This is a genomic window from Micromonospora gifhornensis (assembly GCF_016863515.1).
In the GTDB taxonomy this organism is placed as follows: domain Bacteria; phylum Actinomycetota; class Actinomycetes; order Mycobacteriales; family Micromonosporaceae; genus Micromonospora; species Micromonospora gifhornensis.
On record NZ_BOPA01000038.1, the window covers coordinates 1 to 56,262 of the forward strand.

Below are 56,262 nucleotides of genomic sequence, written 5' to 3' on the forward strand. Positions count from 1 at the left end.
CTAGGCTCCCTTGCACGAGGCAAGAACGAGGAAGAGGTGGAAGACGTGAAGAAGTTGTCCGGTAGGAGAACCCTCGGCAACCTGCTCGCGGCGATCACGTTGGCATTCCCTGTCGTCCTGGCTGTTCCCGCGACGGCGTCGGCCGAAACGGCGATCAGCACCACTGAGGCTGCTGTCGCGTCCGTCGACGAGACCTGCCGCAACAATGGTGGGGGAGGATACGTTTCCTGCAACGGCAAGGACCCGGTTGCGATGAACTGCACCGGCAACTCGACGAAGGCCTCGGTCAAGGCGAAGAACGGCGTGTTCATCGAGCTGAGGTACTCGACGTCCTGCCAGGCCTACTGGACCCGCTACACCAACACGCCGGGCTCCACCGGTGAGGCGCGGATCAAGGGCACCAACATGGTGCAGAAAAAGACGTTGGCTGCGTACCCGGGCGAGGAGGGCTGGACGCGGATGCTTTCCGCCGCCCAGAAACCCAAAGCCTGCCTGTTCTTCTGGTACGCCCCGTTCAGCGAGTACCTGGAGTCCTGCGCCTAGTGATCCACAGCAAGGGCAGACGGTCAGCCGGACTCACGGTCAGGCTGGCCGTCTGCCCTTTGTCGCGGGCTCTGGTCCGGCCTCAATCAGCCGAGCATGACGGGCGTCCTGTAGGTACCGTGCAGGAGTCGGTGGTACAGATCCTCCACCGCAGGGCCTGTGCTGATCCCCAGGTCGTGGGCCAGCCGAGTCCTTAGACCATGGATCACGACCAGGGCCTCGGCCGTACGGGAACTGGCCTGCATGGCTTCCGCAAGCCGACAGTGCAGACCTTCATGGTAGGGGTAAAAGCTGGTCCACCGGTGCAGGTCGGGCGTCAGCATCCTGTGCCGGTGGAGACTGAATTCGAGGTCGACAAGCATCTCTATGGCTTTGAGATGGTATTCCTTCCAATGCGCCGATCCGGCCTGAAGTTTGACCGAGTTGATGTCCTCCATAGGTGCGCCCCGCCACAGTTCGAGCCCTGACCTCAAGAGTTCCACTGCTCTTTCTGGGTCGCGATTCTGTGCGGCGACCATTGCTTCCGCCTGGAGGTTCCGGAATTTCAGGCCGTCCACCTGCTCGTCGGCGATTCGCATCGTGTAGTTGTTGCCGCTGCGTACGATCCGCTGGTGGCTTTCTGCGCCTAACCGAGCGCGTAGACTTCCTAGACGGTTCTGTACCTGTTGGCGGGCAGTCGCCGGTGGATCGTCGTCCCAGACGGCATCGATGAGCAGTTCAAGGTGAACGGGCTGATTTGAGTTCAGGAGCAGTGCTCCCAAAATCTTACGATCTCGTGTGGCTGGTACTCCGACGTCGATGTTTCCGTTTTTGACCATCAATGGACCGAGAAAGTAGAAGTCCAAAGTTGCTCCCCCGTGTGCTCCCAACCATCAACACCGTGCCGGGCAGGGGATATGTTATCGCAAAATTAACCGATGTCAAGCGCGACATCGACGAAAGCAATTTAGAAAATGGCGCTTATCCGCCTGCGAGTGATAGTGATCAGTGGTCGATAAAGCCGTCACAGCGATGCTGTTTCGGCAGCTTCGAGTTGCCTGCGTCGGCGTTGACTGGTGGCAGTGCGGCACGTACGCATCAGACCTGCGCCACCCCTGGGAACGTCCCGCCCCACCCGAGCAACTCATCCTGCCGATCCCGCCGCACAGCTTGAAGATCAAGTTAGGCGGCGGTGGGGCTGCCTCAAGGTGGCAGTACCTCGGGATGTCGCCGGGTTTCGGTTCCAATGCGGTCGTCTGATACGGCAGGATGCACGGTCATGAGCACGAAGTCGACGTCGGGCATCGATGAATCCGGTGCCATCGACCACCCGTCCCGCTCCGACGGCTTCGTCCGTGGGCTGTCCGGGCTGATCGGTGGCCCGCTCGGCGACCACGCCGTCACCCACGACCGCCCGAGCGGCGGGCGGGGACGGTTCTGGACGGCCGTGCGGATCGTCCTGGCGTTGACCTGCCTCACCCTCACCCTGCACTGGGTGCAGAAGTCGCCCTGTCAGGACGGCGCCTGGGTCGACAACCAGCAGTACACCCGGTTCTGCTACACCGACGTGCTGGCGCTCTACTACGCCGAGCGGCTCAACGAGGGCGCCGTGCCGTACCGGGACCATCCGGTGGAGTACCCGGTGCTGACCGGGTACTTCATGGGTGCCCTGGGGCTGCCGGTGCACTCCGCCGGTGAGGGCAACCCGGACATCAACCAGGGGCAGTGGTTCTACAACCTCAACGCGCTCGTGCTCGGTGCGTTGGCGTTGGCCACGGTGATGGTGCTGCTGTCGCTGCGCCGTCGACGACCCTGGGACGCGGCGATGTTCGCGCTCTCCCCCGCGTTGCTGCTCACCGCCACCGTCAACTGGGACTTCCTCGCCATCGGCCTGGCCGCGCTCGGCCTGCTGGTCTGGGCGCGTACCCGGGACGACGGGAGGGGACTGATACTCGCGGCCCTGTCCGGAGTGCTGATCGGGCTCGGCGGTGCGGCCAAGATGTGGCCGCTGTTCATCCTCGGGCCGATCCTGGTGCTCGCGATCCGCGCCAACCGGGTGCGCGCCGCCGTGCTGTCCATCATCGCCGCCGCGGTGACGGTGGTGCTGGTGAACCTTCCGGTGGCGATTCCGTACCGGGAGAACTGGAACCGGTTCTTCGAACTCAACACCGAGCGCCCGATCGACTGGGGAACCATCTGGTACATCGGTCGCTACCTGGACGGCAAGTTCGGCGACCCGGCCTCCATCGGCCCGTTCCAGTGGCTCGACGCGAACATCCCCACCCTGAACTACCTGTCGTACGCCCTGTTCGGGCTGGCCTGCCTCGCCATCGGCGCGCTCGCGTTGCTCGCGCCGCGCCGTCCCCGCCTCGCGCAACTCGCGTTCCTCGTGGTCGCGGCCTTCCTCATCTTCAGCAAGGTCTGGTCGCAGCAGTTCGTGCTCTGGATGCTGCCGCTGGTGGTGCTCGCCCGACCCAGGTGGGGAGCGTTCCTGGCCTGGCAGATCGCCGAGGTGGGCTACTTCGTCGCCTTCTACGCCGAACTGCTCGGTGCCGCGACCAGCACCCCGGTCATCCCGGAGGGCGTGTTCGTGCTGGCCGCGAGCCTGCGCCTGGCCACCGTGGTGACGCTCTGCGTGCTGGTCGTTCGGGAGATCCTGCACCCCGAGCAGGACGCGGTACGCCGCAACTACGCCGACGACCCCGACGGCGGGCTACTCGACGGCACCCCGGACGCGCCCTGGCTCGACCGTCTCCGCAACCGCCAACCCGCCCCGACGCCGACTCCCGTACCGACCACCTGATTGCCGGGGCACCCCGTGCCCCGGACTCTCAGAGGCGGAAGAGGAACACCGAGCCCATCTCCTCGCGGGTGATGTCCAGGCCGTCAAGCGGTGCGTCGACGCTTACCTCCCACGGGGTGCCGGCGATCTCGTCGCGCAGCACCAGCACGTTGCGTACGCCGAGGGTACGCAGGTAGTCGACGCTTGTCTGGTCGGGGAACGTCATGGTCACCTGACGTACGTCGGCGAGTTGGCGAGGAGTGAATCCACTGCCGCCGTTGACGATGTCCTGGAATCGGGTGGTGGACCAGAGCATCACCGGCTGGTCGTGGTTCTGACCGCTGGGCAGCACCAGCAGCGGACCGCCGACCGTCCGCATGGCGGCCGGCTGTGACGGCACCACCGGATGCGGTGTGGTGTTGGTGCCCTCGACGATGACCAGCAGCAGCGGCAGCAGGGTGGCCAGCCGCAGCCACGGGCTGGGCCAGGACGGGATCCGCTGGGCGGAAACGTCCCGTACCCGCTCCGAGTACGCGCTGATCGCGCCCGCCGCGAGCAGCCCGAGCAGCAGGGTGGCCCAGATCATGAGCCGCCCGGGCGTACGGATGCCGTTCCAACCGGGCAGGTGGTCGAAGAGCGGCACGTAGGTGAAGTCGCCGCCGAAGAACCTGGTGCCCATCGACAGCGTCATCGCCACCAGCACCCCGGCGAGCAGGAACAGCCGTTGACGGATGGTCCAGATCGAGAAGAACAGGCCGCCGAGAGCCAGCGCATAGAGCGCGAAGCCGGGCAGCAGTGTCATCTCCGGATGCCAGGGCAGCACGGAACGGGCACCCTCGTGCAGCCCACCCCAGATCCGGGACTCCGCCGGAGCGGTGACGAAGCTGTTGGCGGGCGGCGAGAACGCGGCGATGTCCCTGATGCTCCGCTCCGCCTGCGGGTGCAGTTGCGCCACGGTGAAGTAGGGGATGGCCATCAGCACACCGACCCCGGCGAAGATCAGCCCGCCGATCAGGTCGGCGACGAACAGCCGCTGACCGAAGGGCCGCTTCACCCGCCAGAAGATCCGCTTCGCGAACCAGATCAGCATGGCCACGACGACCGTGCCGGCCAGGACGTACGCGAACGGCAGGCCGATGCCGAAGCCCAGGCTCAGCTGCCAGGCGGCGACCAGCCAGCCGGTGTAGACCCAGCCCTCGTGTCGACGTTCGGGTCGATAGCCGTGCCGTAGTGACCAACCGTGGCCCCGGGCGAGCATGGCCAGGGCCAGCGGGATGCCCCCGTTGGAGATCACGTGCAGGTGCCCCGCCTGGGACAACAGCCAGGGTGCGTAGGCGTAGCTGACCCCTGCCACCGCGGAGCCGATCCGGCTCGCACCGAGCTGACGCGCCAGCACGTACGCCCCGAAGGTGGCCAGCGCGTGGGCCAGTACGAACATGATGTTGTAACGGAGGAGGGCGTCCTGCGGGCCGCTACCGATCAGGCCGGCCGGCGCGTAGCCGAGCAGCGTGTCGGAGAAGGCGAAGCTCCACCGCTCCGGAAAGAAGGCGTTGGAGTGCCACAGCTGGGCCGGGTCGGTCCGTAGTGCGTGCCCGGACCAGGCCATCTGCCAGGCTTGCAGGCTCGGATCCCAGTAGTCGTGGGGCAGCGTGTGCCGGGCGTAGCGCAGGGCCGGCCAGGTCATCAGCACGGCCAGCACCAGGGACCCGAGAGCGGCCAGGGTCCACTCGTGGATCAGCAGCCGACCGGCTCTGCGGGCGAGTCGGCCGTACCATCGCGGCACCGGCTCGGGTGCGGGCCCGAACGCGGCCCACGGATCCTTCTCCTCGTCGTCGCCCTTGCTCTTGCCGTCGCCGGCTGCGGTCTTCTTGTCCTCACCGGCCGCCGGGGCCTCGGCCTCGTCCCCTGGAGCCTTGGTCCTGGCCTCGTCTGTCGGGGCTTTGGCCTCATCCCCCGTAGTCTTGATCTCGTCCACCGGCGCCTCGGTCCTGCCGGCAGCGTCGGTCGGGACCTCGGTCCTGCCGCCCGTCGGGTCCGTGTCCTTGCCGTCCTTGCTCGCCGGCTCCTTGGCCTGGCCGTCGGTGCCTTCGGTGCCGTCGGTGCCGTCGGTGTCAGGTCGGTCGTTGGAGTCGGCGGGCGGCTGCGCCTTGCTGTCGGTTGCCGCATGGTTGGCACCCGGTTCGATCTTCTCGGCGACCTCGGCCGGACCCTTGCCGGCCGGACCCTTGCCGGCCGCACCCTTGCCGGTCGGGGCCGACGTGCCACCCTCCGGCTCGGCGTCGGCCCGCCCGCCGGCGGCAGCCTGGACTCGGGTGTCCCGGCGGTCGCGTGTGGTCGGTCGGGGGCCGCCCGAGGGGGACTGATCGGTCGTCATCGCACCGCCGTCTCCGCCTCGAGTTGCGCGCGCAGGAAGGCGATGTCGTCACCCTGCCCGGTGGTGCCGCCCGGAGTCTCGACGATGACCGGTGCCCCGGCTGCTCTGATCACCGCCACCAGGAGTTCCGGGTCGATGGTCCCGCCGCGCAGGTTGTCGTGGCGGTCGCGGCCGGACCCGAACGCGTCCTTGGAGTTGTTCGCGTGCACCAGGTCGATCCGCCCGGTGATGGCCTTCACCCGGTCGACCAGGCCGAGCAGTTCCTCGCCGCCGGCGTGCGCGTGGCAGGTGTCGAGGCAGAAGCCGACTTCGTGATCACCGACGGCGTCCCACAGTCGGGCGAGCGCGTCGAGTCGGCGAGCACAGGCGTTCTCGCCGCCGGCGGTGTTCTCGATCAGCACCGGCAGACCGAAGCCGCCCGCCTCCTGTGCGTAGGCCAGGGCCTTACGCCAGTTGTCGAAACCGGTCTGCGGATCGTCACCGGCGTTGACGTGCCCACCGTGGACGATCAGGCCCTTCGCGCCGATGGCTGCCGCGGCCTTCGCGTGGGCGAGCAGCAGCTTGCGGCTGGGAATCCGGATGCGGTTGTTGCCGGTGGCGACGTTTACGACGTACGGCGCGTGCACGTAGATGTCGACATCCGCGGTGCGTAGCCGTTCCGCGTCCGCGCGGGGCTGTGGCGCCTTCCAACCCTGCGGATCGGCGAGGAAGAACTGCACGGCGTCGGCTTCACGAGCAGCCGCCTCCGCCATCGGGTCGGTCGGATCGACGTGGGCTCCGATACGCATGCAGGCGAGCCTACGTCGCGTGCCCGACAGTGGTGGTGACCACCGCCGAGTCGCGTCACCGCAGCTGGCCGGAGTCGTTGATACCGGTGGATGCGACAGCTGATCCTGACGACGGTTCAAAAAAATGTCGGTAATTTTAGGATTTGCCCCGCGAAGCGCCGACTTCAGCGATAACGTCAGGTAACAACATGATAAAGCTCCGCAGGGCGTCTCCGGTCCAACCTCATCGGTGTGGTCGTTCCTCCCCAGGTCCCACCCAAGGAATGCGGACGAGACGCCCTGCGGTCACGTGACCGGGGGTCCGGGCCGACAGCGACGTCGGCGTGGACCCCCGGTTCGCTGTGTCGGTCACCTCGATGCTGGTGATCGTCAAGGCCGGGTATCCTGGTCAGGTTGTCCGCTCCCGACCGGGTCCCCCCGGATCAGGGCGGGCCACGACGCAGACCTCCTGCCACGGAAGGACCGTGGCCGCTTAGCCCACAGGAGGTGAGTAAGTCTTGCGTCATTACGAAATCATGGTGATCCTCGACCCCAGCCTCGAGGAGCGCACCGTCGCCCCGTCGCTCGACACGTACCTGAACGTGATCAGGACCGCGGGTGGCTCGGTGGAGAAGACCGACGTGTGGGGCCGCAGGCGCCTCGCGTACGAGATCAACAAAAAGGCCGAGGGCATCTACGCCGTCGTCGACCTCCAGGCAACGCCGGAGGCTGTGGCCGAGCTGGACCGCCAGCTTCGGCTCAACGAGTCCGTGCTGCGCACCAAGGTCATCCGGCCGGAGATGCGCTAAGCATTCCACCCAGCCCCCCACCCGGACAGCCTCATCCGTGCTGTCGGAGGGTTCTGAGAACCTGTACGGCACACGCATGAGTGCGCGAGGAGATGGTCATGGCAGGAGACACCACCATCACGGTCATCGGCAATCTGACCGATGACCCCGAGTTGCGGTTCACCCCCTCCGGGGCCGCGGTAGCCAAGTTCCGGGTCGCTTCGACGCCCCGGTTCATGGACAAGGCCTCCGGCGAGTGGAAGGACGGCGAGCCGCTCTTCCTCGCGTGCACCGTCTGGCGGCAGGCCGCGGAGCACGTGGCGGAGTCGCTTCAGCGCGGCGCTCGCGTGATCGTGTCGGGCCGGCTGCGCCAGCGGTCCTACGAGACCCGCGAGGGCGAGAAGCGCACTGTCATCGAGCTGGAGGTCGACGAGATCGGCCCGTCGCTGCGCTACGCCACGGCGAAGGTGCAGAAGATGTCCCGCTCGGGCGGCAGTGGCGGCGGCTTCGGCGGCGGCGGTGGTGGTGGCCAGGGCGGCGGCGGAGGCAACTTCGACGACCCCTGGGCTTCGGCCGCACCGGCACCCTCCCGTTCGGGTGGCGGCAACTTCGATGAGGAGCCACCGTTCTAATGGCCCCGAGCGCCCGTGATCGTAAACCAGGAGCAAGAGCAATGGCGAAGGCTGCGGCACTGCGCAAGCCGAAGAAGAAGGTGAACCCGCTCGACAAGGACGGGATCACCTACATCGATTACAAGGACACCGCGCTGCTGCGCAAGTTCATCTCCGACCGCGGCAAGATCCGCGCTCGGCGGGTGACCGGCGTCACCTCGCAGCAGCAGCGGCAGATCGCCCGCGCGGTCAAGAACGCCCGTGAGATGGCGTTGCTGCCGTACACGGCGACGGCCCGCTGAGAGGAGGTGCCGATATGAAGATCATCCTGACTCAGGAAGTGTCCGGGCTCGGCGCCCCGGGCGACATCGTGGAGGTCAAGAACGGCTACGGCCGTAACTACCTCCTCCCGCAGGGCTTCGCGATCGCCTGGACCAAGGGCGCGGAGAAGCAGGTCACCCTGATCAAGCGGGCCCGCTCGGCCCGGGAGATCCGCGACCTCGGCCACGCCAACGAGGTCAAGGGCCAGCTCGAGGCGCTCAAGGTCAACCTCAAGGCCCGCGCCGGCGAGGGCGGTCGGCTCTTCGGCTCGGTCACCCCGGCCGAGATCGTCGACGCCGTCAAGGCGGCCGGCGGCCCGTCGCTCGACCGACGTCGGCTGGAGGTGTCCGGTCACATCAAGTCGATCGGATCGCACCCGGTGCGGATCAAGCTGCACCCCGAGGTGACCGCCACGTTCAACCTCAACGTCGTGCAGGGCTGACCCCGCAAGACGGCAACTGGCAGGGCCTGCACCATCACCAGATGGCGCAGGCCCTGTCACGTTCCTCCGCCAACTCGCCGGCTGGACGCCAGCCGCCGCTCCGCGCCAGATGGCAAACCGCCGTCACGGGCTGCTGCTCGCCGCCGCCTTGCCGCCGCCCAAGCCTTGCCGCAGACCCCGCAATGTGGAGGCCGGAGGTGCTGCGGTCACGGCGCTCAGCCGATGGGCTCACCGGTCACGGCGCTGATCATGACGGTCGACAGACCGCCACCGACCACCGCCGCCGCGAGCGCCACCGTGGTCGGCTTCCAGGAGGTGCCAACCCGCCGCAACAGCGTGGCGACCACCAGACTGCTCACCAGCGCCAACCCGAAGCGCGGTATCCCCCCTACCGTGGCCCCGAAGGCGCGGGCCCGTGGCGACTCGCAACCACCGCCGCTGATGTCGGTCACACAGCCAGTCGGTGGTGCACCGTCCAAGGTGAGAAGCCACAGGAAGATCACCACCGCGGGCAGCAGATAGCAGGCCGTCGTGTAGAGCAGCGGCAGCCAGGGCGCCCCGGGATCCGGATCCAGCAGGTCGTCTTCCAGCCGCCGGCTCCACCCGCCGGTGCCGACCGCCTCGATGCGTCGCCGTACCGACTCCATGCCGGTCTGCCGCGGCGCCGGCACTACCGCGGGCCGCCGCCGGGCCGCCGAACGCGGACGGGGCGCCGTGTATCCGACCACCGGCGATCTCGGCGCCGACGCGCTCGCCTCCACCCATCGTGGATCGTCACCGGCCAACCGGGTTCCCGGCCAGAAACGCTCCGGTGCCGGCTCCGGCGCGGCCGGCTCACCCCAGGCCCACTGGCCGGCACCCGACGTGGCACCCGAGCTGGGCGGCTGCGTCCGGTCCCACCGGTCAGGCTCGGAATTGCCGTCCCACCGGTCCTCACCGCGCCGCCGATCCCACCGGTCGACCTCCGCGGGACGCTCCCACTGACCCGTGGTGTCAGGCTGAAGCCACTGACCGGTCTGATCCGGTTCGAGCCACTGATCTGAGGCGGACGTCCGGAGCCACTGACTGGTGCTGTCGGCGTCCCAAGGATCGGCAGGGCCCGCCACGCCCCGGTCGCCGATCTCAGCCGGCTCCTGCCAGGCGTGCAGACCCGAGGCATCCCACGGATCCACCGCAGGTGGAGTGGACTCCGGTGCCGCCGCCCGCTCCCACGGATCCGCCGCCCGCTCCCACTGATCCGCCGCCGAGCCCGGAGCGGACTCGACCGCGCGCCGCCGTCGGCGCGTCGAGGGCTCCGCGACCGGCGCCGAAGCGGCTGACTGCTCGGCCTCCTCGGCCAGGCCCGACCAGGTCACCTGACGGTGACGGGACTGCGCACGCCGCGGTCGGCTCTGCGGCGTCACGCCCGAGACCGGGTCGTCGTCAGCAGCCCGCCGACTGCCGACATAACCGCTGCCCTGAGGACGCTCGAACCTCCACTCACGAATGTGATCGGACGAGGACTCAGCGGCAGAGAACGACGAGTCGCGCTCCGTCGAAGCGGCGGCCCGCCGACCCTGGCTGACCTCCGGCGCACGACGACTTCCCGCATAACGCGTCCGGTCGTCATCGTCATCGTCGTCCGGAGCAGCATGCCGGCCGCCGCCGTCGACACTGCGTACGCCCGACTCCAGGGCCCACCGCGGCAGGTACGGCTCAGCCGGCTCGTCCTGCCCACGTTCGATCGCGCGGCGACGGCTCGGGGTGCGGTAACGCTCGACGGCGGAGTCGTAACGGTCGCCCGGATCGCCCTCGACGGGATCGGCCCACGAAGCGGCCGGCCGTCGCTCACGCGAGCCATCCTCCCCGCGTGCCCAGTCCCGGTAACTCACGGCCGGAGCGTGACCCTTCTCAACCGAAAGTGCAATCCGCTGTCCAGGTGTAGCCGTAGGCCACCGATCCTACGGGAGTATCGGGACAAAGCCCTACCCGGAAATTCCGACCCACAGGCTGTGGATAGCGTTTCCGCAGGTCAGAGCGGTAATGCCGGGAGATCCCCAAGAGTTATCCACACCATGTGCACACGCTGCGCACACCTCTACCCACCGGTGTCCACAGGTTGTCCCGAGGCTCGTCCACCGCTGTGGTTGAGGGCCTGAGCTCGCGTTCCGTATGGTTGCCCCAGCCGCCCGCCCGATGGCCCCCGATCGCGTGGATGGTCAACCTGGTGGTACCCGGGCGGATCCGTGCCCGGATCCGCGCCGACGCAGTGGAGGGGGGCCCGTGTCGGTCACCGACGACATGCGGACAGAGCCGTATCCGAGTGGGCCGTCCTCCGGCCCGCCGCCCCGCGACGGCCAGTTCGACAAGACCCCGCCGCAGGACATCGCCGCCGAGCAGTGCGTCCTGGGCGGCATGTTGCTGTCCAAGGACGCCATCGCCGACGTGGTCGAGATCCTGAAGACCAACGACTTCTACCGGCCGATGCACGCCACCATCTTCGACACCATCCTGGAGATCTACGGCCGAGGCGAGCCGGCCGACGCGATCACCGTGGCGGCGGCCCTGGCCGACTCCGGTGACCTGGCCCGCGTCGGCGGTGCCCCGTACCTGCACACGCTGATCGCGAGCGTGCCCACGGCCGCGAACGCCGCCTACTACGCGCGAATCGTCAGCGAGCGTGCCGTGCTGCGGCGCCTGGTCGAGGCCGGCACCCGGATCGTCCAGCTCGGCTACGGCACCGCGAGCGGCGGCAGCCGCGACGTCGACGACATCGTCGATTTGGCCCAGCAGGCCGTCTACGACGTCACCGAGCGTCGGGTCAGCGAAGACTTCGCCGTCCTCGCCGACATGCTCCAACCGACCCTCGACGAGATCGAGGCCGTCGGCGCCCAGGGCGGGGTGATGACCGGGGTACCCACCGGCTTCACCGACCTGGACCGGCTGCTCAACGGCCTGCACGCCGGCCAATTGATCATCGTGGCGGGCCGACCTGGTCTCGGAAAATCGACGGCCAGTATGGACTTTGCCCGGAATGCGGCAATCAGGGCCAATCAGGCGGCGGCCATCTTCTCGCTGGAAATGAGCAAGGTCGAGATCGTCATGCGACTGCTCTCGGCCGAGGCGCGCGTACCCCTGCACGTGCTGCGCAGCGGGCAGCTCTCCGACGACGACTGGACCAAGCTGGCCCGCTGCATGGGCGAGATCAGTGAGGCACCGCTGTTCGTGGACGACACCCCGAGCATGAACCTGATGGAGATCCGGGCCAAGGCTCGCCGCCTCAAGCAGCGACACGACCTCAAGCTGATCGTGGTCGACTACCTCCAGCTGATGACCTCACCGAAACGCACCGAGAGCCGGCAGCAGGAGGTCGCGGACCTGTCCCGAGGGCTCAAGCTGCTGGCCAAGGAGGTCGAGTGCCCGGTCATTGCGGTGAGTCAGCTGAACCGTGGCCCGGAGCAACGCACCGACAAGCGACCACAGCTGTCCGATTTGCGCGAGTCTGGGTCAATTGAGCAAGATGCGGACGTTGTCATCCTGCTGCACCGTGACGACTACTACGACAAGGAGTCGCCACGGGCGGGGGAGGCGGATTTTATTGTGGCCAAGCACAGAAACGGGCCGACCGACACGGTGACGGTGGCGGCTCAGTTGCACCTGTCGCGCTTCGTGGACATGGCCATCGTCTGACCCGAGGTCCGTCGGCTCTGGCACGGTGTCCCCGCCCCGGCGCGGTCTGATCCGACGCCGGAGCGGAGACCGTACAGGCTCAGCCGAACATGTCGTCGAGGAAGCTCTTACGCTTCTTGCGCCGGTAGTGCCCGTGGTAGCCGTAGTGCTGCTGCCCGTGGCCGTACGCCGGTGCCGGCGCGGGGTAGCCGGGCGGTGGGGGCGGCGGCACCGCGCCGTAGCCCGGCTGGTGCGGGGCGGGCGCGGGCGGCGGGTAGCCACCCGGCTGGGCGACGTGCTGGGGCGGCTGCGGAGCCGGCGGGGTCTGCCTGGCGTTCCAGTTGGCTTCCGCCTCGAACAGTTTCTCCAGCTCACCGCGGTCGAGGAAGATGCCCCGGCATTCGCCGCACTGGTCGATGACGACGCCACTGCGCTCGTACTGGCGCATCTCTCCGTGACACTTGGGACAGGTCAGGCTCATCATCCGAAGGTACCTGGTCGGTTCACGCGGTGGCGGTCAGCGCCTCGGTGACCTCGTCGTCGGAGACCTCGTGGAAGTCGTCGTAGTAGGCACCCACCGCGCCGAAGTTGGCAGGTCGTTGGGCGCAGATCGCCTCGTCGGCCTCGTCGGCCAGCATCTCGCAGGCCTCCTGCGCGCCGACCGGCACGGCGAGCACGACACGGCGGGCACCAAGGTGCCGGGCGACCTGGACGGCGGCTCGGGCGGTCGCGCCGGTGGCCAGGCCGTCGTCGACGATCAGGGCGGTACGACCGGTCAGGTCCAGCGGTGGGCGGCCGGCCCGGTAGAGCTGTTCCCGTCGGTCGAGTTCTGCCTGCTCCCGGCGCTGGACCTCGGCGATGTCGTCGGCATCCAGTTGGCCGGCGACCAGGTCGTTGAGCACGCGTACGCCGCCGGGACCGAGGGCGCCGAAGGCCACCTCGGGTGCCCAGGGCATGCCGAGTTTCCGGACCACGAGCACGTCCAGCGGTGCGCCGAGCCGGTCGGCGACGACCCGGGCGACGGGCACTCCGCCGCGTACCAGGCCGAGCACGGTGACGTCCGGTCGGCCGGTCAGGGCGGCGAGTCGGTCGGCGAGTGCCCGACCGGCCTCGCTGCGATCGCGGTAGGTGGTCATGCCCTCAGGTGTACGCCTTGCCGGGCCTCTTCGCCCGCCGGTTGCCCGATCCGGGGAAGGTCGAGGGCGGGAGCCCAGACGAGAAACGCGATCGGGTACAGCAGGTAACCGAAGCGGGTGGTGGGCATCAGCAGAATGGCCGCGAGTAGCCCGTACGCGCAGATCAGGCTGATGGTCTCGGCGGTGCGGGGCGGTCGGCGGGCGAGTCGGACGGCGATGGCCAGCCCGGCCACGACGAGCAGTGCGGCGGCGACGGCGCGGCCGGCCGGTACGTTGGCCGCGATCAGGTAGCCGGGGAACGGCGACTGTGCGGGGCTGGCGACCAGGCCGTGTCCGAGCGGGAAGCGCAGCACGTTCTCCACGAGGGCTTCGTGGTCGACAAGCAGGACGGGCAGCAGAGCGAGGGCGGGAAGTCCGAACGCTCCGGCGGCGACCCGCAGGCCGGCGCGTCGGGTGAGGCCCCAGATGACCAGCACCAACGCGACCGGCCAGGCGAACAGCTTGAGCGCGCCGGCCACACCGACCGCGATGCCGGCCCAGCCGGGTCGTGCGGTGCCGGCGCAGGCGAGCGCCAACAGGCAGAGCGCGAGTACGGGCAGATCGTCCCCGCCGGTGGCGAGGGTCAGCGCGCAGACGGGGAACACGGTGGCGGCCTGCATGCCGCGGAGCAGGGTGGCCGGGTTCCGGGCCGGCAGTCCGGGAGTCGGGCGCAGCAGGCGCGCGGCCAGGACGAGGGCCAGGGCGGTGCCGACGGCGAACCAGACCCGAGCGTCGGTCCACCAGGTGTCGTGCAGGGCGCGGGGCAGCCCGAACAGGGCCATCCCCGGCTGGTACGGGGTGTAGCCGAGCAACTGTTCGCCCGCTGGCAGAGCGGCGATGGCGTCGGGGCCGAGGTACGGGGTGCCGGTCTCCAGCAGGCGACGGCCCGAGTCCTCGACGACAAGCACCTCCTCCTGCGCCCGGTCGGTTCGTCCGGCTGCCCGCTGGATGCTCTGCCAGGTCAGTGGCAGCAGGGCGACTGTGGACCAGGCGAGGCTGGCGACCAGCCAGCGTGCAGGTACGCCGGCCAGGGCGGAGTCGGGACGCCGGCGACGGACCAGCAGTTGACAGGTGACCAGCAGCGCGGCGGCGAGGTAGCCGACGGCGGCGAGGCTGCCCCAGTGGCGGTGCGTGACCAGCGTGGAGGTTGCCGCGGTGATCGCCGCGAACGCGGCTGAGCCGGCGTAGATGCCGAGGTCCAGGCCGAGTCCGCCGCCGGTGGCGTCGAGCCGGTGCCACCATGCGGGGCGGGAGGCGGTCGCATCGGCGTTGCTCATCCGGGTCAGTGTGTCAGGCCGGTTGGTGTCGGCCCCGGCCCCCCTGACGGCGTCCGGGTGGTAGCCGGACCACCGCGCCGGCGTCGTGCAGTGCGGTCGCGAGGTGGCCGGGACGACCGGCGGTGCCGCGTTGCAGTGCCGCGAGCAGGGCACCGGCGGCCAGTGGGCGGGCGAAGAGGTGGCCCTGACCGGCGACGCAGCCGAGTTCCCAGAGGGCGAGGCGCTGCGGGTCCCGTTCCACTCCTTCGGCCACCACGGCGAGATTGAGACTTCGGCCGAGGTCGAGAGTGGATCGGACGATGGCGGCGGCTTCGGCGGAGGACTCCATGGCGGTGACGAAGCTGCGGTCGATCTTCAGCTCGTGCACCGGGATTCGGGACAGTAGCGAGAGCGAGGAGTAGCCGGTGCCGAAGTCGTCCAGCGCGAGCCGGACGCCGGAGTCGCGTAGCCGGGTGAGCACCTGGTCGACCACGTCGAGTTGGCTGAGGGTGAGGGTTTCGGTGAGCTCCAGCATCAGCCGGTCGGGCGGTAGGTCGTGGGCGCGCAGCCGGGCCAGGACGGCGCCGGGGAAGCGGGCGTCGAGCAGGCTGCGTGGAGAGACGTTCACCGCCACCGGCACGTCGAACCCGGCATCGCGCCAGGTGCCGGCGGCGATAAGTGCCTGGTCGAGGATCGCCTCGGCGAATGCGGGGAGCAGGCCGGACCGTTCGACGGTCTCCAGGAACCGGAGTGGGTCGATCATGCCGTGGGTGGGGTGACGCCAGCGGGCCAACGCCTCGGCGGCGATCACCTCGCCGGTGCCGAGGTCGACAATGGGCTGGAAGTTGACGACGAATTCCTGGTCGGCGACGGCGCGGGGCAGTTCACCTCCGAGGGTGAGTCGGCCGAGGTCGGCGGTGTCCCGGGCGGGTGCGTACGTGGCGACCCGTTGCCCGGCCCGTTTGGCCTGGTACATCGCCACGTCGGCGCGGCGCAGCAGCTCGACCATCCCGCCGGCGGCCGGCGCGATGGCGATACCTCCGCTGGCCTCGACGCTGATCTGCATGCCTTCGATGTCGAACGGCTCGTGCAGCGCCGCCAGCAGCGTCTCGGCCCGGTGCGCGGCCACCGCGGGGGCAGGCAGGGTGCGCAGCAGTACGGCGAACTCGTCGCCACCGAGTCGGGCAACCAGGTCGTCGGTGCGGGCCGCGGCGCGCAGCCGCTCGGCCACCCGGATCAGCATCTGGTCGCCGGCGGCGTGCCCGAGGGTGTCGTTGACTTCCTTGAAATGGTTGAGGTCGATCAGCACCAGTGCGGTGACCCCGTCGGCGTGTCGTTCGTGCAGTTGCTCGTTGCCCTCGTCGAGCAGGTGCCGCCGGTTGGCCAGCCCGGTGAGCGCGTCGTGGGCGGCGGCGTGGGCGTGGGCCTGCGCGACCCGGGCGAGTTCGGCGTACGCCTGGGCGTTGCGCACCGCCGTGCACAGCGCCGAGGCAAAGGTACGCAGGGTGTACCGCTCCCGTTCGTTGAGCTGGACCGACCCCCGGAAGCGCAGCCGCAGCACGCCCACGTCGACGGATCGGTCGTGCCCCTCCAGGGGTGCCGGCACGACTGCGCCGGTCGCGTCGGGCGCCTCGGCGGTGGGGCCGTCGTAGCTGATGCCGTCGGAGTTGCCCCGGACGAGCCGGGCGGCGTCGCGCAGTTCCACCTCCACCTCGTCGGCGGAGAAGAGTTCGGCGGCCCGGGTGACGGCGGTGGTGAGAACCTCGTCCAACTCGACGACGTTGAGCGCGTCGGTGGTCTGGGCGAGCCGCTGCCACGCCTGCTGCTCCGTGCGGCTACGCACCCGGGTCAGGTAGAACAGGTGAAGACTGAGCACCAGTGGTGGTACGGCGAGGAGCATGCGGATGTCGGTCCCGATCGTCAGGACCGTGCCGATGATGACGATGAGACGAGTGACGGTCGCGATCAGTCGCAGATCCCAGTCCTCGCGGAACAGCTTTCCCAACGAGGTGCCGGTGGCCATGGCGATGACCGGCAACGTGACGAGTTCGTCGAGCAACACGGCGGCCAGGTAGGCGGCAGTCAGCGCAACGATGGTGCTGGTGATGTCCCAGTTCGTCGAGGGCCACTGGAACAGCTGCAGGACCAGGCCGGCGGCGGTGGCGACCAGCATGTTCTTGCCGATGCCGAACCACCGTTTGATCGGCGGCAACCGGATCAGGGTGGTGGCGATGGCCACGCCGAAGCCGGTGGCGAGGATGACCACGGGCGAGGGCGCGACGGCCAGTCCGACTACGATCGCGGTTTCGGTCCAGGCGATGTGATGGTTGGTGGAACGGATCCGGACTCGGACCTTGACGATGAAGCCGAGCGTCACCAGAGAGATCAGCGCGGGCCAGAGGAACGTGGCGGCGAGGACACCGTAGTTCGGCAAGTGCGCGACGGAGACGGCGCCGGCGATACCGGCCAGAACGACGACGAGACCGACTAGCGGCCTTAGCCGCCGATCGGTCCCGGTCTGTCGATCCTGCGAAGTCAACCGTCATCCCCATTCGTCACCGAGGGGCTGCGCTCCGCAAGCGTACTTTGGCTGCTTCTCATCGAGAAGCTGGGATCACGCCCATTCGTGCGAGTTCATTTTCTACCCCCAGCTGAGTCCGGCTTGTTGCTGCCGAATCTAGGGGGACTTGCGGCCGGTTGGTACCATTACGTGTCGTATTGCGCATATTGGGCCAATACGGCGCTTTTCTGTCACGTTGTGTCCCCGCGTTCTGACGGAGGGTTCGGTTCCGTCATTGGGGCCGGTTCTTGTCTCCCGCTCTCTTGGTCGGCGGAGGATTTCTAGCCGAACAAGTGTCTCCAGAGAGTTTGTTTGTTTCATCATCGCTTCGGCCGGGAGTGCCGGGATGTGGGGGTCAGCTCGTCGGCTCTGAGCTGGCTAAGCTGCACACGGTGATCCTATGAGTGCAGCTGAGGAGCCGGTGCAGATTCAAGTCCTCGGCGGTCTCGCGGTGCGTCACGGGTCAGCGGTGCTGCCCCTCGGGACTCCAAAACAGCGGACAGTTCTGGCGATGCTCGCGTGTAATCCTGGCCGGCTGGTGTCGGTCGCACAGCTCGTCGACGAGCTGTGGTCGGAAGAGCCGCCGCTGTCAGCCGTACCCAATGTCCGTACTTATGCCGCCAACCTTCGCAGGAGTCTCGCGAAGTTGGTGCCGGAGCGTGAACTGCTGACCCGTGTCCAGGACGGCTACCGTCTCGACGTCGAACGGTCGGACGTGGACCTGTTCGCCTTCCAGGCAGAGGTTGCCGAGGCGCGTCGGCTGGTGCCATCGGACGAGGTGGCGGCAGTGGAGCTGTTGTCCGGTGCGTTGGCGCGATGGCAAGGGTCGGCGCTCACGGGAATTGCGCTCGGCCCGTCACTCTCCGCTCAGGTGGTCGCGGCGGCCGAGGATCGAATGCTTGCGGCCGAGTTGTACGCCAGACTGCAGATCCGGCTCGGCAACTACGACGAGGCCCTACCGGTACTGCGCAATCTGTTGATCACGCAGCCGCTCCGCGAGCCGGCTCACCTGCTTCTCATGCAGGCGCTTCATCTGCGCGGTGACCATGCCGGGGCGGTCGCGGCCTATGCCGCGGCCCGACGAGCCCTGCGTGAGCAGCTCAACATCGAGCCCGGTGGTGAGCTGCAGCAGTTCTACCAGCGGATAGCGGCACACGAACGACGCGTCACGCACCGCGAACGGGAGGCTGGCCCGACTGCGACGGTCGTCCCCGCGCGTACCGGACAGGTGATCCGGTCCTTTCCGCCTCTGCCCAGGGCGTTACCGGACTTCATCGGCCGAGCCGACGCGGTCGAGCGTCTGCTGGCTGAGACTCGGCGAGCATCGGGCGTCGCTCCGGCCGTGCACTTCATCGACGGCATGGCGGGTAGCGGCAAGACGTCTCTTGCCATGCATGTCGCCGCCCAGCTCACGGACCGTTTCCCGGACGCGCAGTTGTTCATCGACCTGAAGGGGCACAACCAGGCTGAGTCGGTGGCACCGGCTGCCGCCCTGGCGGCGCTGCTGAGACAACTCGGCGTGTCGGGTAGCCGGATACCGGGCGACTTCGACGAGCGGGTCTCGCTCTGGCGTCACGAACTTGCAAGTCGACGAGGAATCGTCGTGCTGGACAACGCGGCTGGCGCCGAGCAGGTTCTCCCACTGCTTCCCAGTGGGCCAGGCAACGTGGTGATCGTGACATCCCGACGCAGGATCACCGGGCTGGATGGAGCGCCACCCGTCTCCCTGTCGGTGATGACACTGGACGAAGGGGTTGCCCTACTGGCATCTGCCGCGGGCACACAACGGGTGGCGGCAGAGCCTGATGCGGCAGCGACCGTGGTCAAGCAGTGCGGTCACCTGCCGTTGGCGATCCGGCTGGCCGGCTCCCGGCTCGCGCATCGCCCCACCTGGCGGGTGGCCGATCTCGCGGCTCTGCTGGTAGGCAATGCACACCGACTGGTTCATCTCGCCTCGGGCGACCGGAGTGTGGCGAAAGCATTCGCGGCGTCGTACGAGTCGCTCGGCGAGCCGGCGCGGCGGTTGTTCCGGTTGCTGAGCGTGCATCCGGGCGACTGTTTCGACGTGTTGATCTGTGCTGCGGTCACTGGCTTTTCGATGGACGACACCACCGCTGCTCTGAACGAGCTTCTCGACTGTCATCTGGTCGACGAGGTGAAGGCGGGGCGTTACCGGATGCATGATCTGATCCGACAGTACGCCCACGAACTGTCCGTCACCCAGGACCGCGGGGTGACACGTGACCGGGCGTTGGTGGATCTGGTCGACATCATGCTGCATCTGTCGTTTCCCATCGCAGAAGAACTCGAGTCTCGGGGTGTGCGTAAGTACGTGTCACTCGATCCGCCGCGCCTGCCGGATCTCTTGGCCGTCACGGCATCGCGCACGAAAGAATGGATGGAGGATGAGCGATCGACTCTGGTGGCGCTCGTCGTGCGGGCCGGCGAATGGGGGCACCATGACCATTCCTGGCGCCTGGCCCGAGTGCTCTGGCGATTCCTCTATGTTCGCGGCTATTACGACGACATCATCCGTGCGCACCTTGCCGGGCTGGAAGCCGCGCGGGCAGCCAAGAACGAGCCCGCCGCCGCCATCATGCACAACTATGTCGCCTCTGCCTATCTCCGCAAAGGCAACTACGCCGAGGCGCTGAATCACGTCCGTGCGGCAGTGACGTCCGCCGAGCGGCGCGGTGACTTCATCAACGGCGACCGCTATCGGGCCAATCTGGTCGCTGTTCACTGGATTCGGGGCGAACTCCACGAGGCAGTGCGGGTCGGGCTCGAAGGACTGCGCTGGCGGAAAGGCTTCGATCTCGGTGAACTGCCCAGCCCTCTGCCGAACGTGGGGCTCGCCCTGGCCTTGCTCGGCCGATACGACGAGGCGCTGCGTCTGCACCGCCTGCACCTCTACCTGGCCCGCCAGCACGGTAATCAGTTCCACCTGCTCAACGCGCTGAGCCACATCGGCGCAGTGAAGTGCCGGGTCGGGCAGCACAACGCGGCAATACGCGTGTTGCGAGCGGCGCTGGCGCTGCGGGAGCGTACCGGCCACCGCTTCGCGGAGGCAGAGGTACGCAACGACCTCGGTATCGCGTTACGAGGTTTGGGGCGGGTTGCTGAAGCGGCCGTGCAGCACGAGGCCGCCCGACAGTTGGCATTCGAGGCGGGTGAGCCGCATGCGCAGGCGGCGGCGCTCAACGACCTGGCACTGACCATGGCGATCCTCGGTGACGACAGCCGTGCGTCCGACCTGCACCACGAAGCATTGCGGTTGGCAACCCGGATAGCCCACCCGTACGAGCAGGGGCGGGCGTTGGCTGGGTTGGCGGAGCATCTGCTCGCCACCGATCCGGCGGAGGCGCGCCGGCACTGGGAGCGGGCACTGGCGATCTTCCGGCGGATGGGTGTGCCGGAGCAGGCGGAGGTGGAACGCCGGCTGGCCCAGGCGGATCAGGGGAGCTGAACCGGCTGGCAGCTGCGGTCGAGGGCGAGCGGCATTCGGCAACTTCCCACCGGCAAGGTTCTTATCGAATTTTTATCGCCACGTTCGATAGCGTCCGACTGTTCGGCGACGGGGGAGATTCCGCTGACGAGGGATCTTGTCGCGACCACCGCCGTCAGGTGACCCCAGCTACCTGACGGCGGGCCGGTGAGGAAGGGGCGGCTCTGTGGGTGCCGCCCCTTCCCTCAGCGCAGGGACCACGCGCACAGATAGGCTCGCCGGCGTGACCCAACCCGCCGAACTCAGCCATGTCGACGAGAGCGGCGCGGCCCGCATGGTCGATGTCTCCGCCAAGGAGGTCACCGGCCGCCTGGCGGTCGCCGCCGGTCGGTTGCGTACCACCGCTGAGGTGATCGAGTTGTTGCGCCGCGACGGGCTGCCCAAGGGGGATGCGCTGGCGGTCGGGCGGCTGGCCGGGATCATGGGCGCGAAACGTACGCCGGACCTGATTCCGCTGTGCCATCCGATCGCGCTGCACGGCGTCACGGTCGACCTGGCCCTCACCACGGACACGGTCGAGATCACCGCGACCGCTCGCACCGCCGACCGTACCGGCGTCGAGATGGAGGCGTTGACCGCGGTCGCCGTCGCCGGGTTGACCCTGGTCGACATGGTCAAGGCGGTGGATCCGGCGGCGAGTGTCGAGGCGGTACGGGTGCTGCGCAAGGAGGGCGGCAAGACCGGCCTGTGGCAGCGTCCGCAGGACCGACCGTGATCCGGGCCCGGGTGGTGGTGGCGTCCAACCGGGCTGTCGCCGGTGTCTACGCCGACACGAGTGGTCCGCTGCTCGTCGCGGGACTGCGCGAGTGGGGCTGCACGGTGGACGATCCGGTGGTGGTGCCCGACGGGGAGCCGGTCGGTCTGGCGATCCGACAGGCCGTGGCGGACGCCGTCGACGTGGTGTTGACAAGCGGCGGGACGGGAATCACCCCGACCGACCGGACCCCGGACGTGACTCGGGCGCTGCTTGACTACGAGATCCCCGGCATCGCCGAGGCGATCCGCGCCCACAGCCGCGACAAGGTGCCCACGGCGGCGCTGTCCCGGGCGGTGGCCGGGGTGGCGGGTCGAACGCTCGTGGTGAACCTGCCCGGCTCGACCGGCGGAGCGCGGGACGGCCTCGCCGTGCTGGGGCCGATCCTCACGCACGCGGTCGAACAGTTGCGCGGTGGCGACCACTGACCGAACCGATAGGCTCTCGCTGGTGAGCACGAAAACCGCAGACGCCGCCGGGTCCGGGCCGATGGGCTGGGAACAGGCGCGGTCGCGGGCGTACGCGGTTGGCCTGGCTGCCGCGCTTCCCACAGTCGACGTGCCGCTCGCCGACGCCGACGGGCACACCCTCGCCGAGCCGCTGGCGCCCCGGACCGACCTGCCGGCGTTCACCACGTCCAGCGTGGACGGCTGGGCGGTACGCGGCCCCGGCCCGTGGCGGATCGTCGGGCGGGTGCTGGCCGGTACGACGCCGGCTCCGTTGACCGAGGACGGGACGACCGTCGAGATCGCGACGGGGGCGATGGTGCCCTCGGGGGCGTCGGCCGTGCTGCGGGTGGAGGAGTCGACGCGTACCCATGAGGGGTTTGTCGACGGTGTGCCGCGACCGGCGCCGGAGTGGCGGCTGCCCGGCGAGGAGGCTGCCGCCGGTGAGGAACTGCTGCCGGCCGGGACCCCGGTCGATCCGTCGGTGATCGGTCTCGCCGCCTCCTGCGGACACGACACCCTGCGGGTACGTGCGCAGCCTCGGGCCGCGTTGCTGGTCTTCGGTGACGAGTTGTTGACCGCCGGTCCGCCCGCCGCCGGCCGGATCCGCGACGCGCTCGGCCCGGCCGTCCCGGCCTGGCTGCGGCGGTACGGCTGCCGGGTGCGTACGACAGATGTGGTCGGGCCGGTCGCCGACACGTTGCCCGCCCACGAGGCGGCGCTGCGCAGCGCGTTGGCCGAGGTCGACCTCGTCTGCACCACCGGCGGCACCATGCACGGCCCGGTCGACCACCTGCACCCCGCGCTGGCGACACTGGGCGCGGACTACGTGGTCAACACCGTCGCGGTGCGACCCGGCTTTCCGATGCTGCTGGCCCGGGTGACCGGCCCCGACGGGCGGACCCGATTCGTGGCCGGCCTGCCGGGCAATCCGCAGTCCGCCGTCATCGCCCTGGTCTCGCTCGTCGCGCCGCTGCTGGCGGGTCTCGCCGGCCGGCCGATGCCGGTACTTCCGCACGCCACGCTCGCCGAGCCGATTCCCGGTCGGGGGAACCACACCCACCTGGCCCTGGTCCGGCTCGATCGGGCGGCCGGGACCGCGCATCCGGTGCGGCACGTTGGTTCGGCGATGTTGCGAGGGCTGTCCGGGGCCGACGGGTTCGCGGTCATCGCGCCGGGCAGTTCCGGAACGGTCGGGGATCAGGTGCCGGTCGTACCGTTGCCGTTGCTGCCCGGGGAGCGGACATGGTGATCCTGATCGGAACCGTCACCGAACAGCCGTTGGATCTTGCCGCGCACGAGGCCGCGGTGGCCGACCACCGGGCCGGCGCGGTGGTCTCGTTCGCCGGGGTGGTCCGCGACCACGACCACGGGCGAGCGGTGGCCAGCCTGGAGTACGAGGGCCATCCGAGCGCCGAGCGGGTGCTGCGGGAGGTGGCCGCCGAGATCGCCGCGGACCCCGAGGTGTACGCGGTGGCCGTGTCGCACCGGATCGGCCCACTGGCCATCGGCGACGCGGCCCTGGTGGCGGCGGTCAGCACCGCGCACCGGGCCGCCGCGTTCGCCGCCTGCGCTCGTCTGGTGGACGAGGTGAAGGCCCGCCTGCCGATCTGGAAGCGGCAGGTCTTCACCGATGGCACCGAGGAGTGGGTGAACTGCCCCTGATGCCCTACCGCCGGCCGTACAGGATGGCGTTGCGGGCCATCCGGTCGGTCAGGAAGGCCGGCTCTGCGCCGGGCCGCCACGGCAGCGCGGCGACAAGCACGATCAGGGCCAGGATCAGGGAGTTCTCCATCACCGCGCCGAACAGGCCGTCGGCGTAGTGCGAGACTTCCGGCAGCTGATGTTCGTACGGCCAGATCGGTGAGATCAGGAAGAGCAGGTAGAGCCCGACGGCGGCGATGCCGTGCCGGATGCCGGTCAACGTCGGGTACCAGATCGGCGGGCGTAGCGCGGCCACTCCCGGAGGGCCGCCGTAGGGCCCTGCCGTGGCTCGGGCGACAAGTCCCCGACTCGCGTCGCGGCGGCGGATCGCCGCGTCGGCCAGCACGATGATCGCCGGGATCACCCAGACGAGGTGGTGCGTCCAGGAGATCGGGCTGATCACGTTGGCGGTCAACCCGACCAGGGTGAAGGCGGTCAGTTCGTCGCCGTCGGAGTGCGCGTTGGCGGCCCGGGACAGACCGAGCGTGAGCACCAGTACGGCGAACGCGAGCCAGAGCAGGCCGGGGGTCTCGATCGAGTCGTAGAGTCGGGCCAGGAGCCCGGCCAGCGACTGGTTGGGCGTCATGTCGGCCGCACCCACCCGCTCGGTCTGCCACAGCACGCTGCCGAAGTAGGCCCGGGATTCGGCTCCGACGATGCCGAAGCTGCCGATGGTGACGCCGACCGTGGTACCGATGGCCGTCCAGGCGACCCGCCACTGTCGAGTGATGATCAGATAGAAGATGAACAGGGCCGGGGTCAGTTTGACCGCCGTGGCCAGCCCGATGCCCACGCCGGCCCAGGCGCCGCTGTAGATGAACCGCAGCACTGGGCCGTCGGTGTCGGCCTGGTGCGTACCGCGACGGGACCGCCAGCGCAGGGCCACCATGTCCGCCATGATCAGGGCGAACAGCAGCAGGTTGACCTGCCCGTATCCGAGGGTCTCCCGGACCGGTTCGATGGCGGTCGCCAGCGGCGTGGCGATGGCCACCGTGTACCACAGTGGCCAGCCCATCCGGTCGACGATCGGGCGCAGCAGCGCGGCCAGCACCACGGCCAGGGCGGCGATGCTCATCAACGCGTTCACCAGACCAGCCATGGTCACCGGCAGGTGCGCCATGGGCAGCATGGCCAGGCCCGCGAAGGGTGGATAGGTGAAACCCAATGTGGTGTCGGGTGCGACAAACTCGTACAGCTCATGACCGCTCGCCCACCAGACCACCGCACCGTGGTAGATCTTCATGTCGAAGAAGTTGTACGGCCGCCCGAATGCACCGATGGCAAGCCAAGCGGCATAGGCGACGGCGGCCACGATGCCGGTCCGTACGACTCTTCTTCGATCGATCCCACGCGTTACGCGACGGACTGCGGCGAGGCGGTCCAGCCTTCTACCGACATTCGTCGGCATGGCGTGGCCACCCCCGTACCAAGGTCGTCCTACCCGTCCAGGTCCGGTAGGGAGCCTAGAACGGCGCCTCACGTCAGTGCCTCCCGCGTTATGCGACCGTGTCCGATCCCACACATTCTTTTGACATTTCCACCGCGTTAACGCCTAGCGGGCGGTTCAGGTGATTCGCGGCCTTAGCGGGGGGTGGGGGCCGGTAATCGCAGGTCAGCCGGGAAGTCGACGGGCGGTGGCTGCGGACACGGCGGCGATGCGGGCCTCACGGCGGGCGGTACGCACGGCGCGGCTCACCGACCGTCGAGAGTGGTCGATGCGGTGCCCGGCCCGCCAACGCAGCCCCGGCTTTCCCTGAGTGTCGGCGGCGGCGAGCAGCAGCCCACCGAAGAGACCGATGTTCTTCAGGAAGTGAGTCTGGTGGTTGTGGCGCTGCGCCGGGTCCTCTTGACGCCAGAATGGATGCCCGGCCAGCGTCACCGGGACCAGGGTGCCCGCCAGGACCAGCGCCGCCGGCCGGGTGAACCGCCCGGTGGCGAGCATCAGTCCGGCACCGACCTGAACGGCGGCGTTTGCGCGGATCAGCGTCGCGGTGTCGGTGGGGATGCTCGGATGAATCCATTGCAGCAGGGGCGTCACTCGATCGGTGATGGGCTCGGCTGCGGGTACCAGGCGCTCCGGCTGGGTGAAGTTGCGAGCGCCGCTGACCAGGAAGATGCCGCTGAGCATGGCGCGGGCGAGGAACCGTACGGGCGTCATGGACCAGTCATACCCTCTTCGGGCCGCGGTCACTCGCCACAACGGCGGATCTCGATCGACCGGGTGATGACGGACGGCGCGCCGATTCCAGCGACCATCGCGGATGGACGGGCCACAGGCGGTAACCTCGCGGCGTGACGACGCTGCGGCTACGACCCGAGGAGCCGGCTGACACCGGCGCGGTCCGTCGGGTGCTGGCTGCGGCCTTCGCCCGGCCGGACGTGGCAACCCCGCCAGAGGTACGGCTCGTCGAGGAGCTGCGCGGCGGCGACGCCTGGCTTCCGGAGCTGGCGATGGTCGCCGAGTACGGCGGTGAGATCGTCGGCTACGCCCTGTTCACCCGGGTCCTCGTGTGCGCGGACGAGCACACCGCCCCGGCACTGGCCCTCGGCCCGGTGGCGGTGGCACCTCACCGTCAGCGGATCGGGCTCGGCACCTCCGTGGTGCAGGCCGGCCTGGAGGCGGCCACGGAACTCGGTGAGCGACTGGTCGTGGTGCTCGGCGACCCGGCGTACTACAGGCGTTTCGGGTTCAGCCGGGCCGACCGGATGGGTCTGACGAGCCCCTGGTCGGGGCTTGGTGAGCCGTGGCAGGCCCTGGTGCTGCCGCCGTCGACGAGCGGTGAGCCTGCCCCGCCGCAGGGCGAAGTCGTCTTCCCGCCGCCCTGGTCCAAGGTCTGACTGTTCCCCGTGCGGACACCTCACCGGCTGGTCCGCGCCGAAGCGCGTCGAGCGGGGTACGGGACCGGCGCGACGCGCACCGGGCGGATCCCCTCCGGCATCACGAACAACTGACGCTTCTCGGTCGCGTCTCCGTGCCGGTCGAGCTGGTAGCAGTCGATCCACGTCCAGCCGTACGGCGGGTGGCGGTCGGTCAGTTCGCGGATCACGCGGACCAGGATCGGCACGTGGAACTGCGGAGACGCGTCCCGGTTCAGCAGGTAGACGCCGGGGCTCACCCGGGGAGTCCCGTCCTCCCGACGGCCGGTCACCGGGCATCACGGTCGGACACGGGTGCCTCCTCGGCTACCAGCAGAGATGGAAGGGGCCGCCCCGGAGGTGCTCGCCGGGTCGGGGCGGCCCCGACAGCGCGACCAGCGGGTTCGGGTCCTCCACTGGCAGCGCCGTCCTGATTTCCACCTTTCCGGCGATTGCGTCCCCCATACACCCCGTATCGGAGTGGAGACTGAGTGTCCCGGGACGTCCAGGAGGGACCGCAGAGTGAACCGTGCCGTTGTAGCAGCCATGACCGAGGCGGGCGAGACCGCCGACACCCTCGCGGCGCAGGTCGGTGTCGACCCGAAGACCGCCGCCCGGTGGGCGAGCCATGGACGCATCCCGCGTCCGCAGACACGCCGGAGGGTCGCCGCGGTCCTCGGTCGCGAGGTGACCGAGCTGTGGCCAGACGTTCTCAAGCGGCGCGAGCCGGCGTGGTTCCGGCGGTGGGTGGACATCGAGCGCGAGGCGGTGGCGCTGCGCTGGTTCGAGCTGACCTGGGTGCCGGGTCTGCTTCAGACCGAGGCGTACGCGCGGGCGACGCTGGCCGGGGAAAAGCTGACCACCGACGATGTCGGACGATTAGTGGAGGCCCGCCTTCAACGGCAGGCCATCCTGCGGCGGGACAACCCACCGATGCTGGTCGTGGTGCTCGACGAGTTGGTGCTGCGTCGGTCCGCCTACGGTGACCGGGCCCTGATGCGGGAACAGTGTGAGCACCTGGTGGCGTGCGGCACCCACCCCACCACGACGATCCACGTCGTGCCCGCGTCGGTCGGCATGTACCCCGGTCTGGGCGGACCCTTCACCCTCGCCGAACTGGACGACGGCAGCGTGCTCGGTCACGCCGACAGCCAGGCCGAGGCGAAGATCATCGATAACCCTGCGGACGTTGCTACCCTGGGCCGCAGGTGGGAACGCATCCGTGGCGAGGCCCTGTCGCGGACGCAGTCCCTGGAGCTGATCAGGGAAGCGGCAGCATCATGGACATGACCGGCGCGCAATGGCGTAAGAGCAGCAAGAGCGGCAACAACGGCGGGAACTGTGTCGAGGTCGCCGACAACCTCCCCGGCATCGTCCTCGTCCGGGACACCAAGGACCGCGACGGCGGGGCGCTCGCCTTCGAGCCAGCGGCCTGGCACTCCTTCGTCGAGCTGGCAAAGGCCGGCAGCCCGACCGCCTGACACCCCTCAACCGAAGCCCTCAACCGAAGCCGGCCGACAGTCAGGCGGGTTGGGTGCGCAGGTAGCGGCCGAAGTGGGGGACGGTGAAGGCGACAGTGCCGCGTTCTCCGGAGTAGATAAGCCCCTTCTTGATCAGCGCGTCGCGGGCCGGGGAGAGGCTGGCGGGCTTACGACCGAGGGCGCGGGCGATCTCGGCGGTCGGCACCGCCGCGTCCATGTCGTCCCGTCCGCCGCCATCCGCTGCCCCCTCGACCAGGGAGAGGGCGGCCATCGCCCGCATGTACTCCCGTTCCGCCGGGGTGGCCCGCTCGAAGCGGGAGCCGAAGAAGCCCACCGCCAACTCCGCCTCGGCCTCCGGAGCGGCCACCCGTACGTCGGCGGCGGTGATCGGTGATCGGGGCGCGTGATCCCAGGTCGCCTTGCCGTACGCCTGGACGAAGTACGGGTAGCCGCCGGACTTCTCGTAGAGCAGGTCGAGCGCCTTCGCCTCGTACTCCACGTCCTCGCGCTCGGCCGGGGCGCAGAGTGCCTGGTCGGCGGCGATCCGGTCGAGCCGGTCGATACGTTGGTAGCGGAACAGCCGCTCGGAGTACGACTTGGCCGCGCTCAGCACCGCCGGCAGGTGCGGCAGGCCTGCGCCGACCACGATCAGCGGCGCGCCGAGTTGGGACAGCTCGTGGCAGGCGGCGCAGAGCGCGGAGACCTCCTCCGGCCCGAGATCCTGCATCTCGTCGATGAAGATGGCCACGCCGGTGCCGACGTCGCTGGCGACCGAGGCGGCGTCGGTGAGCAACTCCACCAGGTCGATCTCGATGTCGCCGGAGTCGGCGCGCCCGCTGGCCGCCGGTACGTCGATGCCGGGCTGCCAGCGGTCCCGCAGCTTCGGGGCGGCACCGCCCCGGCCGGTCGGGGCACCCCGTTGGGCGAAGGCTTTGAGCACCCCGAGGAAGGCGTCGATGCGGTCCGGTGCCCGGTGCCGGGGAGCGAGTTCCCGGACGGCCATGTGCAGGGCGGCGGCGATCGGTCGGCGCAGCGACTGATCCGGTCGAGCCTCGATCTTGCCGCTGCCCCAGAGCCGGTTGATGGCCTGCGATCGAAGCGTGTTGAGCAGTACGGTCTTGCCGACGCCCCGCAGGCCGGTGAGCATCAGGCTGCGTTCCGGTCGGCCGCGCGCGATCCGTTCCAGGACGATGTCGAAGACGTCCAGTTCCCGCCCCCGCCCGGCGAGTTCGGGCGGGCGCTGACCGGCGCCCGGAGCGTACGGGTTGCGGACCGGATCCACGAATCGCAGAGTATCGGGCCGTCTAGCCAAGGAGCTAGACATCGGTAGAGGAGGCTACGGCGTGTCGACCGTCGACATAAAACTAGTGCTGTCTAGCATCCACGCTAGACAGCACTAGTTTTGCCGATCGTCGACTCAGCCGCGTCGCTTCAGGCAGAGGACGAAGTCGAGCGAGTCCAACTCGCTGTCGTAGAAGTACCAGTTCGTGTAACCGTCGACCTTGGCGCACTTCGCCTCGGCGTCCTTCTCCCCGCTGGTCTTGCCGTCGAAGCGCTGCAACACCTCGTACGCCGAGGGTTCGCAGTCGGTGATCAGCAGCTTGGGCTTGCCGCCGGTCGGCGCGTCGTTGCGCACACACTGTCCCTGCTCGACGAACCGGGGATCGGTGGACGAGTTGGCGGCCGGGACCCCGGTCCCGGGGTCTTCCTCGTCGTCGGACGGATCGTCGGTCGGCAGCGGATCCTGGGTCGGCGCGGCCACCGCAGCGGGAGTCGACTCGTCCTGCCCGAGCAGGTAGAACGCCACCCCGCCGGCGGCGGCCAACACCAGCACCGCCACCAGCGCGACGATCATCGGCGTACGACCGCGCCGACGCTCCGGCGGTGGCGTGGGTTGACCGGCGTACGCAGCCACCCCCGCGTCGTCCTGACGGACCTGGCCACCCTGCGGATACCCGCCATAGCCCTGCCCAGCCTCGTAGCCCTGCCCAGCGCCGTACCCCTGCCCAGCTTCATAGCCCTGCCCAGCGCCGTACCCCTGCCCAGCCTCGTAGCCGCCCTGGCCGGAGCCGTACACCTGCCCGGAGCCGTAGACGTGGCCGGAGTCGTACACCTGGCCGGGTTCGTGGGGCTGCCCGGAGCCGTACACCTGGCCGTGCACCTCGCCGGGTCGCGGCTCGTGCCACGGTTGCGGGCCGCCGCCCGGTGGTCCGTAGTTCGCCATGCACGCCCTCCTCCGTCACCCACGTCACGGTAGCGCGTACGCCGGCTCGGCTCGGCCCGGAAGGCAGCCGGTCAACTCTTCGCAGGTGGGTCAGATGAGCCGCAGCTGACGGTCCTTCGGACGGCGAGGTGCGTCAACGTCACCGAGTCGCTCGAACAGACCCGGATCGATCACATCAAGGAACGGCGACGGTCGGCAGTCGTGCTCCGAGCCGTGCCGGACCCGACGGGCCGCGTGGCTGACGTAGAGCCGATCCTGCGCCCGGGTCAGGCCGACGAAGAACAACCGGCGTTCCTCGGCGACCGCGTCGTCGTCGGGCGTCGAGCCCGGCCAGCGCAGCGGCAGCAGCCCGTCCTCGGCACCGACCAGGAAGACCACTGGGAACTCCAGGCCCTTCGCGGCGTGCAGGGTCAGCAGGGTGACCGCCTCGGCGCGCGGATCGAGGGCGTCCACCTCCGCGCCGGTGGCGAGCTGGGACAGGAACATCTCCAGGTCGTCGCCGCACCGGCGGGCCAGCGGCGTGAGCAGGTCGACGGCGGTCCGCACGTCCTCCGGGCGGACCCCGCCGGAACCGTCCAGGGTGGGGATGGCGAAGCGTTCGGCGAGGACCTGCCCGGCGAGGCGTACCCGGGCGGGCAGCGCGCCGTCCACGCCCGAGGCGTGCCGCAGCTCGCGGGCGATGGCCAGCACCCCGGGTCGGTCCCGCAGCCGGTCGTGCGAGCGCTTCTGCACCGGAATGTTCGCCCGGGACAGGGCATCCACGATCGGGGCCGCCTGCGAATCGGTCCGGTAGAGCACGGCGATGTCGGAGAAGGACAGCGTGGTCGACCGGCCGTCGATCCGACCGGAGTCCAGTGACCGGTGCGACAGGCCGCCGACCAGTTCGTCGACGGTGCGTACCACGAAATCGGCCTCGTCGGCGACGGAGGCCGCGGCGTACCGACCCACCAGCGGGGCCTCGGGGTCGAGCCGGGCCGGATCCAGCCGGCGGCCCCGGACCAGCGACGACGGCGCGATCGCCTGCACCGCGGCGGCCAGGATCGGCGCGGAGGACCGGTAGTTGCGGTTGAGCCGGACCAGCCGGGCGTCGGTGAAGTCCTGCGAGAAGCGCAGGAAGTACCCGACGTCGGCGCCCCGGAACGAGTAGATGGCCTGGTCCGGGTCGCCGATCGCGCAGAGGTTGCCGTCGGCGGGGCTGAGCAGCCGCAACAGCTCGTACTGCACCGCGTCGACGTCCTGGTACTCGTCGACGAAGATCCACTGCCAGCGGTCCCGGTACCGCTGGACCAGCTTGCGGTTCTCGCGCAGCAGCGCGACCGGCACTGTGAGCAGCTCGTCCAGGTCGACCATGCCCTGCTTGCGCAGCAGCCCGGTGTACCGGGCCAGGTCGTCGCCGGCCTCCGCGCGAGCCGCTGCCCGCTCGGCGTCGTCGGCGATCCGGAAGTCGCCCGGCAGGCCCGCTGCCTCGGCGTTCTCCCGCAGGATGGTCAACCCGAGCGAGTGGAAGGTGCCCACCGTGACGTCCTCGGCGACCGGGCCGAGCAGGCCGTCGAGGCGGTGCCGAAGTTCCTCGGCAGCCCGTCGGGTGAAGGTGATCGCCAGACACTGCTCGGGGAAGACGTTCAGCTCGGCACAGAGGTACGCGATCCGGTGGGTGAGCGTACGGGTCTTGCCGGTACCCGGTCCGGCGACGATCAGCAGCGGACCACCGGGGGCCGAGGCGGCGACCCGTTGCATCGCGTCGAGCCGGTCGAGCAGCCCGGTGCCGACCTCCTCCATGCCGGCGAGCATCGGCTCGAACGGCTCGTGCGGAGAAGGCTGCGGAGCGATCGGCGGCGGTGGCGGGGCCGGTTGACGCTTCGGTTCTGCCCTGGTCGCCGGCCGCTTGACCTTGGCGACCGGCTTGTCCGCGTCGGCGGGTCGACGCTGCGCGGGGACCGGCACGTCGAACAGTGTCTCCTGGCCGCCCGAGGCGCCGGAGTTGCTCAACTCGGCCGGATCGAACAGCGTGATCACGCCGTACTCGCCGTCGTAGCCGGGCACCCGACGCACCTCGCCCCGGCGCAGCCGACCGATGCCCTCGGCGAGCAACTCCCCGCCGACCCGGCCGATCTCGTCCAACGGGGTACGGGTCAGGATCTCCAACTCGGGCCCGAGCGCGGCGACCAGGTCGGTGAGCTTCCCCTCGACCTTCTTCGATCGCGGCCCGACCTTGTTGATCTCACCGAGGATCTCGGCGAGCTGGATCAGATGGGTCACCTCACGGGCGTGCTCCGGCCGGTACCCGTGCGGGCGGTCGGCCAGTTCCTCGACCCGACTGAGTACGCCCACCGTGAGCGGCTTGCCGCACTCCGGGCACCGCCCCCCGGCCTGCCGGGTGCGTTCCGGTGCCCAGTTCACCCCGCACAGCCGGTGGCCGTCGGCGTGGTACTTCCCCTCCTCGGGGAAGAACTCGATGGTGCCGGCCAACCCGTCGCCGGTGCGCAGCGCGTCCCGGATACCGAAGTAGTCCCGAGGCGCGGCGAAGACGGTGGCCTCCCGGGCCAGCGCGGGCGGCGAGTGCGCGTCGGAGTTGGAGACCAGGCGGTAACGGTCCAGGCTGCCGACCCGCCAGTTCATCTCCGGGTCGCTGGAGAGCCCGGTCTCCACGGCGAAGATGTGCTCGGCCAGGTCGGCGTAGCAGTCGGCGATCGCGTCGAAGCCGGACTTCGAGCCCAACGCGGAGAACCACGGGGTCCAGATGTGCGCCGGGACCAGGTAGCCGTCCGGGCTCGCCTCCAGGGTGATCTCCAGCAGGTCCCGGGAATCCAGGCCGAGGATCGGCCGTCCGTCCGAGCCCAGGTTGCCGATGCGGCCCAGCGCGGCGTTGAACCGCCCCACCGCGTCCAGATCCGGCAGATAGATCAGGTGGTGCACCTTGCGGGTCCGGTCGTCCCGCTTGTAGATCGTCGAGATCTCCACGCTGAGCATGAACCGGACCGGGTCGGTGTCCGCCTCGCTGGCCAGCCTCGGCGGCAGGCGGCGGGCGATGTCCCGCTCCATCTCCGCCGACAGCCGGTACAGGCCGGGCTCGGCCGGATGCAGCGTCTCGCGCAGATGGTCGTACCAGGCAGGGTGGGTGAAATCGCCGGTGCCGAGGACCGAGATGCCCTTGCGTCGCGCCCACCAGCCGAGATTCGGCAGGGTCAGATCACGGCTGCACGCTCGCGAGTATTTCGAGTGGATGTGCAGGTCCGCGACGAAGGGCGGCAGGCCACCGGGGGGTACGGCGCTGAACGGGGGCACGCCGCATCCTGCCACGACCGGTGGCGCTCCCGCGCGTCGCCACGCACGAAGGTGAGGTGCGCTATGCCGAGCGCAACTCCACGAGAGTGATCTGTGGCTCCGCGCCGACCCGGACCGGCGGGCCCCAGAAGCCGGCGCCGTTTGTGACGTACACCTTCGTGCCGTCCACCTCACCGAGGCCGGACACCACCGGCTGTTCGAGCCGTACCAGCAGATTGAACGGGACGATCTGGCCGCCGTGGGTGTGGCCGGACAGTTGCAGGTCGACGTTGTACTTCGCCGCCTCGAACGCGGCCACCGGCTGGTGTGCCAGCAGCACCACCGGGCGGGACGGGTCGCGGTCGGCGAGCGCGGCGGCGTAGTCGGCCGGGGCGGCCACCCCGGTACCCGCCGCGCTGACGTCGTTGACCCCGGCCAGGTCCAGTACACCGTTGCGGGTGGCGATCTCCAGCCGCTCGTTCTGGAGCACCCGCAGCCCGAGCCGGTCGACCTCGGCCACCCACTCCTCGACACCTGAGTAGTACTCGTGGTTGCCGGTGACGAAGTAGCTGCCGTGCCGGGCCCGCAGATCACGCAGGGGTGCCGCGGCCTCGCCCAACTCGGCCACCGTACCGTCGACCAGGTCGCCGACGACGGCGACGAGGTCGGCGTCCAGGCGGTTGATCGCGGCGACGATCCGCTCGGTGTGTATCCGACCGCGCAGCGGCCCGATGTGGATGTCGGAGACGGTGGCGATCCGCAGGCCGTCCATGCTGCGCGGCAGCTTGGCCAGCGGAATCTGCACCCGGTCCAGTCGCGGCGGACCCATCGCGGTGCGTACGCCACTGCCGACCAGACCGGCGGCGGTGAGCCCGGCGAAGATCGCGGCACCTCGGGCCAGCAGCAGCCGGCGCCCCGGATCGTGGTCCGGCCCGATCGCCCCGGCGGCCGGCGGCTCGCTCGCCTCGTCGGCGGTCGGTGGGGTGCCGGGCGTCGCCGGCTCGTCGGTCGCCGTGGTCGTGCCCGCCGTGCTGGTCGTGCCCGCCGTGCTGGTCGTGGCCGCCGTGCTGGTCGTGCCTGCCGTGGTGGTCGTGGCCGCCGTGCTCGGCGTGCTTGCCGGACCGACCAGCACCGGCTCCGGCGCGGCCACCGCCGTGCGACGGCGCAGCACCAGGCGGGCCGCCAGCATCGGGACTTCCAGCACCACGAGCAGCACCAGCAGGTAGAACATCAACGCGAGCCAGACGTAGCCCGGCCAGGCCAGCCAGTACATCCCGGCGCGGGTGCCCATCATCGTCGCCGGTACGAGCAGCGCCAGCACCACCGCGGTGACCGTGCCGATCCGCCGCCAGCGGCCGGGCCTGGTGGTGTCCTTGACCAGCCGCTTCCAGAGGTAAAGGTGGATCAGCCCGGTGATCAGGGCAAGGGTGGCCACGAAACCGAGTACCGCGAGCACGAGTGAAGTCCCCCTCAGCCGCCGGCGAAGGGAGGCAGGACGTCGATCGTCACTCCGGCCGGCAGCGGCTTGTTCCGATCATGACAGGTCACGCCATCGACCAAGAAGTTTGCCACGGCAAGCACAGGGGCCAGCCGACCGTGCCGCTCAGCCAGTTCGGTCAACAACCCGTCGAGCGTACGGCCCGCCGCAACGGTCTCCTCGCTGAGCCCGGCCGCAGCTCGCGCCCCGGCAAAGTAGCGGACGGTGACGGTCGCCATGGTCATCCTCCGATGGCCGACATCGGCCTGGCGGGTTGCAGGAAGCTCGGGTCGTCGATGCCGTGACCGGCCCGTTTGCCCCAGGTCGCGGCCGACCACCGCCGCGCCAGCTCGTCGTCGTCGGCACCGGCGCGCAGCGCCCCGCGCAGATCCGTCTCCTCGGTGGCGAACAGGCAGTTGCGGACCTGACCGTCGGCGGTGATCCGGGTCCGGTCACAGTCGCCGCAGAACGGACGGGTCACCGTGCCGATCACCCCGACCCGGGCCGGACCGCCGTCGATCAGCCAGGTCTCCGCCGGGGCCGCGCCGCGTCCGGTCGGATCCGGGCTCAACTCGTACGCCCCACCCAACGTGGTCAGGATCTCCTCGGCGGTGACCATGCTCGCCCGGTCCCAGCCGTGCTGAGCGTCCAGCGGCATCTGCTCGATGAAGCGCAACTCGTAGCCGTGGTCGAGGGCGAAGCGGAGCAACGCCGGTGCCTCGTCGTCGTTGACGCCGCGCATCAGCACGCTGTTCACCTTGACCGGGGTGAGCCCGGCGGCCGCCGCCCCGGCCAGTCCCGCCAGCACGTCGTCGAGGCGGTCCCGCCGAGTCAGCCGCAGGAAGCGATCACGATCCAGGGTGTCCAGCGAGACGTTCACCCGGTCCAACCCGGCGGCGTGCAGCGCCGGTGCCAGCCGGGCCAACCCGATGCCGTTCGTGGTCAACGAGATGCGGGGACGCGGGTCGAGGGCGGCCACGGCCGCCACGATGGCGGTCAGACCCGGACGGATCAGTGGCTCACCACCGGTGAACCGGACCTCGTCGACGCCGAACCGGTGCACCGCGAGCCGGACCAGCCGGATCACCTCGTCGTCGGTCAGTAGCTGCGGCCCGGCCAACCAGGGCAGCCCCTCGGCGGGCATGCAGTACGTGCAGCGCAGATTGCACTTGTCGGTCAGGGAGACCCTCAGGTCCCGAGCGGTCCGGCCGTACCGGTCGACGAGGAGGCCCCCGGGCGGCGCGACGCTCATCCGTCGACGGTAGCGCGCCCGGCCCCGCTCAGGGCGGCGCGGGCCAGCCCGACGACCGAATCCCGGTACGCGGCTCCGAACAAGGCGGTGTGCACAAGCATCAGGTGCAACTGGTGCAGTGGCACCCGCTGCCGCCAACCGTCGGCCAGCGGCCAGGACTCGTCGTACGCGGCCATGATCCGGGCACCGTGCGGCGGGCCACCGAAGAGCGCGAGCTGCGCGAGGTCGGTCTCACGGTGCCCACCGTGCGCGGCCGGGTCGACCAACCACACCCGGTCGTCGGCTCCCCAGATCAGGTTGCCCAGCCACAGGTCGCCGTGGATGCGGGCCGGCGGCTCCTCCCCGCCGAACTCGTCGATCTGGGCGACGACCTCTTCGACGAGCCCGGCGGCGCGGCCGTCCAGGGCCTGGTTGTCGACGGAGCGGCGCAGGTAGGGCAGCAGCCTGGTCCGGGCGAACCAGTCCGCCCAGGGGCCGTCGTGCGGGGTGTTGTCCGCCGGCAGGGCCCCGATGAACCCGGGCCAGGACGCGCCGAAGGCGGACGCCCCGGCCCGGTGCAGGCCGGCCAGTTCCCGGCCGAAGCGTTCGGCGGCGTCGACGCTCGGCTCACCCGGCTCGATCCACTCCAGGGCGAGCAGGTCGGGCAGCGCCACCAGCACCTCGGGAACCGCGACCGTGTCGGCCTCCCGCAGCCAGCGCAGCCCGGCCGCCTCGGTGGCGAAGAAGCCCTCCGGCACCGGCTGCTGCGCCCGTTCCGGCCAGGTCTTCGCGAAGACCGAGTGGCCGTCGTCGAGCGTCAGCCGGGACGCGGCGCAGATGTCGCCGCCGCCGACCGGCGTCTCCCGGATCCGCTGGTGGGTCAGGAAGGTCGGCAGCTGCTCCGGATGCGCCCGCAGATACGCCAGATCCATGCCCCGCAAGGTATCGCCTCCGGCGGGAAGGAAGGGCACCTTATTAACGCCTCCGGTAGAGGAAGGGCCCCTTATTAACGCCTGCACCGTGGGCCTGTGCGTAGTGCAGGGGGTGGCGGACGGATCGAAACTGCGCCGACCAGGGAAAATACGCTGAGTAGCTGTGGATAACCGGCGTGTCGTCCACAGGGGCGGCGGCGCGTACCGCTCGGCTCGCAGGCTGGCCCCATGAACTCGACGGAGATTCCCCGGCTGACCGTCCGCTCGCCCGCCGACCTCATCGCCGCGGTGCCGTACCTGCTCGGCTTCCATCCGACCGACAGCGTCGTGGTGGTGGCGTTGTCGGCCTCCCGGGTGGTCTTCGTCGCCCGTGGCGACCTGCCCGGCGAGACCGAGCACGACGAAGCTGCCGGGCACATCGCGGCGGTCACCGCTCAGCAGAACGCCGATTCGGCAACCGTGATCGGGTACGGTCCGGCCGCCCGGGTGACCCCGGCGCTCGACGCGGTTCGAGGGGCGTTGACCGAGGCCGGCCTGGCCGTGCTCGACGCGCTGCGGGTCACCGACGGACGGTGGTGGTCGTACCTCTGCACCGAACCGGAGTGCTGCCCGCCGGAGGGAACCGCGTACGACCCGCAGGGCAGCGCGGTGCCGGCGGCGGCCGTCTTCGCCGGCCAGGTCGCCCTGCCCGACCGGGCGGCGCTCGCCGCTCAGCTCGCCCCGATCGGCGGGGCAGCGGCCCGGCACGCCGCGAAGCGGGCCGAGCAGCGGCTGACCGGGTTGCTGGCGGCGGCACCCCCGGCGGATCTGCTCGGCGCGCGGGCACTGCGGGCGGCGGGTGTGGCGGCGTACCGTGCCGCCCGGCGTCGGCACGACCGTGGTGCGCAGCTCACCGACGACGAGGTCGCCTGGCTGTGCCTGCTGCTGACCCACCTTCCGGTACGCGACCACGCCTGGGAGCGCACCGATGGCCGGGACGAGGACGTGGCGTTCTGGACGGAGTTGCTGCGTCGCGTCGAACCGGATCTGATCGCGGCTCCGGGGGCGCTGCTGGCCTTCGCCGCCTGGCGGGCCGGGCAGGGCGCCCTGGCGGCGGTGGCGTTGGAACGGGTGCTGGCCGTGCATCCGGAATACTCACTCGCCCTGCTGATCGACGACCTGCTGCGTCGCGGCGTGCCGCCGTCCCGGCTCGACGGGTGGCCGGCCGACGGGCCGGTGGTGGCACCCCGCCGAGAGCGGCGCAAGTCGCGCCCCCGTCGGCGATGACACATCTGACCGGGGCAGCGGGGTGGACCGCGACGCCGGATAATCGGCGGATGTTCCGGGCGGCGTCGGGGGGCGCATGAGCGTTGCACTGCTGCTCTCGCTCGTCGGGCTCGCCCTGATCGACAGCACCAGCATCGGCACGTTGTTCATCCCGGTGTGGCTGCTGCTGGCACCCGGCCCGGTCAGCGGCCGGCGGATCCTGACCTACCTGGGCACCATCGCCGGGTTCTATCTCGTGGTGGGGCTGGCGCTCTACTTCGGCGGCAGCGGCCTGGCCGACGTGCTGGGCGGAGCGCTGGACAACCGGCCGGTCATCTGGGCACAGCTGGTGTTCGGGGTCGGCCTGCTGCTGGTGAGCTTCCGGTACGACGGCAAGCGCGGCGCCGGGACCGGTCGGGTGCTGCGCTGGCGGGATCGGGTCACCGCCGGTGACTCGTCCGGGCGCTGGCTGGTCGGGTTGGCGTTGTTCGCCGCGTTGGCCGAGGTGGCGACCATGCTGCCGTATCTGGGTGCCCTCGGTCTGTTGAGCACCTCGGGGCTGGACGTGCCGGCGGTGGTCGCCCTGCTCGGTGGATACTGCCTGGTCATGGTGCTGCCGGCGGTGGTGTTGCTGGGTGCGCGACTGGCCTGGCCGAGGCTGGTCGAGCCGGTCCTCGCCCGACTCAACGCGTGGATCGTCAGGTCGTCCGGGAGCATGCTCGGCTGGGTCCTGGGCATCGCCGGCTTCCTGATAGCCCGGGACGCCGCCGTCCGGCTGGGGCTGTTCGAGCTGCTCGCGAACCGCTGAGCGACCATGAGCCGCTCGCGAGCCGCTGAATGCTCGCGAGCCGCTGAATGCTCGCGAGCCGCTTAATGCTCGCGTCAGGCGCTCACCCGGTGCGGGCCGGTGTAGACGTTCATGGTCCGGCCGCGCAGGAAACCGACAAGGGTCATCCCGGCCTCGGCAGCGAGATCGACCGCGAGGGTGCTCGGTGCCGAGACCGCCGCGAGCAGCGGCACACCGGCCATCCACGCCTTCTGGGTCAGCTCGAAGCTGGCCCGTCCGGAGACGAGCAGGACGTGCCCGGCCAGCGGCAGTCGCCGTTCGCGTACCGCCCAGCCGATGACCTTGTCCACCGCGTTGTGCCGGCCCACGTCCTCGCGCAGCACCACCAGGTCACCGTCGGCGGTGAACAGCCCTGCGGCGTGCAGCCCGCCGGTACGGTCGAAGCCCCGCTGCCCGGCGCGCAGCCGCTGCGGCAACTCGGCCAGCAACTCCGCCGGCACGGTGAGCGGGTCGCCCGCCACCTCGAACATCGACCGGGTCCGCACCGCCTCGATGCTCTCCTTGCCGCAGACCCCGCAGGCGCTCGTGGTCGTGAACTGGCGGCTCGCCTCGGCAGCCGGCTCCGGCACGCCGGGTGCAAGCGCCACGTCGACCACGTTGTAGGTGTTCGGGGTCTCCGCGCCGGCACACAGTTGTGCGGTCGACACGTCGTCCGCCGACCGGATCAGTCCTTCGGCGAACAGGAAACCGAGCGCCAGGTCCAGGTCCGCGCCGGGGGTACGCATGGTGACCGACAGCGGGCGGCGGCGACCCGGCCCGGCCGCACCGACCCGGATCTCCAGCGGTTCCTCGGCGGCGAGGGTGTCCGGCCGACGGGTCAGTGTGCGCCCGTCGGCGGTGGCGTCGAGGTCCACGCGGAGCACCACGCGGCGGTCAGCAGCACGTCCCACCCCACCATCCTGCCCCGACCGCCGCGCCCCGGCCCGACCAGCCCTGGGAAGTGCGTGGCGTTACGGTGGCCCGGTGAGCGCGTACGCGGCGGTGGTGCTCGCCGGCGGTGCGGCCCGCCGGCTGGGCGGACTGGACAAGCCGGCGCTGCCCGTCGGCGGTGTGCCGATGCGGGAGCGGGTGCTCGCGGCGGTCGCCGACGCGTCGCCTCGGATCCTGGTCGGGCCCGGACCGGCCCCGGCGGGTGTACGACTGACCCGCGAGTCGCCACCGGGCGGTGGGCCGGTGGCCGCCACCGCAGCCGGGCTGGCCCTGCTCCACGCTGACGTGCCGGCCGTCGCCCTGCTCGCGGCCGACCTGCCGCTGCTGACCCGGTCCGCCGTCGGTGAACTGCTGCGTCACCTCGACGCCCCACCCGCCGGGCCGAGCAGCGCCGAACCGTCCGCGTCGAGCAGCGCCCCACCTGCCGCGTCGAGCAGCGAGCCACCTGTCGACGGAGTCTGTTTCGTGGACGAGGACGGGCGGCGGCAGTTGCTCTGTGGGGTGTGGCGGCCCGCGGCGCTGCGCTCAGCCCTGGACCGGTTGACCGTTCGACGGGGCGATCTGGCCGGAGCCGCGTTGCGGGAACTGCTCGCCGACCTCGCCGTACGCGAGCTGACCTGGACCGGTGACGGCCCTGCGCCCTGGTTCGACTGCGACACTGAGCGGGACCTGCGGCAGGCGGAGGAGTGGTCGCGATGACGGTGATGGACGACTGGCTCACGGCGGCCTGCGCCGAGTTGGGTGTCGACCCGGCCGACGTGCCGGTACAACCCGTGCTCGACCTGGCCCGGGACGTGGCCCATCAGGTGCTCCGGCCGGGTGCACCGGTCACCGCCTACCTGCTCGGTCTGGCGGTCGGCCGGGGTGCGGATCCCGCCGTGGCAGCTGCCCGGCTGACCGAGTTGGCCGGCACCTGGCCCGTCGAGTTGGGCGGCGACCGCTGACCGCGTGAGCGGTGTCCGATCACGGTCCGGGCTGATCCCTGTAGACGGCGGGCTCGGTAGGGTGGCCGGAACGGACGGAGGCGATCATGACGGCAGACCACCCCTCGGCACCGCCCGGTACGCCGGCACACCACGAGTCGATTCTGCTCGATGAGCCGAGCACGGCCGACCTACGGGCGAAGGTGACCCATGCGTGGCGGGAGTTCGCCCGGGCACTGGCCGACCGGCTGGCGGCCCTGCCACCGGGGGCCCACGTGGAGTTGACCCTCGACCCGATGGCCTCCGGTATCGACGATGCCGTCTACTCCGTCAGCGTCGACGTCACCGAGGACGGTGCGTTGACGGCGCGGGCGGTGGGCAACGCGACCCTGCCGCAGGGCTACCGGCTGGACCGGTCGGCGGTGGCTGACATGGTCGCGCTGGGCTGGTCGCCGCCGGGGGTGCTGGAGGGCTCCGGTGACCAGTTCGGCCTGCACTGCGCGGTGACCGAGAGCAGCCGGCTGGCCGCCCTGATCTCGCGTACGCTGCGCGACATCTACGGTGCGCCGCACCCGGCGTTCCTGGTCTACCTGATCGTCGACGCGGAGGGTGAGCCGCTTGCCGGTGCGCCACTGGGCACCGCACGCGGCGAGTTCGGTACCGGCCGGGAAATCGAGACCGATCTGGCGCAGGCGCTGGCGGACACCGCTGACTCCGGCGCGGACACCGAGGTGCTGGAGTTGGCCGAGCGGGTCCGGACGGTGGTGTCGACAATGCTGAAGTCCGACTCCGACCGGGTCCAGGTCGATTCCGACGGCGACATCAACATCCGTGCCGGCTCGGCGATGGTCTTCGTCCGGGTACGCGACAACCCGCCGCTGGTCGACGTCTTCTCCCCGGTCCTCACCGAGGTCGAGCCCACCGAGCGGCTCTACGTCAAGCTCTCCGAGTTGACCAACCGGATGCCGATCGGCCGGCTCTACTGTGCCGACGACACCGTCTGGGCGTCGATCCCGGTCTTCGGCCGCAACTTCCAGCCCACCCACCTGATGCTCGCCGTGCAGGTGATGACCGGCTTGGCCGACGAGTTGGACGACCGGCTGCACGGTGAGTTCGGCGGCAAGCGCTTCTTCGGCGAGGGGGACAAGCCGGGGCGGGGTGAGCACCGCACCGGCATGTACCTCTGAGCCCGCCGTCGAGATCAAGTCGAGGCGCCGTCGAGACCAAGTCGAGGTGCCATCGAGGTCAGGTCGGGCGCCGTCGAGGTCAAGAGGTGGGGCCCGGAGATCCCCAGATACCGGGCCCCACCCCTCGGGGGAGGGTGATTCAGGTCGTCGGGATCCAGCCGAGGCTCTGGGCCGTGGCCGGATCGGAGGCCCGCAGGCCCGCTTCGGAGACGGTCCAGAGCACGTCGCCGATCACCAGTGCACGCTGTACGTCCGGTCGCCGCCAGGCCCGGTCGCTGTCCGTCGTGGCGGTCGGGTGGGTGACCTGACCGATCTCGCTGATCCGGTCGGCGCTGACCCGCAGCAGCCGTAGGCCGGTGTCCACCGGCAGCACCACCAGGCCGGTGGCCGGCCAGTACAGGAAGGCGTGTGGGTCGTGCTCGGCGGCGGACCAGCCGGACGGTAGGTGCCACTGATCCAGTCGGGTCGGCCGGGCCGGGTTCCGGACGTCGAAGAGGGACACCTGGACGCCCTCGGTGCGGCCCTGTCCGTCGGCCTCCTGACCCACGCCGAGCAGCCGCCCGTCGGGCAGCGGATGCAGGTACGCGGAATAGCCGGTGATCTTCAGCTCGCCGGTCACCAGCGGCTTCGTCGGGTCGGTCAGGTCGAGTGAGTAGAGCGGGTCGGTCTGCCGGAAGGTCACCACGTACGCGACGGGCCCGAGGTACCGCACGGAGTAGATGCGTTCGCCGCGTCCGAGCCCACCGACCGCACCGACCGGTACGAGCGAACCGCCGTCGCGGCGCAGCACCCGTACGGTCGACTCGGATCGGCGTTCCTCGCCCCAGACGTCACCGACGGTGGTGGCCACCCGCAGGTGCCCGTCCCATTCGGAGAGCGCGTACTGGTTGATCAGCCAGCCCGGCACGGTGCCGGCGGCGAGGTAGCGGGGACGACCCGGCTCGCTGGTGTCGAACTGGTAGATCTCGGTGACCTGGTCGCGGACGGTGGGTCGCCAGCGGAGCAGGCCCATTCCCGGTTGTGGCTGCTGACCGGCGAGGTAGAGGCTTCGCGCCGTGCCGTAGACGGTGGTCGCGTCGGCGGCGACGCTGACCGCGTCGCCCGCGCCCAGCCGGTCGGCGGCGAGGTCGAAGCTGAGCACGGTGAGCAGCGAGGTGCCGGTCATCCGCTTCGGACGGCTGAGTCGATCGCAGTCGACCCGACCGGTGTGCCGCTCGTCGCCGGCCGTCCACTCGTACTCCGGCAGCCAGGACTCGATCCCGGCCCGGTCGATGATCGCGCGGTTCTGCCGGGTTCGGGCCCGGTCGCTGCCGGTCGCGTCGAGCGGGAACTCGATCCGGGGTGCGGTGCGGACCACCACCCGCGCGGTGTCGCCGGTCAGCCGGCCGTCGAGCAGGCTGCCCTCGATCCGGTACGAGCCGAGCACCGCGGGCGCACCGGCCAGGTCGACCAGGAACAGGCGGGCCGATTCGACCGGCGGTTCCGGCCAGGCTCGGTCCACCGCGACGAACGGCGACCCGTCGGCCAGCACCAGCGCCCGGTCGCCGTGCAGCAGCAGCCGGTACGAGCCCCAGTAGGCGCCCTCCTGCGCGCCGGGCAGGTCGAGTAGGCCGGTGATCCGTCGGCTGGCCGGGTCGATCACCCGCAGCACGCCGGAGGTGACCGTGACGATCCGTCGGCCGTCGGTCTTCACCACGTCCGGCTCGTCCGCGTCGGCTTCATGGTTGTTGGTCTTCGAGTGGTCAGGCGCGGCGTAACCGGAAGCTCCCTCTGCCCCGGCCGCGACGGCCGTCCGGGCACTCAACAGCGTGCCGTCCTCGAAGCCGTACGGCCCCACCGAGTCGCGGGCCGCGGCGCGCAGTTCGGTCAGGGCGTCGGCGCAGGAGTCGAACGAGGTCAGGGCGGCCACCGGAACCATCACCGACCCGGTCGGCCGGACCGGGTTCGGACCGGCCGTACTGCCGGCGAGCAGGGTCAACGCGACAAGGGTGCTGCCGACCGCGACGACTCTGTTTGCCCGCATCATGTCGGCTTCGACGCCGCCGGTCGTCGTCCGGTTCCGCACCGGCCGCGAGATCCTGACCGACGGTCAGCTGATCGACGGGCCGACGCCGGGGGACTCGACAAGCCGGGAGAGCACGATGGTGCTGCGGCTGGAGGTCACGAAACCCTCCGCCCGCAACCGCTCCAACGCCTGTTCAAGGTGGGCGATGTCGGCGGCCCGCAGGTGCACGAGCGCGTCGGCCTCCCCGGAGACCGTGTACGCCCCGACCACCTCGGGATGGCGGCGCACCGCGGCGCCGATCTGTGCCGGGGTGGTGCGGCCGGCGCAGAACAGCTCGACGAACGCCTCGGTGGTCCAGCCGACCGACGCCGGGTCGACGATGGCGGTGAATCCCCGGATGACCCCGGCGGCACGCAGTCGGTCCACCCGTCGCTTGACGGCTGGAGCGGAGAGTGAGACCCGGGTGCCGATATCCGCGTACGAGGCACGGGCATCAGCGACGAGCAATGCAATGATTCGCTGGTCAACCGCGTCGATCTGCAACGTTCCGCTCCTGAGAAGCAATGGTCGTGGCTGTTACGAAAGTCTGAGCCTACCTACTCTTAGTGATCGTGGACCAGCAGCGAGTGCCGCGAAAGCGGACATACCTCATGTGCTCACCGGAGCATTTCGCGGTCGAGTACGCGATCAACCCGTGGATGGACGTGACCATTCCGGTAGACCCGGAGTTGGCCGTCAAGCAGTGGGACCGCCTGCGGGAGACCCTTGTCGGTCTGGGGCACGAGGTGCACCTGCTGGCTCCCGAGCCCGGACTGCCCGACATGGTCTACGCCGCCAACGGCGCGTTCAGCGTCGACGGGACGGTCTACGGTGCCCGGTTCAAGCACCACCAGCGCACCGCCGAGGCGGCGGCACACCGGGCGTTCTACGAGGCGCAGGGCTGGCGGTTCATTGCGCCCAACGAGACGAACGAGGGCGAGGGCGATTTCGCGTACCTGCCGGAGGCGCACGGTGGGCTGATCCTCGCCGGGTACGGATTCCGTACCGAACTGGCCGCGCACGCCGAGGCGCAGGAGGCGCTGGGCCGCCCGGTGATCTCGCTGCGGCTGGTCGACCCGCGCTTCTACCACCTGGACGTGGCTCTCGCCTCGATCGACGACGGCAACATCGTCTACTACCCGGGGGCCTTCTCCACGGCCGGCCAGAAGGTGCTCGCCCAACTCTTCCCGGACGCGGTGCTGGCGGAGGCGGAGGACGTCCTCGCCTTCGGACTCAACCTGGTCAGCGACGGCGCGAACGTGGTGCTCAACAGCGAGGCGACCCGGCTGGCCGGGCGGCTCAAGGCGGCCGGCTACACACCGGTGCCGGTGGAGTTGGCCGAGCTGAAGAAGGGCGGCGGTAGCGTGAAGTGCTGCATCGCCGAGTTGCGGCACTGAGCGGACGACGAGCAGGGTCGCCGACCCTGCTCGTCGCGGCGATGAACCGGGGTGGCCAACCCAGCGTGGTCAGCCCGGCGTGGTCAGCCCAGCGTGGCCAGCTCGCTGACCATCACGTTCGACAACACCTGGCCGTCGTGCTGAACCTCCCGCAGGTACCACTTCTGCTGCGGGGTACGCGGCTGGTTGAACTGCCAGGCACCGCGCGGGCTGTCGATCTGACCGATGCGGCCCAGCGCCAGGTTGACCGTCTGCGGGGTGGGGTCCTCGCCGGCCAGGCGGATCGCCTGGTCGAGCACCTTCGCCGCGTCGTACGAGGCCATCGCGTAGGTGGTCGGCGAGGCGCTGTGCTTCTTGCGGTACGCCGAGGCGAACCGACGGTTGGCGGCGTTGTTCAGGTCGGCGGAGTAGTTCAACGCGGTGCGGATGCCCAGGGCGTCGTTGGCCGGTCTGACGCTCTCCAGCACGGTGCCCTCGGTGAGGAACCCGGGAGCGTAGATGCCGCCCTGGAAGCCGGCGTCGCGGAGCTGCATGATGAACTCCGCCGCCGCCGGGCCGGAGTAGAAGCAGAAGACGGCCGACGGGTTGCGGCTCAACGCGCGGTCGATGTCCCGGACGAAGGCACCCTTACCCGGGTTCGCGTTGTTGGTGGTGAAGATGACCTGATCCGCGATGCGCGGGTCGGATTCGCCGAACTCCTGGCGGAAGCCGAGCAGCACGTCGTCGCCGCCGACGGCCGACTCCGGCATGACGATCGCCATCCGGTCGTCGGGGCCCAACGCGTCCCGCAGGTAGCGGCCGAGCGCCCGGCCCGCCTCGTCGAGCACGTACGAGGTGCGCCAGATGTAGACGACGCTCTGGAGGCTGGAGGGCGAGGCGTTGGAACCGATCAGCGGCACCCGGGCCTGCTCGATGGTGTCCCGGATGCCGAACATGACCGCCGAGGAGGCGACTCCGGTCAGTGCGAGCACGCCCTGTTTGAGCAGTCCGTCGACGGCGGCCTGACCGGACTTGACGGTGTCACCCTCGTCGGCGACGAGCAGGTTTACCGGATGGCCGCCGAGTCGGCCCTCGTTGAGATCCAGATAGAGCTGGAAGCCGTTACGCAACTCGTCACCGACGGCCTTGCCGACTCCGGACTGCGGTGCGACGAGCCCGACCTTGACCGGACTCTTCGGCTTCGCGGGCTCCTCGGCGTCCGAGGCACATCCGGCGGCGAGGCCGCCCGCGCCGAGCGCGGCCAGCATCTGGAGTGTCCGCCTACGGTTCATCTGCGACACCGGGTTCCCTTCGGATGTACTGCCGGGGCCTCCCGCCCCTCCGGCGTTCTACCTGCTTAGCGACGCTGCGTCAATGGTTAATGATCTTCAACAAGAGAACGGAACGCGGCGGTAACCTGCGGCCAGGCCGGAGACTCCGGGTCGATGAGCCCGAAATGTTCGCAGTCGGGCAGCTCGACAAGGTGCATATCCGCACCTAGCGCCTGTGCGGCTTGCACGTACGCCCTGCTCATGTCGACCGGAACGTGCTGATCCAGGGTGCCATGAATCACTACCGTCCGTGTTGAGGGAGGCGGGGTGATTCGCGGGTCAGCGACCTCGTAGCGATCGGGCACATCGGCCGGCCCACCACCCAACAACGCCGCCACCGCGCCGGCGTCCAGATCCAGCCGGTACGCCTCGGCCAGGTCGACGACCGGGGCGAGCGCGAGCACCCCGCCGACGTCCTGCGGTGAGTGCGTCGCGGTGTGCAGCGCGAGATGACCGCCGGCCGAGTGGCCGACCAGGATCGGCGGCACCGGCGCGACCTGACCGGGCAGCGCAGCGGCGGCCAGCCCCGGCAGTGCGGACACCCCGGAGCGGACGTCGGTCAGCGTGCCGGGCCAGCCACCACCGGGTTGCCCGGTCCGGCGGTACTCCAGTTGTGCCACCGGAAAGCCGAGCCGGGCCAGCCCGACGGCCAGCGAGTCGGTGTGCCGCCGGTCGTACTCCACGCGCCAGAAACCGCCGTGCACCACGATCACCAGTGGGCGGGGCACGGCCGCGCCGGGCGGGCGGCGCAGATCGGCGACCTGGTCGGGATGCTCGCCGTAGGCGACGGTGAGGTCCGGCTCGGGCGCGGGTCGGCTGAGCACGGCGCGGGGATCGGGCGACATCGGCCGACGGTAGCGCGGCTGGTCGGCGGCCGACCGGACGGGTCCATCGCACCTTCTCGGCCGGGCCGGCAGGCGACGACGGGGGTGGCTGAGTCAAGATGGATGCCATGACCGAAGCGCGTACCGCTGGACAGAACGACGAGCCTGGCCGGGACGGCGCCGGGCACTCGGGCACCGTGGTGGTGGTCGGCCCGGACGGCCGACCCGTCGGCACCGTGCAGACCGACGACGGCCAGGGTGAGGACCCCACTCGCCTGGTCGAGCAGCCGGCGAAGGTGATGCGGATCGGCAGCATGATCAAGCAGCTGCTGGAGGAGGTCAAGTCCGCGCCGCTGGACGACGCCAGCCGGCATCGGATGCGGGAGATCCACGAGCGGTCGATCGTCGAGCTCAAGGAAGGGCTGGCGCCCGAGCTGCGCGAGGAGCTGGAGCGACTCTCGCTGCCGTTCACCGAGGACCAGGCCCCGACCGAGGGTGAACTGCGGATCGCCCATGCCCAGCTGGTCGGCTGGCTGGAAGGGCTGTTCCACGGCATCCAGGCCGCCCTGGTCGCCCAGCAGATGGCCGCCCGGGTGCAGTTGGAGCAGATGCGCTCCGGCCGACAGGCGTTGCCGAGCGGGCCGGGCGGAGCGGCCCTGCCGGGCATGCCCGGCCTGGGCCAGGTGCCGGGCGGCGAGGGCCACAGCACCGGCCAGTACCTCTGACGATCGCTGCGGGGTGCGGCGTGCCGCGCCCCGCAGCCGTCAGTCCACCCCGAAGACCTTCTCCAGGTACGCCGCCACCCCGTCGACCGAGTTCGCCGCGGTGACCTCGTCGGCGATCTCCCGTACGGCGGGGTGCGCGTTGGCCACCGCCACCGCCCGGCCGGCCCAGGTCAGCAGGGGTACGTCGTTGGGCATGTCGCCGAAGGCCAGCACCTCGTCAGCCTCGATGCCGAGCCGGTGGCAGTACCACGCGAGACCGGCCGCCTTGGTCACCCCGGCCGCCGAGATCTCCACCAGGCCGGACCGCGAGGAGTGGGTGGCCTCGGCCAGTCCGGCGAGCGCGGCGGCGACCAACTCGGTGAACCGGTCGGGATCCTGCTGCTCCTCGGCCCGCACCAGTAGCTTCACCGCCGGCAGCGAGTGCAGCTCGTCCGGAGTCGCCACGACCCGGATCGCCGTGTCGTCGGCGTCCCAGCGCATCGGGTAGTGCGCCTCGTGCCGCATCTGCCGGCTGTCGGCGATCTCGACCGCGAAGCTCACCCCGGGCACCTCGGCGCGCAGCCGGCGGGCCACCTCGGCGAGCAGATCGGGGGCCAGCGGATCGGCGCGCAGCACCTCGTCGTTCACCGGGTCGTAGACCACCGCACCGTTGGCGCAGACTGCGGGCACCGGCTCGGCCAGTTGGTCGTACACCAGTTTCAGCCAGCGGATCGGTCGGCCGGTGACCAGCACGACGGGCGTGCCCCGGGCGGAGATCCGGGCCAGCACCTCGGCGGTGTGGGCGCTGAGCGTCGCGTCGTCGCGCAGCAGCGTGCCGTCGATGTCGCTGGCGACCAGGCGTGGGAGTGCCTCCATCACCTGGACAGTAGCCGGTCGAGGTAGACCGCCACCCCGTCGTCGTCGTTGCGCAGGGTCACGTCGTCGGCCACGGCACGCAACTCGGCGTGGGCGTTCGCCACCGCCACCCGTGCCCAGCCGGCCCACTCGAACATCGGCAGGTCGTTCGGCATGTCACCGAAGACCAGCACCTCGGCCGGGTCGACGCCGAGGCTCTGCGCCACCACGCTCAGCCCGGTCGCCTTGTCCACCCCTGACGGGCTGATCTCGATGAAGCCGAGCCCGGCCTGGGTGAGCGCGGCCAGGTGCGGCGGGATGATCTCCCTGGCGGCCGCCAGCAACTCGTCGACATGGTGGTCGGCGGTCCGCGCGAACGCCTTGATCACGTCTCCGGCCAGGCATTCGTCGCGGGTGCGTACCTCGAACCGGTCCTGATACGGCCAGGCCGGGTGGTAGTCGCCCCACAGGGGGGCGTCGTGCTCGTCGGAAGCCTCGACCATCACCGTCAGCGGGCCGACCGCGGCTTCCAGGTCGGCCAGCAGGGTGGCCAGCACCTCGCTGGAGAGCCGTTCGTCGCGCAGCACCACCGGCCCGGCCGGGTCGCTCTGGTCGACCACCCGGCCGCCACCGGCCATCACCAGGAAGTCCGCGGCGCGGATGTCGTTGCGGGTCAACTCGGTCAGCCGTGGGCCCCGGCCGGTGGCGCCGACCACCGGAATCCCGGCCGCACGCACCCGGTCCAGAACCTCATGGGTGTACGCCGACACGGTGTCGTCGCTGCGCACGAGCGTCCCGTCGAGGTCGGTGGCGATCAGCTTGGGCAGGCCCGGGCGCGTCATTTTTCCTCCTTCGCCCACCGCCGTCGCAGCCAGCCGTTTCCGGTCGTCAGGTGGCGACCCGGCGTGACGGCGGGCAGCAACCGTACCTCGTGGAACGGGTGGCAACCACGGCTTCCAGGCGAATCGGATACGGCGAGCGGAAGAGCTGCCGCTCAACGTCCGGTGGCCGCCGGAGCAGTGTGGGGACCGCTCGGTCGACTCAGGGCTCGCGGGCGAAGGGAACGGTGGGGCTGACGGTGATGTCGATCGGCCGCCGGTCCTCGTCCTCGTCGGTGGCATCGAACTGGCGGCGGGGGCGGGGCTGACGTCGACCCGGCTCGCTTGTCGCACCCTCCGGCCCGGTGGTGGTGCGGGCGAGGGCGGCGACGAACAGCAGGACGGCGGCGAAGGCCGCGACCAGACCTCGTCCCAGCTCGACGGCGAATCCATCCTCGGTGGAGTAGGCCAACGCCGCTCGGTTGCCGCCGTCTTCGAGGGAAACGGCGGTGGCCACCAGTACGGCGACCAGACCCACGGCCAGAGCGAGGCCGGCGACCCGGGCGTTGGCGCGTACGGCGGCGGTGCCACGCAGCGCGAGGGCCACCGCGACGCCGAGCATCAGCATCCCGACCAGGTAGCCGACGCCCAGACCGCCGACCTCGGACACGCTGCTCGGCAGCTCGATCCGCTCGCTGCCGGTGGGCAGGGTGACGGTGACCCATTCGCCGAGCAGGGAGGCGAGGGTGGCGGCGACACCGAGCCCGCCGAGCAGCAGCGGCACCCGGTGGTCGTGGCCGAGGCCGCCGAGGGCCGAGCGCCACCGGCTCGTACTGGTGGTCTGCTCGTCCTCCGTGCCCCACTCGAGGACGCTGCTGCTCTCGGAGCGGTCCTCCTGGCGGGGGATGGGGAGGTCATGGGTCACCGCTGCGCCTCCTTGTGGCCGGGCTGCCTGCTCGTGGCCTGCTGCGTGCTCGTGGCTCAGCTGCGTGCCCAGGGTGGGGTCTGTGACGAATTCTGGCACAGCCCGCCTCTCCCACCGGGGAACGTGGACGCAGCAGGCGGGGTCGGTCGCCTGGCGGGTGCGCGTTCGACTAGCGTCAGCTGCATGCCTATTCGTACCGCTTCCGCACGCTGGCAGGGCAACCTCCCCGAAGGGTCCGGCACCATTCGCACGGGCAAGGGGGGACTGGAGGGCAACTACTCCTTCAAGTCCCGCTTCGAGGAGGGTGAGGGCACCAACCCCGAGGAGCTGATCGGCGCCGCGCACGCCGGCTGCTTCTCGATGGCCTTCTCCAAGGCCCTCGCCGACGCCGGCACGACGCCGACCTCCGTGGAGACCACCGCGAAGGTGCACCTGGACAAGACCGACGCGGGCTTCACCGTGACCCGCATCGCGCTGGAGACCGTCGGTGTCGTTCCCGGCATCGACGAGGCGCGCTTCGCCGAGCTGGCCGAGACCGCCAAGCAGAACTGCCCCATCTCCCGCCTCCTCTCCCCCGGCGCCGAAATCACCCTCACCACCCACCTCTCCTCCTGACCCCCACCCCTCTGACCGCCGCGATCTTGCACTTTCGGTCGACGAGATGAGGCTTACGTCCCGTTATGCGGCGACGAAAAGTGCAAGATCGCGGGGTGGGGGTGGGTTGGGGGTGGGGGAGAATGGTGACGTGGCGGTGGAGATGGAGCGGGAGCGGTTCGAGGAACTGGTGGGGGAGGCGCTGGACGAGGTTCCGGAGGAACTGCTGGCGCTGATGAGCAACGTGGTGATCCTGGTGGAGGACGATCCGCCGCCGGGGGAGGATCTGCTCGGCCTGTACGAGGGACACGCGTTGACCGACCGGGGGTGGGACTACGCAGGTGTCCTGCCGGACCGCATTCTGATCTACCGCAACCCGATCCTGCGGATCTGTGACACCGAGGACGACGTCGTCGAGGAGGTGGCGGTGACCGTGGTGCACGAGATCGCCCACCACTTCGGCATCGACGACGAGCGCCTGCACGACCTCGGGTGGGGTTGACGGTTTGCGCAGCTGACCTATCGTCTCGACCAGGCACGGCCGAGTACGGAGGAAGACATGCGCAGCGAACTGTTCTCAGCGGCGAACCTGGAGCAGGAGTCCGCACAGCCCGGCATGCGGCTCCAGAACTCCAAGATGCTGAAGATCGAGCTCAACGGCGAGATGCTGGCCCGCGTCGGTTCGATGGTCGCGTACCAGGGGCATGTGCAGTTCCAGGCGCTCGGCTCCGGCGGGCTGGGTAACTTCCTCAAGCAGAAGCTCACCGGCGAAGGCGTGCCGCTGATGAAGCTCACCGGCCAGGGTGACGTCTTCCTGGCCGACTTCGCCAAGGACGTACACATCATCGACCTCGAACCGGGCGACGCGCTGTCCATCAACGGCTCCAGCGTGCTGGCCTTCGACCCCAGCCTCCAGTACGACATCAAGATGGTCGGCGGGGCGGGCATGGCCTCGACGGGCCTGTTCAACTGCGTCTTCACCGGTCACGGCCGGATCGCCGTGACCACCCGCGGCACCCCGGTGGTGCTCGCCGTCGACGCGCCCACCTATGTGGATCCGCAGGCGGCGGTCTGCTGGTCGGCCGGGTTGCAGACCGGCTACCACCGAGCCGACCAGCTCGGATTGGGCACGCTGCTGGGCCGTACCACCGGCGAGGCGTACACGATGAGCTTCGCGGGGCAGGGCTTCGTCGTCGTCCAGCCGTCCGAGGAACCGCCGATCATGGGCAGTGGTCAGCAGGATCAGGGTGGGGTGCTCGGCGGCCTGTTCCGGTGAGCCGACTCAGCTCAGCTCGCCGGCCCTGAGCCGGGCGAGCCAGGCCGCGGCGTCGGCGTAGTCGGCGTCGGAGAGACCGGCCGGGGCGGGCACCGGCTGCTCGCCCTCGGTCCCGCTCCACCGGTGACGGGGATAGGAGCCGAGGAAGCGTACGTCGGCGCAGACCCGCCGTAGCCCCTGAAGCGCCTCGCCCAGCCGGACGTCGGCGACGTGGCCGGTGCAGTCGAGGAAGAAGACGTACTCCCCGAGGGCCTTGCCGGTCGGCCGGGATTCGATCCGGCTCAGGTTCACACCCCGGACCGCAAGCTCCATGAGTACGGACAGCAGCGCGCCGACCCGGTCGTGCGCGATGTACACCGCAAGCGTCGTCACGTCGTCGCCGGTCGGAGGCGGCGGCGGGCCCGGCCGGGCGACCAGGGCGAACCGGGTCACCGCGTCGGGATGATCGGCGATCTTGTCAGCGAGCACCGTCAACCGGTGTCGCGTCGCGCCGACCGGAGCACAGATCGCCGCGTCGTACTCGCCGGTGGCCGCGCCGGCCGCCGCCGAGCCGTTGGAGAGTACGTCGATCACGGTCGCGTCCGGCAGGTACGTCCGCAGCCAGCCGCGACACTGCGTGGACGCCTGCGGATGGGCGGCGACGGTGCGAACCGCCGACAGTGAGGTGCCCGCACGCGCACCGAGGACGAACTCCACCGGCAGGATCACCTCGCGGGTGATCACCAAAGGCTCGCCCTCGGCCAACTCGTCCAGGGTCACCCCGACGGCGCCGCCGATCGAGTTCTCCAGCGGGACCAGCGCGGCGTCGGCGTCACCGGCGCGTACCGCGTCCAGCGCCTCACCGACACTGCGGGCCGGCGTACGGGTGCCCCGCTCGGCCGCGGGCAGGGTGCGCAACGCCTGCTCCGCGAAGGTCCCCTCGGGGCCGAGGAAGGCGAAGCGGGTCGGCGGTGTTCCCGGCATGGCGTCCAGCCTACGCACCCGGGGTGGGCGAGGTGGTCGAAGGCGTCGCAGCGGGCGTCGTCGGCAACGGCGTCGGTGTGGTCGGGAACCCCGTCGGCAACGGCACGGTGACCGGGGCGTCGTCGCCGCAGGCCAGCCTACGGACGCCGGGCGGCGCGGTGACCCGTACCTCGACCGAGCACACGTCGGTGCCGGCGGTGACCAGCCGTAGCGCGCCCGCCTGCCGGCGGGTGACCACGTGCAGCGGCTCGTAGCCGGTCACGTCCAGCGCGGTGAAGTGCCAGTCCGCGGCGCACAACGGGCCTTCGCTGACCTTGACCTTGGCGTTGCGGGGCAGGAGACCGGAACGCCCCCGGACCAGATTGACGACGCCCTGACCCGACGGTTCGCCCCGGCAGGCCGCGGCGACCAGGCCGGGGTCCGTAGTCGGAACGGCCGTGCCGGCGACGGGCGGTACGGCGACGGAGGGCGGGGGTGTGCCGGGCGCGGAGGGACTGGGAGTCGCCGTGGCGGTCGGCAGTCCGGATGTGCCGCCATCGCGCACCTCGGGAGGCTCGCCACAGCCGGACAGCAGCAGCCCGGTCAGCGCCAGGACACCGGCAGCCACGCCGACGCGCGGGCGCGAGTCGGGGCGGGCCGGGAGACGGCCGGCAGCGGCGCGACGGAGGGGACTGGACGGCACGGGAGCGATCCTCGGGGAATGCGGGGGCGTGCATGGGGTGGGGCCCATGGTAGGAGGATCCGTTGCCGTGGTGGAAGACCGCACCGACAGCGGCCCGCGAGCCTGCGCCGGTGACCGGTGCTCAGACCTCGGAGAAGAAGGTCAGCGAGCCGGCGACGGCGCCACCGGCGAGCACCGGGGTGGAGACCGCGTCGACTGTCGCGTCGGGACCACCGACGATGGCCGACTCGATGCGTAACAGACCTCGGGCCAGGCGGCCCGAGGTGAGCGCGAGCAGGGGTGGGATCTTGTCGATCTCCGGCTCGGTCAGCTCGCCCCGGTTGGCGGTGAAATCCAGCAGGCGCAACCCGCCGTCGAGCAGCGGCAGGCCGATCAGATCCTCCGGCGTACCCAGACAGAGCAGCTCACAGCCGGCGGCGGAGACGGCCACCACCCGCGTCTGGTCGTCGATCAGCAGGCACGGCTCGTCCGCGCTGGACACCGTCGCCGACCAGCGACCGATGTTGTCGCACTCCTGCTCTGTCGGTGTCCCCGTCGTGGGCGCGAACACTTCCGAGAGCGAGAGTTCGACGTGGGCCACCGCGCCTCCTATGTACACCAACGGTACGTCCACGCTAGCCGGTCATCGCGGCGACCGCCGACCGTGCGTCGCGCATCGGGTCGTCGGTGGGATCGGTGTCCCGGTCGGCAGCGGAGCCGGCCGGGACGAGTACCGAGCCGGGACAGCCCGGCCGCGTGGCGTCGTCGCAGACGTTACCGGTGGGTGGCCGCCTTGTCAGCGGCCGTTCGGCCGTCCTCGTACCACCGGTAGTCCGCCGCCGGCTGGTGTCCACCGGTGGTCCAGGTGCTGGGATGCTGGGCCACCCGGGAGAGCTTCTCCGCCGTGGCCGGACTGATCCGGTTGCCGCCTGCGACGAGCAACCGGTCGAGTTCCCGGTGCGTGGCCATCAGGCAGTCCTTCGGCAGGCCGTAGACGCTGATCACGCCGGAGCCGACGAAGGTCAGCACCGGCGTGACCGGAATCGGATGGCCGACAGCCGAGGTGAGCGCCTTGCTGGCTCGCCGGGCGTCCCGCCGGGCCTCCGTCACGTACGGCGGACGCTTGCCGTTGATCTGCACCACGTCACCGGCGACCAGCACGCGAGCCCTACCGTGGTCGGCGATGGTGACCGCGAAAAGGCCGCTGGGACCGATGGCGAGGAACCCGGCCCGGTTGTCGTCGCTCTCGTCGAGCAGCACGTCGGCGGGATCCACCCGGGGCCAGTCGACAACGTGCCACGCCGGCCCGAGGTGGCCCAGTTGGCCCAACGCGCGGGCACCGGCTGCCTCCAGCCGCCGCGCGCCACGCTCGGCCCGGCGACGCCGGGCCCACTCCAACGGGGACGGACGAGCGGCCACCCCTGCCGCCTCCGTCCGGGGGTGCGGTACCGCCACGGGCGGCAGTGCCCGGGGCGAGGGTACGGCTCGACGAGCGGGGAAGACAGTCATCGCGACCTCCGGCAAAAGGTCCCTCGAAGTTACGTTCCCACTACACTACGTTGCTGGTCCGGGTGGTCGGCAAGCCGGAGCGCCGGAATGACTGCGGATGAATGCCGTATTCATCCACAGCTGTTTTCCC

54 protein-coding genes and 1 pseudogene are annotated in these 56,262 nt (G+C 70.3%); 25 read left to right on the forward strand and 30 right to left on the reverse strand.

The window, feature by feature from the left end:
• On the forward strand, positions 1-543 hold a 543-nt coding region (locus Vgi01_RS24515; RefSeq protein WP_204292624.1), incomplete at its 5' end, for a DUF2690 domain-containing protein.
• A gap of 86 nt (positions 544-629) precedes the next feature.
• Here Vgi01_RS24515 and Vgi01_RS24520 read toward each other — a convergent pair.
• Positions 630-1,388, reverse strand: coding sequence for an AfsR/SARP family transcriptional regulator (locus Vgi01_RS24520; protein ID WP_102658765.1), 759 nt, complete (start codon positions 1,386-1,388; stop codon positions 630-632).
• 413 nt (positions 1,389-1,801) lie between these two features.
• Between Vgi01_RS24520 and Vgi01_RS24525 the strand changes: the two genes are divergently transcribed.
• Complete coding sequence (locus Vgi01_RS24525; RefSeq protein WP_204292626.1) at positions 1,802-3,325, forward strand: glycosyltransferase family 87 protein; 1,524 nt, start codon at positions 1,802-1,804, stop codon at positions 3,323-3,325.
• A gap of 28 nt (positions 3,326-3,353) precedes the next feature.
• On the opposite strand, the gene Vgi01_RS24530 is transcribed toward Vgi01_RS24525, so the two are convergent.
• Both Vgi01_RS24530 and Vgi01_RS24535 read right to left on the reverse strand, forming a co-directional pair.
• Positions 3,354-5,678 carry a hypothetical protein gene (locus Vgi01_RS24530; RefSeq protein ID WP_239089137.1) on the reverse strand — a complete coding sequence of 775 codons (2,325 nt, stop codon included), beginning with the start codon at positions 5,676-5,678 and terminating at the stop codon, positions 3,354-3,356.
• Positions 5,675-6,466 (reverse strand): deoxyribonuclease IV, encoded by a 792-nt coding sequence (locus Vgi01_RS24535; protein ID WP_102658767.1) that lies wholly within the window; start codon positions 6,464-6,466, stop codon positions 5,675-5,677. Before Vgi01_RS24535 ends, Vgi01_RS24530 begins: the two co-directional genes overlap by 4 nt.
• Before the next feature lie 497 nt (positions 6,467-6,963).
• Between Vgi01_RS24535 and rpsF the strand changes: the two genes are divergently transcribed.
• The 4 genes from rpsF (at position 6,964) to rplI (ending at position 8,607) form a co-directional block, all read left to right on the forward strand.
• Positions 6,964-7,254, forward strand: a complete 291-nt coding sequence (rpsF, locus tag Vgi01_RS24540; RefSeq protein ID WP_013736576.1) for a 30S ribosomal protein S6 — start codon at positions 6,964-6,966, stop codon at positions 7,252-7,254.
• An 80-nt stretch (positions 7,255-7,334) separates the two neighbouring features.
• Positions 7,335-7,865 (forward strand): single-stranded DNA-binding protein, encoded by a 531-nt coding sequence (locus Vgi01_RS24545; RefSeq protein WP_013736575.1) that lies wholly within the window; start codon positions 7,335-7,337, stop codon positions 7,863-7,865.
• A gap of 41 nt (positions 7,866-7,906) precedes the next feature.
• Entirely contained in the window at positions 7,907-8,146 is a 240-nt protein-coding gene (rpsR, locus tag Vgi01_RS24550) for a 30S ribosomal protein S18 (protein WP_007073789.1), read from the forward strand.
• Between the two features lie 14 nt (positions 8,147-8,160).
• Complete coding sequence (gene rplI / locus Vgi01_RS24555; RefSeq protein WP_013736574.1) at positions 8,161-8,607, forward strand: 50S ribosomal protein L9; 447 nt, start codon at positions 8,161-8,163, stop codon at positions 8,605-8,607.
• Between the two features lie 215 nt (positions 8,608-8,822).
• Here the strand turns inward: rplI and Vgi01_RS24560 are convergent, their stop codons facing one another.
• The gene (locus Vgi01_RS24560) at positions 8,823-9,962 is read right to left on the reverse strand and encodes a hypothetical protein (protein WP_275412578.1); all 1,140 of its coding nucleotides are present in this window, start codon (positions 9,960-9,962) and stop codon (positions 8,823-8,825) included.
• Between the two features lie 925 nt (positions 9,963-10,887).
• Between Vgi01_RS24560 and dnaB the strand changes: the two genes are divergently transcribed.
• The gene (gene dnaB, locus Vgi01_RS24565) at positions 10,888-12,276 is read left to right on the forward strand and encodes a replicative DNA helicase (protein WP_373307029.1); all 1,389 of its coding nucleotides are present in this window, start codon (positions 10,888-10,890) and stop codon (positions 12,274-12,276) included.
• Positions 12,277-12,355: 79 nt separating this feature from the next.
• On the opposite strand, the gene Vgi01_RS24570 is transcribed toward dnaB, so the two are convergent.
• Genes Vgi01_RS24570 through Vgi01_RS24585 form a run of 4 tightly spaced genes read right to left on the reverse strand, consistent with a single transcriptional unit; the run spans position 12,356 to position 17,225 of the window.
• Positions 12,356-12,739: a TFIIB-type zinc ribbon-containing protein gene (locus Vgi01_RS24570; RefSeq protein WP_102658771.1), complete on the reverse strand. Its 384-nt coding sequence runs from the start codon at positions 12,737-12,739 to the stop codon at positions 12,356-12,358.
• A 19-nt stretch (positions 12,740-12,758) separates the two neighbouring features.
• Positions 12,759-13,391, reverse strand: coding sequence for a phosphoribosyltransferase (locus Vgi01_RS24575; RefSeq protein ID WP_204292629.1), 633 nt, complete (start codon positions 13,389-13,391; stop codon positions 12,759-12,761).
• Entirely contained in the window at positions 13,388-14,707 is a 1,320-nt protein-coding gene (locus Vgi01_RS24580) for a glycosyltransferase 87 family protein (RefSeq protein WP_204292631.1), read from the reverse strand. The genes Vgi01_RS24575 and Vgi01_RS24580 overlap by 4 nt, the downstream gene beginning before the upstream one ends.
• Before the next feature lie 13 nt (positions 14,708-14,720).
• Positions 14,721-17,225, reverse strand: a complete 2,505-nt coding sequence (locus Vgi01_RS24585; protein ID WP_204292634.1) for a putative bifunctional diguanylate cyclase/phosphodiesterase — start codon at positions 17,223-17,225, stop codon at positions 14,721-14,723.
• Positions 17,226-17,646: 421 nt separating this feature from the next.
• Between Vgi01_RS24585 and Vgi01_RS24590 the strand changes: the two genes are divergently transcribed.
• The 5 genes from Vgi01_RS24590 (at position 17,647) to Vgi01_RS24610 (ending at position 23,616) form a co-directional block, all read left to right on the forward strand.
• Positions 17,647-20,712, forward strand: coding sequence for an AfsR/SARP family transcriptional regulator (locus Vgi01_RS24590; protein ID WP_204292636.1), 3,066 nt, complete (start codon positions 17,647-17,649; stop codon positions 20,710-20,712).
• 262 nt (positions 20,713-20,974) lie between these two features.
• Positions 20,975-21,466, forward strand: coding sequence for a cyclic pyranopterin monophosphate synthase MoaC (gene moaC / locus Vgi01_RS24595; protein ID WP_102656627.1), 492 nt, complete (start codon positions 20,975-20,977; stop codon positions 21,464-21,466).
• The gene (locus Vgi01_RS24600) at positions 21,463-21,933 is read left to right on the forward strand and encodes a MogA/MoaB family molybdenum cofactor biosynthesis protein (RefSeq protein WP_102656626.1); all 471 of its coding nucleotides are present in this window, start codon (positions 21,463-21,465) and stop codon (positions 21,931-21,933) included. Before moaC ends, Vgi01_RS24600 begins: the two co-directional genes overlap by 4 nt.
• A 61-nt stretch (positions 21,934-21,994) precedes the next feature.
• Complete coding sequence (locus tag Vgi01_RS24605) at positions 21,995-23,203, forward strand: molybdopterin molybdotransferase MoeA (RefSeq protein ID WP_204292660.1); 1,209 nt, start codon at positions 21,995-21,997, stop codon at positions 23,201-23,203.
• The gene (locus Vgi01_RS24610) at positions 23,197-23,616 is read left to right on the forward strand and encodes a molybdenum cofactor biosynthesis protein MoaE (RefSeq protein WP_102656624.1); all 420 of its coding nucleotides are present in this window, start codon (positions 23,197-23,199) and stop codon (positions 23,614-23,616) included. The genes Vgi01_RS24605 and Vgi01_RS24610 overlap by 7 nt, the downstream gene beginning before the upstream one ends.
• Positions 23,617-23,620: 4 nt before the next feature.
• On the opposite strand, the gene Vgi01_RS24615 is transcribed toward Vgi01_RS24610, so the two are convergent.
• The gene (locus Vgi01_RS24615; protein ID WP_102656623.1) at positions 23,621-25,063 is read right to left on the reverse strand and encodes a glycosyltransferase 87 family protein; all 1,443 of its coding nucleotides are present in this window, start codon (positions 25,061-25,063) and stop codon (positions 23,621-23,623) included.
• Between the two features lie 204 nt (positions 25,064-25,267).
• Positions 25,268-25,813 carry a DoxX family protein gene (locus Vgi01_RS24620; protein ID WP_204292638.1) on the reverse strand — a complete coding sequence of 182 codons (546 nt, stop codon included), beginning with the start codon at positions 25,811-25,813 and terminating at the stop codon, positions 25,268-25,270.
• 134 nt (positions 25,814-25,947) lie between these two features.
• On the opposite strand from Vgi01_RS24620, the gene Vgi01_RS24625 reads away from it, so the two are divergent.
• Positions 25,948-26,493: a GNAT family N-acetyltransferase gene (locus Vgi01_RS24625; RefSeq protein WP_102656621.1), complete on the forward strand. Its 546-nt coding sequence runs from the start codon at positions 25,948-25,950 to the stop codon at positions 26,491-26,493.
• 20 nt (positions 26,494-26,513) lie between these two features.
• Here Vgi01_RS24625 and Vgi01_RS24630 read toward each other — a convergent pair whose 3' ends face one another.
• Complete coding sequence (locus tag Vgi01_RS24630; RefSeq protein ID WP_239089138.1) at positions 26,514-26,804, reverse strand: hypothetical protein; 291 nt, start codon at positions 26,802-26,804, stop codon at positions 26,514-26,516.
• Between the two features lie 229 nt (positions 26,805-27,033).
• Here Vgi01_RS24630 and Vgi01_RS24635 point away from each other — a divergent pair, with 229 nt between their 5' ends.
• Together Vgi01_RS24635 and Vgi01_RS24640 are read left to right on the forward strand one after the other, a co-directional pair.
• Positions 27,034-27,801 (forward strand): DUF5753 domain-containing protein, encoded by a 768-nt coding sequence (locus Vgi01_RS24635; protein ID WP_043722398.1) that lies wholly within the window; start codon positions 27,034-27,036, stop codon positions 27,799-27,801.
• A complete protein-coding gene (locus Vgi01_RS24640; protein ID WP_204292639.1) occupies positions 27,798-27,992 on the forward strand; it encodes a DUF397 domain-containing protein in 195 nt (64 codons plus the stop codon). Before Vgi01_RS24635 ends, Vgi01_RS24640 begins: the two co-directional genes overlap by 4 nt.
• A gap of 40 nt (positions 27,993-28,032) precedes the next feature.
• Here the strand turns inward: Vgi01_RS24640 and Vgi01_RS24645 are convergent, their stop codons facing one another.
• From Vgi01_RS24645 to Vgi01_RS24675, 7 genes are all read right to left on the reverse strand, one after another.
• Positions 28,033-29,274 (reverse strand): ATP-binding protein, encoded by a 1,242-nt coding sequence (locus Vgi01_RS24645; protein ID WP_013736556.1) that lies wholly within the window; start codon positions 29,272-29,274, stop codon positions 28,033-28,035.
• Positions 29,275-29,409: 135 nt separating this feature from the next.
• Positions 29,410-29,907, reverse strand: coding sequence for an LppU/SCO3897 family protein (locus Vgi01_RS31275; RefSeq protein WP_204292662.1), 498 nt, complete (start codon positions 29,905-29,907; stop codon positions 29,410-29,412).
• Between the two features lie 399 nt (positions 29,908-30,306).
• Positions 30,307-33,501, reverse strand: coding sequence for a UvrD-helicase domain-containing protein (locus Vgi01_RS24655; protein ID WP_204292640.1), 3,195 nt, complete (start codon positions 33,499-33,501; stop codon positions 30,307-30,309).
• A gap of 61 nt (positions 33,502-33,562) precedes the next feature.
• Positions 33,563-34,936 (reverse strand): metallophosphoesterase, encoded by a 1,374-nt coding sequence (locus Vgi01_RS24660; RefSeq protein WP_102656617.1) that lies wholly within the window; start codon positions 34,934-34,936, stop codon positions 33,563-33,565.
• Positions 34,937-34,950: 14 nt separating this feature from the next.
• Positions 34,951-35,196, reverse strand: coding sequence for a MoaD/ThiS family protein (locus tag Vgi01_RS24665; RefSeq protein WP_102656616.1), 246 nt, complete (start codon positions 35,194-35,196; stop codon positions 34,951-34,953).
• 2 nt (positions 35,197-35,198) lie between these two features.
• Positions 35,199-36,209 (reverse strand): GTP 3',8-cyclase MoaA, encoded by a 1,011-nt coding sequence (gene moaA, locus Vgi01_RS24670; protein ID WP_204292641.1) that lies wholly within the window; start codon positions 36,207-36,209, stop codon positions 35,199-35,201.
• On the reverse strand, positions 36,206-37,120 hold the full coding sequence (locus Vgi01_RS24675) for a fructosamine kinase family protein (RefSeq protein ID WP_204292642.1): 915 nt from the start codon (positions 37,118-37,120) through the stop codon (positions 36,206-36,208). The genes moaA and Vgi01_RS24675 overlap by 4 nt, the downstream gene beginning before the upstream one ends.
• 228 nt (positions 37,121-37,348) lie before the next feature.
• Here Vgi01_RS24675 and Vgi01_RS24680 point away from each other — a divergent pair, with 228 nt between their 5' ends.
• Both Vgi01_RS24680 and Vgi01_RS24685 read left to right on the forward strand, forming a co-directional pair.
• Positions 37,349-38,386: a DUF4192 domain-containing protein gene (locus tag Vgi01_RS24680; RefSeq protein ID WP_102656613.1), complete on the forward strand. Its 1,038-nt coding sequence runs from the start codon at positions 37,349-37,351 to the stop codon at positions 38,384-38,386.
• Between the two features lie 76 nt (positions 38,387-38,462).
• Positions 38,463-39,173 (forward strand): GAP family protein, encoded by a 711-nt coding sequence (locus Vgi01_RS24685; protein WP_204292643.1) that lies wholly within the window; start codon positions 38,463-38,465, stop codon positions 39,171-39,173.
• 74 nt (positions 39,174-39,247) lie between these two features.
• Here Vgi01_RS24685 and fdhD read toward each other — a convergent pair whose 3' ends face one another.
• Positions 39,248-40,102 carry a formate dehydrogenase accessory sulfurtransferase FdhD gene (gene fdhD, locus Vgi01_RS24690; RefSeq protein WP_102656611.1) on the reverse strand — a complete coding sequence of 285 codons (855 nt, stop codon included), beginning with the start codon at positions 40,100-40,102 and terminating at the stop codon, positions 39,248-39,250.
• A gap of 73 nt (positions 40,103-40,175) precedes the next feature.
• Between fdhD and mobA the strand changes: the two genes are divergently transcribed.
• From mobA to Vgi01_RS24705, 3 genes are all read left to right on the forward strand, one after another.
• Positions 40,176-40,841: a molybdenum cofactor guanylyltransferase gene (mobA, locus tag Vgi01_RS24695; RefSeq protein ID WP_204292644.1), complete on the forward strand. Its 666-nt coding sequence runs from the start codon at positions 40,176-40,178 to the stop codon at positions 40,839-40,841.
• Complete coding sequence (locus Vgi01_RS24700; RefSeq protein ID WP_013736545.1) at positions 40,838-41,086, forward strand: DUF6457 domain-containing protein; 249 nt, start codon at positions 40,838-40,840, stop codon at positions 41,084-41,086. The genes mobA and Vgi01_RS24700 overlap by 4 nt, the downstream gene beginning before the upstream one ends.
• 86 nt (positions 41,087-41,172) lie before the next feature.
• Entirely contained in the window at positions 41,173-42,252 is a 1,080-nt protein-coding gene (locus tag Vgi01_RS24705; RefSeq protein WP_204292645.1) for a T3SS (YopN, CesT) and YbjN peptide-binding chaperone 1, read from the forward strand.
• Between the two features lie 139 nt (positions 42,253-42,391).
• On the opposite strand, the gene Vgi01_RS24710 is transcribed toward Vgi01_RS24705, so the two are convergent.
• Entirely contained in the window at positions 42,392-44,275 is a 1,884-nt protein-coding gene (locus Vgi01_RS24710; RefSeq protein ID WP_204292663.1) for a beta-propeller domain-containing protein, read from the reverse strand.
• A gap of 66 nt (positions 44,276-44,341) precedes the next feature.
• Complete coding sequence (locus Vgi01_RS24715; RefSeq protein ID WP_102656608.1) at positions 44,342-44,800, reverse strand: Lrp/AsnC family transcriptional regulator; 459 nt, start codon at positions 44,798-44,800, stop codon at positions 44,342-44,344.
• A gap of 68 nt (positions 44,801-44,868) precedes the next feature.
• Between Vgi01_RS24715 and ddaH the strand changes: the two genes are divergently transcribed.
• Positions 44,869-45,693, forward strand: coding sequence for a dimethylargininase (gene ddaH, locus Vgi01_RS24720; protein WP_343898521.1), 825 nt, complete (start codon positions 44,869-44,871; stop codon positions 45,691-45,693).
• Between the two features lie 83 nt (positions 45,694-45,776).
• Here ddaH and Vgi01_RS24725 read toward each other — a convergent pair whose 3' ends face one another.
• Together Vgi01_RS24725 and Vgi01_RS24730 are read right to left on the reverse strand one after the other, a co-directional pair.
• Positions 45,777-46,973: an ABC transporter substrate-binding protein gene (locus tag Vgi01_RS24725; RefSeq protein WP_102656607.1), complete on the reverse strand. Its 1,197-nt coding sequence runs from the start codon at positions 46,971-46,973 to the stop codon at positions 45,777-45,779.
• Positions 46,974-47,050: 77 nt separating this feature from the next.
• The gene (locus Vgi01_RS24730; RefSeq protein WP_102656606.1) at positions 47,051-47,848 is read right to left on the reverse strand and encodes an alpha/beta hydrolase family protein; all 798 of its coding nucleotides are present in this window, start codon (positions 47,846-47,848) and stop codon (positions 47,051-47,053) included.
• A 98-nt stretch (positions 47,849-47,946) separates the two neighbouring features.
• Between Vgi01_RS24730 and Vgi01_RS24735 the strand changes: the two genes are divergently transcribed.
• Positions 47,947-48,552 carry a bacterial proteasome activator family protein gene (locus Vgi01_RS24735; protein WP_204292647.1) on the forward strand — a complete coding sequence of 202 codons (606 nt, stop codon included), beginning with the start codon at positions 47,947-47,949 and terminating at the stop codon, positions 48,550-48,552.
• 39 nt (positions 48,553-48,591) lie between these two features.
• On the opposite strand, the gene Vgi01_RS24740 is transcribed toward Vgi01_RS24735, so the two are convergent.
• From Vgi01_RS24740 to Vgi01_RS24750, 3 genes are all read right to left on the reverse strand, one after another.
• Entirely contained in the window at positions 48,592-49,407 is an 816-nt protein-coding gene (locus Vgi01_RS24740; protein ID WP_102656604.1) for an HAD family hydrolase, read from the reverse strand.
• Positions 49,407-50,228 (reverse strand): HAD family hydrolase, encoded by an 822-nt coding sequence (locus Vgi01_RS24745; RefSeq protein ID WP_102656603.1) that lies wholly within the window; start codon positions 50,226-50,228, stop codon positions 49,407-49,409. Before Vgi01_RS24745 ends, Vgi01_RS24740 begins: the two co-directional genes overlap by 1 nt.
• Positions 50,229-50,427: 199 nt before the next feature.
• On the reverse strand, positions 50,428-51,129 hold the full coding sequence (locus Vgi01_RS24750; RefSeq protein WP_204292648.1) for a hypothetical protein: 702 nt from the start codon (positions 51,127-51,129) through the stop codon (positions 50,428-50,430).
• Positions 51,130-51,312: 183 nt separating this feature from the next.
• On the opposite strand from Vgi01_RS24750, the gene Vgi01_RS24755 reads away from it, so the two are divergent.
• The 3 genes from Vgi01_RS24755 (at position 51,313) to Vgi01_RS24765 (ending at position 52,999) form a co-directional block, all read left to right on the forward strand.
• Positions 51,313-51,744, forward strand: coding sequence for an OsmC family protein (locus Vgi01_RS24755; protein WP_013736534.1), 432 nt, complete (start codon positions 51,313-51,315; stop codon positions 51,742-51,744).
• Between the two features lie 136 nt (positions 51,745-51,880).
• On the forward strand, positions 51,881-52,225 hold the full coding sequence (locus Vgi01_RS24760; protein WP_199180080.1) for a metallopeptidase family protein: 345 nt from the start codon (positions 51,881-51,883) through the stop codon (positions 52,223-52,225).
• 57 nt (positions 52,226-52,282) lie between these two features.
• Positions 52,283-52,999, forward strand: coding sequence for an AIM24 family protein (locus tag Vgi01_RS24765; protein ID WP_013736532.1), 717 nt, complete (start codon positions 52,283-52,285; stop codon positions 52,997-52,999).
• Positions 53,000-53,005: 6 nt separating this feature from the next.
• On the opposite strand, the gene pheA is transcribed toward Vgi01_RS24765, so the two are convergent.
• The 4 genes and pseudogenes from pheA to Vgi01_RS24785 all read right to left on the reverse strand — a co-directional run bounded on the left by pheA (position 53,006) and on the right by Vgi01_RS24785 (position 56,132).
• The gene (gene pheA / locus Vgi01_RS24770) at positions 53,006-53,962 is read right to left on the reverse strand and encodes a prephenate dehydratase (protein ID WP_102656641.1); all 957 of its coding nucleotides are present in this window, start codon (positions 53,960-53,962) and stop codon (positions 53,006-53,008) included.
• 127 nt (positions 53,963-54,089) lie between these two features.
• Positions 54,090-54,569: pseudogene (locus tag Vgi01_RS24775) on the reverse strand (hypothetical protein); the annotation flags it as partial.
• 196 nt (positions 54,570-54,765) lie between these two features.
• Complete coding sequence (locus tag Vgi01_RS24780; protein ID WP_102656600.1) at positions 54,766-55,224, reverse strand: hypothetical protein; 459 nt, start codon at positions 55,222-55,224, stop codon at positions 54,766-54,768.
• Between the two features lie 173 nt (positions 55,225-55,397).
• Entirely contained in the window at positions 55,398-56,132 is a 735-nt protein-coding gene (locus tag Vgi01_RS24785) for a hypothetical protein (RefSeq protein WP_102656640.1), read from the reverse strand.
• Positions 56,133-56,262: the final 130 nt, after the last annotated feature.

What these genes read in the sequence shown, in the direction of transcription:
- Vgi01_RS24525 (WP_204292626.1), top strand. Translation starts at nt 1,802, where the DNA reads ATGAGCACGAAGTCGACGTCGGGCATCGATGAATCCGGTGCCATCGAC.
- Vgi01_RS24530 (WP_239089137.1), bottom strand. Translation starts at nt 5,678, where the DNA reads ATGACGACCGATCAGTCCCCCTCGGGCGGCCCCCGACCGACCACACGC.
- Vgi01_RS24535 (WP_102658767.1), bottom strand. Translation starts at nt 6,466, where the DNA reads ATGCGTATCGGAGCCCACGTCGATCCGACCGACCCGATGGCGGAGGCG.
- rpsR (WP_007073789.1), top strand. Translation starts at nt 7,907, where the DNA reads ATGGCGAAGGCTGCGGCACTGCGCAAGCCGAAGAAGAAGGTGAACCCG.
- rplI (WP_013736574.1), top strand. Translation starts at nt 8,161, where the DNA reads ATGAAGATCATCCTGACTCAGGAAGTGTCCGGGCTCGGCGCCCCGGGC.
- dnaB (WP_373307029.1), top strand. Translation starts at nt 10,888, where the DNA reads ATGCGGACAGAGCCGTATCCGAGTGGGCCGTCCTCCGGCCCGCCGCCC.
- Vgi01_RS24570 (WP_102658771.1), bottom strand. Translation starts at nt 12,739, where the DNA reads ATGATGAGCCTGACCTGTCCCAAGTGTCACGGAGAGATGCGCCAGTAC.
- Vgi01_RS24575 (WP_204292629.1), bottom strand. Translation starts at nt 13,391, where the DNA reads ATGACCACCTACCGCGATCGCAGCGAGGCCGGTCGGGCACTCGCCGAC.
- Vgi01_RS24580 (WP_204292631.1), bottom strand. Translation starts at nt 14,707, where the DNA reads ATGAGCAACGCCGATGCGACCGCCTCCCGCCCCGCATGGTGGCACCGG.
- Vgi01_RS24590 (WP_204292636.1), top strand. Translation starts at nt 17,647, where the DNA reads ATGAGTGCAGCTGAGGAGCCGGTGCAGATTCAAGTCCTCGGCGGTCTC.
- Vgi01_RS24605 (WP_204292660.1), top strand. Translation starts at nt 21,995, where the DNA reads ATGGGCTGGGAACAGGCGCGGTCGCGGGCGTACGCGGTTGGCCTGGCT.
- Vgi01_RS24610 (WP_102656624.1), top strand. Translation starts at nt 23,197, where the DNA reads ATGGTGATCCTGATCGGAACCGTCACCGAACAGCCGTTGGATCTTGCC.
- Vgi01_RS24615 (WP_102656623.1), bottom strand. Translation starts at nt 25,063, where the DNA reads ATGCCGACGAATGTCGGTAGAAGGCTGGACCGCCTCGCCGCAGTCCGT.
- Vgi01_RS24620 (WP_204292638.1), bottom strand. Translation starts at nt 25,813, where the DNA reads ATGACGCCCGTACGGTTCCTCGCCCGCGCCATGCTCAGCGGCATCTTC.
- Vgi01_RS24640 (WP_204292639.1), top strand. Translation starts at nt 27,798, where the DNA reads ATGACCGGCGCGCAATGGCGTAAGAGCAGCAAGAGCGGCAACAACGGC.
- Vgi01_RS24665 (WP_102656616.1), bottom strand. Translation starts at nt 35,196, where the DNA reads ATGGCGACCGTCACCGTCCGCTACTTTGCCGGGGCGCGAGCTGCGGCC.
- moaA (WP_204292641.1), bottom strand. Translation starts at nt 36,209, where the DNA reads ATGAGCGTCGCGCCGCCCGGGGGCCTCCTCGTCGACCGGTACGGCCGG.
- Vgi01_RS24675 (WP_204292642.1), bottom strand. Translation starts at nt 37,120, where the DNA reads ATGGATCTGGCGTATCTGCGGGCGCATCCGGAGCAGCTGCCGACCTTC.
- Vgi01_RS24680 (WP_102656613.1), top strand. Translation starts at nt 37,349, where the DNA reads ATGAACTCGACGGAGATTCCCCGGCTGACCGTCCGCTCGCCCGCCGAC.
- Vgi01_RS24685 (WP_204292643.1), top strand. Translation starts at nt 38,463, where the DNA reads ATGAGCGTTGCACTGCTGCTCTCGCTCGTCGGGCTCGCCCTGATCGAC.
- Vgi01_RS24700 (WP_013736545.1), top strand. Translation starts at nt 40,838, where the DNA reads ATGACGGTGATGGACGACTGGCTCACGGCGGCCTGCGCCGAGTTGGGT.
- Vgi01_RS24705 (WP_204292645.1), top strand. Translation starts at nt 41,173, where the DNA reads ATGACGGCAGACCACCCCTCGGCACCGCCCGGTACGCCGGCACACCAC.
- Vgi01_RS24710 (WP_204292663.1), bottom strand. Translation starts at nt 44,275, where the DNA reads ATGCGGGCAAACAGAGTCGTCGCGGTCGGCAGCACCCTTGTCGCGTTG.
- Vgi01_RS24730 (WP_102656606.1), bottom strand. Translation starts at nt 47,848, where the DNA reads ATGTCGCCCGATCCCCGCGCCGTGCTCAGCCGACCCGCGCCCGAGCCG.
- Vgi01_RS24735 (WP_204292647.1), top strand. Translation starts at nt 47,947, where the DNA reads ATGGATGCCATGACCGAAGCGCGTACCGCTGGACAGAACGACGAGCCT.
- Vgi01_RS24740 (WP_102656604.1), bottom strand. Translation starts at nt 49,407, where the DNA reads ATGGAGGCACTCCCACGCCTGGTCGCCAGCGACATCGACGGCACGCTG.
- Vgi01_RS24745 (WP_102656603.1), bottom strand. Translation starts at nt 50,228, where the DNA reads ATGACGCGCCCGGGCCTGCCCAAGCTGATCGCCACCGACCTCGACGGG.
- Vgi01_RS24755 (WP_013736534.1), top strand. Translation starts at nt 51,313, where the DNA reads ATGCCTATTCGTACCGCTTCCGCACGCTGGCAGGGCAACCTCCCCGAA.
- Vgi01_RS24765 (WP_013736532.1), top strand. Translation starts at nt 52,283, where the DNA reads ATGCGCAGCGAACTGTTCTCAGCGGCGAACCTGGAGCAGGAGTCCGCA.
- pheA (WP_102656641.1), bottom strand. Translation starts at nt 53,962, where the DNA reads ATGCCGGGAACACCGCCGACCCGCTTCGCCTTCCTCGGCCCCGAGGGG.
- Vgi01_RS24785 (WP_102656640.1), bottom strand. Translation starts at nt 56,132, where the DNA reads ATGACTGTCTTCCCCGCTCGTCGAGCCGTACCCTCGCCCCGGGCACTG.